Raw genomic sequence first — 55,982 nt, 5'->3', positions numbered from 1 at the left:
TCGGCTTGATGAAGGCGCTCTCCAACGAACTCGCCCCCCATCGGATCCGGGTGAACACCGTGCACCCCACCGGGGTCAGCGACACCGGGATCACCGTCGGTGAGCCGGTGGAGGAACTTGCCGCGCGCGAACCGCTGTTCGCTCTCGCTGCCATGAACCCGCTGGCGCCCTACGTCGAGCCGCGAGACGTGTCGAACGCCGTCCTGTTCCTGGCGTCGGACGAGGCGCGCTATGTCACGGGCCTGCAGTTCACCGTCGACGCGGGGTCGACGAACAAGCCGTAGCGACGCCTCACATCTTATGGAGCGCAGATGAGCGCAGTCCGAACGATCGGATTCCTGGGAGCCGGACACATTGGCGAGCCGATGGTGGAGCGCGTCCTCGCGGCGGGTCACCCGGTACGGGTGTACGCGCGCCGGCCCGAGGTCAGTAGCCGCCTGGCCGCCCTGGGCGCCGAACTCGTGGACACCGCCCAGGACCTCGCCGCCTGCGACGCCGTCGTCAGCTGTCTCTATGACGACGCACAGATGCTCGACGTGCTGCCCGGGGTCGTCGCGGCCCTGGGCCCGCACACGGTTCTTCTTTCGCACACCACCGGGGCACCCGCGACGCTGGACCGGCTGGACGGGTACGCACCCGGCGCGCGGGCGGCGATCGTCGACGCCGCGTTCAGCGGGACGGCCGAGGCGGTCCGCGCCGGACGCCTCACCGTCTTCCTCGGAGGGGAACCGGCTCATGTGGCGACGGCGCGGGAGGTCGTGGCCGCCTACGCCGCCCCCGTTGTGGCGACCGGTCCCCGGGGCTCCGCGCTGCGCGTCAAGCTGCTCAACAACCTGCTGTTCGCCGCGATCAGCCAGGTGACCCTGCGCGGACTGGCGGCCGGCCGGGCGATGGGCGTAGCGGAGGACGCTCTCCTGGAGGCACTCTCGGTCAGCAGCGGAGGGAGCGCTGCGGGTGCGTACATCGCCGCCCGCGGTGGACCGGAGGGGTACGTCGCCGCTGTCGCACCGTTTCTCCGCAAGGACCTGGCGGCCTGTCGCGACACGGCCGCCCAATCCGGCGTGGACCTCGCCCTGTTGCTGGGAGCGGCGCGGGACGGGCCGATGGACCTCGGCGAGATCACCGCCGCGGGGAAGTCACCGGGAGCCACCGGGACCGACCGAGACCCACAGAGAAGGGAGCAATTCGGTGAAGATCACCATTGACAAGAACCTGTGCTCCGGACACGCGCGGTGCGCGGCCGCCGCCCCGGAGCTGTTCGCACTCGACGACAGCGGCTACGCCCTGTCCTTCGACGGGGAGGTACCGCCGGAACAGGAAAAGGCGGCCCGCGAGGGCGCGTGGGCCTGCCCCGAACGCGCCATCGCCGTCGAGTGACACACCTCGACTCCTTCTCGGATTCACCTACACAGCATGGAGGCTGACGCAGTGCACCGACCGATGGAGGGTGTACGGATTCTGGAGGTGGCGCAGTTCACCTTCGTACCGGCGGCGGGCGCGGTGCTCGCGGACTGGGGCGCCGACGTCATCAAGATTGAGCACGCCGAGCGGGGCGATGCCCAGCGCGGTCTGGTGCGCGTGCTCGGGCAGGAGGCGATGAGCAAGGGCTCCTCCTTCTTCCCGATCATGGAGGGCCCCAACCGCGGCAAGCGCAGCATCGGCGTCGCCCTCGAAAGGCCGTCCGCACGGAGGGTGTTGGAGGAGCTCGTCCGCTCCAGTGACGTCTTCCTCACGAACTTCCTGCCGGGCGCCCGGGCCAAACTCAAGATTGACGTCGAGGACATCAGGGCCATCAACCCCGACATCATCTACGTACGGGGAAGCGGCTTCGGCGCCCGTGGACCGGAACGCGACAAGGGCGGTTACGACAGCACCGCCTTCTGGGCGCGGGGCGGCAGCGCGGCCGGAGTAACCCCGCCCGGGGCCGACCGGATGACGCGGATGCCGGCGGGCGCGTACGGCGACTCGATGGGCGGGATGACCATCGCCGGCGGCATAGCCGCAGCGCTGTTCCAGCGCCAGCGCACCGGTGAGCCGTCCGTCATCGACGTGTCACTGCTCGGCGTGGGCGCGTGGGCCACCCAGTACCTGGTGAACCGGGCCCTGATGGTGGGCGGCCCGCTTCCCGTACAGGAGCAGCCCAAGCACGGATCGGCGGCCAACCCGCTGATCGGTGCCTACCGGACCGCCGACGACCGGTGGCTGGAGTTCTCGATGCTCCAACCAGGCCGGTACTGGCCGGAGTTCTGCCGAGTCGTCGGCCGAGAAGACCTCGCCTGCGACGAACGCTTCGACAGCACCGAGAAGATCATGGCCAACGCCGCCGAAGCCGCCGACATCGTCGCCGAGATCGTCCGGCAGCGCCCCTTCGCCGAGTGGACCGAGACCCTCGCGCGGGGGGAGGGGCAATGGGGCGCCGTACAGAACGCCTGGGAAGTCGGCCAGGACCCGTCCCTACGGGCGAACGGGCTGATCGCCCAGGTCGTCGACGCGGACGGCAGGGAACGTGAACTCGTCGCAAACCCCGTTCAGTTCGACCAAACCCCGGCGTCACTCACCCGCGCCCCGCAGTTCGCCGAGCACACGGACGAGGTGCTGCGTGACATCGGCCTGAGCGACGAGGAGTTGCTCCAGTTGAAGATCGACGGCGCGGTGACCTGAGGACCTGGTGACAAACCCCCGGCCGGGCGGTCACGTCCTGGCACCAGCGCCTCCGGCGTTGTCGTCGGTCGCCGACGCTCCGCGTCGACTCCCTCCTCCGCCTTGGATTCGCAGGCGCCAGACCGCGCCCGCTGATCCGACCGGGGGTTTGTCACCAGGTCCGACCCACCCCAGCAGGCGGACGCCTGCTCTCCTCTCTCATCCCAGGCGGCACACGCGGCGGCGCGCTTCGGCCTGCCTTCCCGTGTCGCCGCTCGCCGCGAGTGCGGGACACTCGCCGACACTTCGGGAAGCAGACATGATCGAGTCAGTCAGGCGTGCCCTCTCCTCCCCTCGGCAGCGTGCGTCGATCGCGCTGGCTGCCGTCGCAGCCCTCCTGCTGGCGGGGTGCGGGCAGGAGAACGACACCGACACCAAGGCAGGCACGGACACCCCGGCCGCACTCTCCAGTGCGTTCCCGGGGAAGAAGGCCGGCGGCACACCGGTCAAGATCGGTCTCATCACCAACGAGGGCGGCGCGGGCATCAGCCAGCCCGAGACCCGGGAGGCCGCCGAAGCTGCCCGGCGCTACGCCAACGACAACCTGGGCGGCATCGCGGGCAGGCCCATCGAGTACGTGATCTGCAAGACCAAGGAAGAACCGGCGACAGCCCGGGACTGCGCGAACCGGATGGTCGAGCAGAAAGTGGCCGCGGTCGTTCTGACCAGCAGTGGCCTCGGCGACTCCATGGTGCCGATCGTGACCCAGGCGGGCATTCCCTGGACGACCGCCCTGGCCACCAGCGGCGCCGAGGGCACGAGCACCCTCTCCTACTCCTGGACCGGTGGGTTCCCGGCGTCCATGACGGCGATGGCCGAGTACGCCAAGAAGCAGGACTACAAGAAGGTCGTCACGTTCGTCATCGATGTCCCCTCCGCGGTGGGCGGTGCCCAGTCCATCGGTAAGCCGGTCTTCGACAAGGCAGGCATCGACCTGCGGATCGTGAAGATCGCGGCGGGCACACCGGATGCCTCTCCCCAGGTCAGCGCCGCGCTGCAGAACGCACCGGACGCAGTTGCAATCATCGGTGAGTCGACGGTGTGTACCTCCGTGCTCCAGGCGATGGCCACACTCGGCGGCTCCATCCCGCGGATGATTCTTCAGCCGTGCACGGCCCCCGCGGTCGTCGATGCCGTCGGGACGGGTCTGGACGGGGCGCAGGTGTTCAGCAGCTTCGACGTGGCCAGCAACCATGCCGAGGCTCAGCTCTACCGCGCGGTGATGACGCGCTACAGCCCCGACACCCCGAACGGTGGCTACGCGGCCATCGGGTACCAGGGCGCGCTCGGCCTGGTGCGTGCACTGGAGGGTCTGAGCGGCGAGGTCACACCGAAGACCGTCGCGAAGGCGCTCGACTCCGCGAAGGGCGTCGCGCTGCCCGCGGGCCACGGCACCACATTCACCTGTGACTCCAAGGCGGTGCCGGATCTCAAGGCGGCCTGCTCGGCCAAGGAGGTCACCGCCACCCTCAACGGCGGCAAGCTGGAGAAGGTAGAGGTCATCGACCCCGCACCGCTCTTCGAGCAGGCCGGCTGATGGACCAGTACCTCGTCTTCCTCTTGCTGGGCCTGGGCAACGGGGCCGTGTTCGCCGCGCTGGCCCTCGCCCTGGTCCTGACCTTCCGCAGCTCGGGCGTGGTCAACTTCGCCACTGGTGCCATCGCGCTGTACAGCGCGTATACGTATGCGTTTCTACGCAAGGGCGAGCTGCTGGTGCCGATACCTGGCCTGCCGCGCACCGTCGGCCTCGGCGCAGAGCTCGGGCTCTTCGCGGCCATGGCGCTCACGCTGCTGCTCGCGGCAGCGTTCGGGGTGGTGCTGTACGCCTTGGTCTTTCGCCCGCTGCGATCGGCTCCGGCGGTCGCCAAGGCCGTCGCATCGATCGGTGTGATGCTGGTGATCCAGGCCTTGCTGGTCACGCGGGTCGGCACCGCACCGGTGTCGGTGAAGGCGATCCTCCCCAACGACTCGGTGGAATGGGGCGGTTCACGCATTCCGGGCGACCGGCTCTGGTTCGCCGCGGTCGTCGTGGCGCTCACCGTCGCCCTGGCGCTGGTGTTCCGGCTGACCCGGTTCGGCCTGGCGGCCCGGGCCGCGGCGGAGACCGAGAAGGGCGCCCTGGTCAGCGGGCTCTCCCCGGAGCGGATCGCGACGGTGAACTGGGCCCTGAGCTCGGCCATCGCCGCCCTGTCCGGGATCCTCATCGCGCCCATCGTGCCGCTGGTGCCCCTGTCGTACACCCTGTTCATCGTCCCCGCCCTCGCCGCCGCCCTCGTCGGAAACTTCACCGCGCTGATCCCGGCCGTCGCCGCCGGGCTCGTCATCGGCATGTTCCAGTCCGAGCTGCAGTTCCTACAGGTCAAGTGGTCGTGGCTGCCACAGACCGGACTGACGCAACTGGTACCGCTCGCCCTGATCCTGGTGTACCTGGTGGTACGCGGACGGCCGCTGCCCACCCGCGGCACGGTGATCCGGCAGACGCTGGGGCGGGCTCCGCGCCCCGAACGCATACTGGTCCCCGCTCTCGGATTCACCGCACTCGGCGCCGCCGTCCTGTTCGCCACCCAGGGCAGCATCCGCGCCGCGGTGATCACCTCGCTGACTCTGGGTGTGATCTCGCTGTCGCTGGTGGTCGTCACCGGATTCGCCGGGCAGATCTCGCTCGCCCAGCTCACCCTCGCCGGGGTCGGCGCGTTCAGCCTGAGCCGGCTCACGGCGGACTGGGGGATCCCGTTCCCGATCGCACCGCTGCTCGCGGCCGTCGCGGCCATGGTGATCGGCGTAGCCATCGGGCTTCCCGCGCTGCGCATCCGCGGGCTGCCGGCGGCGGTGGTGACCATCGCGCTCGCGGTCGCCGTGGAGGCGTTCTGGTTCCGCAACACCGACTTCAATGGCGGGCTCGACGGCGCGAAGATCCCCTCGCCCCATCTGTTCGGGGCCGACCTGGGTATCGGGGCGGGCGAGGGGTATCCCCGCATCCGGTTCGGGCTGCTGTGTCTGGTGGTGCTGTTGCTGGTCGGTCTCGGCGTGGCGTGGCTGCGCCGCAGTCGGCTCGGCGCCGCCATGCTCGCGGTCCGCGCCAACGAGCGGTCGGCCGCCGCAGCGGGCGTCGACGTCTCGCGCACGAAGATCATCGCTTTCGCGATCGGCGCCTTCATCGCCGGACTGGGCGGCGCGCTGCTCGGTTACCAGCAGACCGTCGCCGACCCGGAGATGTTCACCGCGATCGGTGGCCTCGGCCTGTTCGCCACCGCGTATCTGGCGGGCATCACCGCGTTGTCCGGCGGCGTGGTGGCCGGGGTGATGGGAGCGGGCGGCCTGTTGTCCGTCGCCCTGGACCGGGCGCTGTCCATGGGGGAGTGGTACAGCGTGATCATGGGCGTCGGCCTGGTGCTCACCGTGATCACGAACCCCGAGGGTCTGGTAGGCCCGGCACACGCGCTGGCGGCCCGCCTGCGCCGCCGGACGCCCACGGACGACCGGGCAGGTGCTGCCGTGACAGACACGGACACCGACCCGCGCTTCACCGCCGACCGGTTGGCACCCGAACCGGCATCCGAGCCGGCGCCCGAACCGGGAGCCGTCGTCCTGGCGGTACGCGACGTAGGAGTACGCCACGGAGGTGTCGTCGCACTCGACGCGGTCTCCTTCGATGTCCGCTCCGGCGAGATCGTCGGGGTCATCGGGCCGAACGGGGCGGGCAAGACGACCCTGCTCGACGCGGTCAGCGGATACCAACGAGGTACCGGGGCCGTGGAGTTCGACGGCCGCGATCTCGCCGCGCTCGCACCGCACCGACGCAGCCGGGCGGGGCTCGGGCGCACCTTCCAGGGCATCGAACTCTACGAGGACCTGAGCGTGGAGGAGAACGTTCTGGTCGGCGAGAGCGCGGCCCGCCACGGCGGCGCCCACATCGGCTCGACCGAGGGGCCACAGCTGCGCAGCCGCCTGTTCGAAACGCTGCACCTGAGCAGCCACCGAGGACGGCCCGCGCGTGAACTCTCGCAAGGAAGCAGACAGCTGGTGTCCATCGCCCGAGCGCTGGCCGGACGCCCCCGTCTCCTGCTCCTCGACGAGCCCGCGGCCGGCCTCGACAGCTCCGAGAGCCGCTGGCTCGGGGAGCGGCTGCGCGCCGTGCGGGCCGCCGGGGTGACAGTGCTGCTCGTCGACCACGACATGGGACTCGTACTCGACGTGTGCGACCGCATCGTCGTACTCGATCTCGGCACGGTGATCGCTCAGGGAACACCCGCCGAGATCAAGGCTGATCCACGGGTTGCCGCCGCCTATCTCGGCGCGGCACGGGCACAAGAGGAGGGCGTACGGTGACGACAGCGACCGCGCCGGGACAGGCGCTGCTGGTGTGCGAGGGCCTGGAAGCCGGCTACACCAAGGGACAGCCGGTGGTGCGCGGGTTCGACCTGCGGCTGCGGCCCGGAGAGGTCACGGCCCTCCTCGGTCCCAACGGGGCAGGAAAGACGACCCTGTTGCTGACGCTGGCGGGGCTACTGCCGAGCCTGGGCGGTGCCCTTGCCCTGGGCGGTGAATCCGTCAGGGGTGGCCGGGCCCGCGAGATGGCGCGCAGAGGACTGGTCCTGGTACCCGACGACCGGGCCCTGTTCACTCAACTGACCGTGCGGGACAACCTGACGCTCGCCCGGCGGCGCGGCGGCAGCACCGTCGACCAAGTCCTCGACTACTTCCCGGCGTTGGGAAAGCGTCTGAGAGTCGCGGCTGGGCTGCTCTCCGGCGGGGAACAGCAGATGCTGGCTCTGGGACGCGCCCTGATTCAGGACCCGCGCGTCCTGCTCGTCGACGAACTCAGCATGGGGCTCGCCCCGGTGATCGTCGAGGAGCTACTGCCGGTCGTCAGGCGCATCGCCGACGTCACCGGCGCCGCGGTTGTCCTCGTGGAACAGCACGTACAGCTCACCCTGGAGGTGGCGGACCAGGCGGCCGTGCTGGTCCACGGCGACCTGGTGCTCAGCGGGCCCGCCGCGCGGTTCGCGACGGACCCGGGGTTGTTGGAGCGCGCCTACCTGGGGGAGCCGGCGATGCGGTGACGGCCCGTCGGTCGACGGTGGGCGGTGGGCGGTTCAGTACAGCCCGCCGTCTACGCGGATCAGCGCCCCCGTGGTGTAGCTGGAGGCGTCACTCGCGAGGTACAGAGCCGTGCTGACGATCTCCTCGGGGTTGCCGGGACGGCCCAGCGCGTTGCGCGTGCTCGTGCGGGACTCCGGCGCCCACGACTTCGAGACATCCGTGAGGAACGGCCCGGCCGAGATCGTGTTGACCCGCACCGTCGGCCCGTATTCCAGGGCGAAGACGGTGGTTAGGGTGTTCAGCGCCGCCTTGGCTCCGGCGTAGGGCCCGAACCGGGGCTGCGGCAGCAGCGCCCCGGACGAGGAGACGTTGATGATGGAGCCGCCGTCACCGTCGGCCATGCGCTGCCCGACGAGCGACGCGAGCCGGAAGGGGCCCTTGAAGTTGACCCCGATCACCTTGTCGAAGAGCTCCTCGCTCGTCTCGGCCGAGGACGGGGCGAGCGGTGACATACCGGCGTTGTTGACCAGGATGTCGATATGGCCGAACGCCTCGTACGCGGTGTCGACGAGCCGGTCCAGCTCGTCCCAGTGGCCGACGTGGGCCGCCAACGGCAGCGCCCGCCGGCCCAGGTCGCGCACCTCCTTGGCGGCCGCCTCGCAGGCGTCCGGCTTGCGGCTGGTAATGACGACATCGGCGCCCGCGGCGGCGAAGGACCGCACCATCTCCAGACCCAGGCCCCGGCTTCCGCCGGTGACGAGGGCCACCTTGCCGCTCAGATCGAACAACTGACCCGGTGGAAGGGGCGATGTGGGATGCTGCCCGGCCGCCGTCATGCGTTCACCTGTCCCTTCAGACTGTCGTCGCCGATGATGTGTGCGTACCGCTTCCGGGCGGCCTCCAGCTTCGGCGGAATGTGCTCGCTGGGGAACAGACCATCGGCCGGCCGGTACCGCTTGAGCATCTGCTTGGCGACCGTGGTGCGGTGCACTTCGGTCGGGCCGTCGGCGAGGGCCAGGTTCGGTGCGGCCATCCACCACTTCGCGAGGGGTAGCTCGTTGGTCGTGCCCAGCGAGCCGTGCAAGTGCAGCGCCCGCTGGATGACGTCATGCAGCACCTTGGCCATCGCGACCTTGCACATGGCGATCCGGCTGCGGGCGGCGCCGTGCGGCTGGGTGTCGATGATCCAGGCCGTGTGCAGCACGAGCAGCCGGAACTGCTCCAACTCGATCCAGGAGTCCGCGATGAACTGCTGCACGGCCTGCTTGTCGGCGAGCAGGGTGCCCTGCGTACGGCGCGAGAGCGCGCGCTCACACATCATGTCGAAGGCGCGGGTGCACTTGCCGACTGTCCGCATGGCATGGTGCACCCGGCCGCCGCCGAGCCGGGCCTGGGCGACCTTGAACCCCTCGCCGGTGCCCCCGAGCATGGCGTCGAACGGGACCCGGACCTGGTGGTAGCGGATGTAGCCGTGGATCCCCTCGTCGAGGCCGTCCCGTTCGTCCATCGTGCCGACGTTGCGCTTGATCTCGATGCCGGGTGTCTCGGCCGGCACGATGAACATCGACATGCGCTGATGCGGCGGCGCCTCGGGGTCGGTGACGGCAATCACGATGAGGAAGGCCGCGTACCGGGCGTTGGAGGAGAACCACTTCTCTCCGTCGATGACCCACTCCTCGCCCTCGCGCCAGGCCCGGCACACGAACTCCGCGGGGTCCGCCCCAGCTTGAGGCTCCGTCATGGAGAACGTGGAGACGATGTTGCCGTCGAGCAGTGGCCGCAGATAGCGGTCCTTCTGCTCGGCGGTGCCGAACATGGCGAGGATCTCCGCGTTCCCCGTGTCGGGGGCAGCGGTGCCGAACACCGTGGGCGCCCAGTAGGAGCGGCCCAGGATCTCGTTGAGGTAGGCGAGCTTCACCTGGCCGTAGCCGGGTCCGCCCAGCTCCGCGCCGAGATGGCAGGCCCACAGGCCCTGTTCGCGGACCTTCTCCTGCAGTGGCTTGAGGACCGCCCGTGCTTTGTCGTTGGCCGTGTCGTACGGGTCGCCGCCGTGCGGGAACAGCAGGTCCAGTGGCTCGACCTCCGCACGCACGAAGGCTGCCGCCCAGTCCAACTTGGCCTGGAAGTCGGGTTCGATCGAGAAATCCAGCATCGGCCCTCCGGGCGAGACGTCGCGAGAATCCTTAAAGGTCAGATCTGAACAGATCAGTGTCAGGAATTTATCCCTACTTCGATGTTGAGTCCACAGCTAGGGGCCAAAGGTGTCATTTAAGGCTACTGTTTACGAGTGAGCGGGTGTCGTCGAGTGCACCCCGGCCCGGTCCGAACAGGAGGAAGTGTGTCGGAAGAGGTTCTTGTCGAGCGCCGCGGCGCCGTCCAGGTCATCACGATCAACCGTCCCGAGGTGAAGAACGCGATCAACGGCGCCGTGGCGAGGGGAGTCGCCGCCGCGGTGGACGAGCTCGACGCGTCGGACGAGTTGAGGGTCGGGGTCCTCGCCGGCGCGGGGGGAACGTTCAGCGCAGGCATGGACATGAAGGCATGGCTGCGCGGCGAGAGCCCGCGGATCGAGGGGCGGGGGCTGTGCGGCATCACGAGGACCCCGCCACGCAAACCGCTCGTCGCGGCCGTCGAGGGCTGGGCGCTGGCAGGCGGATTCGAGCTGCTGCTCGCCTGCGACCTTGTCGTTGCGGCCCGCACGGCTCGCTTCGGGGTGCCGGAGGTGAAGCGGTCGCTGGTGGCGGCCGGGGGCGCGGCGCTCTTGCTGCCACGCCGCGTGCCCTACGCCATCGCGCTCGAACTCCTGCTGACCGGCGAGCCGTTCGCGGCCGAGCGGGCGGCCGACGTGGGCCTGGTCAACCGGCTCACCGGCGAGGGAGAGGCGCTCGACGGTGCGATCCGGCTCGCCGAGGCGATCGCGGCGAACGGACCCCTCGCCGTGGCGGCGACCAAGCGGATTGCGCGCGCCACCGCGGACTGGACGTGGGAGGAGGGGTGGCGGGAACAGGAGAGGATCACCGACCCGGTGTTCGCCTCCGACGACGCGAAGGAGGGCGCCACCGCGTTCGCCGAGAAGCGGTCGACCACCTGGAGGGGGCGCTGAGGGAGGGGCCTCCGGTCCGCAGGAGCACTGAGCCCGCGCCGCGTTCCTTGCCGCGCAGGCATTGCCGCCGTCTCAAGGCCGGTGGCATGGTGAGGGCAACCTCAAAAGAGGGCTCTCAATTGGCCATGTGCAGGCAAGTCGGCTGGGAGGCTGCCTCGGTGCAGGCCGCCCTGGAGAGGAACTGAGATGAGTACCACGGTCGAGCCCGAGGGCACCCACAAAGGCGTGCCCATGTACAACTTCGACAACAGGGAAGGCGGCCCGGTCCTCAGTCACCAGGAGCAGTGGGACGCGCTGGCGGGCGCGCACTCCGGATTCAGGAGCAGCATTGCGCAGGGCTACTGGGTGGTGACGGACGGCGAAGAGGTCCAGCGGGCACTGCAGGACTGGCAGGCGTTCTCCAATACGTCCGTCACGGCTCTGAACCCGAACCCCACGTTCCTGTGGATCCCCGAGATGCTGGACCCGCCGCAGCACACCGACTGGCGACGCCTCCTGGGTAATGAGTTCTCGCCCAAGGCCGTAGCCGCCCGCGAGCCGGAGATCCGGCAGGTCGCGGTCGAGCTGATCGATGGCCTGAAGGGCGGCGACGGCGCCGAGGTCCTCGACGGATTCGCGCGCCGATTCCCGACACTGATCTTCATGCGACTGATGGGGTTGCCCGAGGAGGACCTGGCTCAATTCCTCGACTGGGTGGACTCCATGCTGCACCTGTCCTTCGAGGAGGACCCGGACCACCGTCGCCAGCTGTCCGCGATGCAGGCTGTGTCGGCGTACTTCGAGGAGCAGATCGCCCTTCGGCGTGCGCACCCCAAGGACGACCTGCTGTCCAGGGCGATGACCTGGGAGATCGACGGCGAGCCGATCAGTGACCGGGACATGCACGCCTTCTGCATCCTGATGTTCCAGGCGGGCTTCGACACGGTCCCCATCGCGATCGGCTGGGCTCTGTACCACTTCGCCACGCACCCTGAGCAGCGCGGCGCGATCGTCGCCGACCCTTCGCTCATAGGGATGAGCGTCGAGGAGATCCTGAGGGTCTACTCGTTCGTCGTCCCGGCCCGTAAGGCCACCAAGGACGTCAAGGTCGGCGGCTGCCCCGTCATGTCGGGCGAGATGGTGATGCTGCCGCTCGCCGTCACCAACCGCGACCCCGAGCGATTCGAGAATCCGCTGGAAGTCGACCCGTACCGCTCCGCGAGCAACCACATTGCCTTCGGCTCGGGCCCGCACCGCTGCCTGGGCTCGCACCTCGCGCGTCTGGAGCTGAACGTGGCGGTGCAGGAGTGGCACAAACGCATCCCGGACTACCGGATCGCGGCCGGTCAGGACCTGGAACAGACCGGGAACATGTACGGCATCAAGTCCCTGCGGCTGGAGTGGTGAGCGGGCGGATGACGACAGGGACGAGGAGCACTATGCCTGCGCTGAGGGCGGCCGATCTCTACCACACCGGGATCGTCGTCCCCGATGTGGAAGCGGCGATGGACCGGATGAGCGAGGTCGCCGGATACCGGTGGACCAAACCCTTGTCTGCCGAGCTGCCGATCTGGATGGCGGACGGAGAAAGGACGCTGACCCTGCGCTACACGTACTCCCTTGACGTCCCGCACATCGAACTCGTCCAGGAGGTGCCCGGCACCCCCTGGACCGCGACCGCACATGCGGCGGCACACCATCTCGGCTACTTCTGTGACGACGTCCCGGAAACGTCGAAGCGACTTGAGGCCGCAGGCTTCGCGCTGGAGGCGTGTGCGGTGACCGACGGCCACGCTCCATCGGTCTTCGCCTACCACCTGGCGCCGACGGGGGAGCGCATCGAGATCGTGGACCGGGCCCTGATGCCTGATTTCCCGGCGTCGTTGCAGTCCAGGACCTAACCTGGCCGGTGGCGGATCGTACTGAGGATGCGGTAGGGCGGATGTCGGCAGCCGCATGACGACGGGTGGGGGTCGGCGGGGGATGGTGGAGCCGTACCTGCCGCCCTCGTGAACCGGGCGGACCATGGAAGCCGGAAGGACCTCCCGCCATGGCCTCTTTGATCCCCACCCCCGTGAAGGGGATCATGGTGGCGGCGATTGGCCTGGTCTCTGCGCGCGGCCCGCGGCCTGGTAGCCGACCGCTGCAAGCCGGTCCGCGCCTGACGGCAGCCCACGTACCTCCCCGCCTTTCCACGGCACCCCTCCAAGATCCCTCCGAGTGAGAGAGAGCCTCTTCGTGGCCACGATGAAGTCGGTCCAGACCGTCCCCGCCAAGCCCGACACGATCGACGTGGTGGAGATCGAGCGGCCGGTGCCTGGCCCGCGTGACGCGCTGATGCGGATCCGTGCCTGCGGCATCTGTGGTACCGACACCTTCTTCGTCCACCTGGGCGGCACCCCCTACGGGGCCGACGACTCCATCGCCTCCCTCCCTCTCGGTCACGAACCGGCCGGCGAGATCGTCGAGGTCGGCACCGAGGTCGCCGACCTGAAGGTAGGGGACCGGGTCGTCGTCAACCCGCAGGGCGCCCCGTCCGGAATCATCGGCTGCGGCGGGGAGCTGGGCGGCATGCGTGACTACCTGCTCATCGAGGACGTCGTCGTCGGCAAGAGCGTCGCGGTCTTCCCGGACGACATGCCCTTCGAGGTGGCTGCGCTGAATGAGCCGATGGCGGTTGCCCGGCACTGCGTCAACCGCTCCGGGGCCACCCCCGACGACAGGGTCGTGATCTTCGGCGCGGGGCCCATCGGCCTCGGTGTCACGATCTGGCTGAAGCTGCGCGGGGTCAGGCACGTGGTTGTCGCCGATGTGATCCCGGGGCGTCTGGAGACGGCCCTGGCCGTCGGCGCGGACGCCGTCATCGACTCGGCCACCGAGGACGTCACGGCCCGCCTGACCGAACTGCACGGCGAGGCCGTCAACTCCCTGGGGCAGCCGCGCGCCGGCACCGACATCTACATCGACGCCGCCGGGGCGCCCGCCGTCTTCAACGCCGTGATCGCCGCGGCGAAGTGGAAGGCGAAGATGGTCATGGTCGCCGTGCAGAAGAAGTCGGACGCGATCGACCTGGGCGGCATGCTCCGCAGTGAACTCACCCTGATCGCCTCCCAGGGCTACCCGACCGAGATCTTCGAGGTGACGGCCGAACTCGCCGCACACCAAGACCGGTTCGCGAAGCTGATCAGTCACCGTGTGCCGTTCGCCGACGTCGGCCGCGCCTTCGAGCTGGCCCGGACGCCGGGCGCGGCGGAGAAGGTCGTGGTCACCTTCGACGGTGAGGCGTAGGGTCGGCGATCAGCCGGGTCCTTAATTAAGTACCCTCTATTTGGTTTTGGGGGTATGGTGTGCCGTGAGCACGGATAGATCCGCTCACGAACGTGGAGGCGCCAGGTGACCCTCACGCACACCAAGGAACATGACGAGCTGCGCTCGGCCTTGCGCCGCCTGCTGGCGGACAAGTCGCCGAGCGTGGCGGTGCGTCACTGGATGGAGTCCTCTGAGGGGTATGACCCCGCGCTGTGGCGCCAGTTGGCCGGGCAGCTCGGCCTCATGGGGATCGCCGTTCCTGAGAAGTACGGCGGCAGCGGCGGTGCAGCAGTCGAACTGGGTGTTGTGCTGGAGGAGTTGGGGCGGTCGCTGCTCCCCTCCCCGTACTTCGCCACCGTAGCCCTCGCAGGCCAGGCGCTCACCGCTTCCGGTGATGCCGCGGCCAAGGCGCGATGGCTGCCGGGCATCGCCGCGGGTGAACTGACCGCGACCGTCGCTGTCGCGGAAGAGAGCGGTTCCTGGCGTATCGAGGACGTGGCCACCACGGCCACCCGCATCGACGGTGAGAGCTGGACGGTGTCCGGCACCAAGATGTTCGTGCTCGACGGAGACACCGTCGGCCTGCTGCTCGTGGTCGCGGTCGCCGACACCGGCCCGGGCCTGTTCGCCGTTCGGAGCGGCACCCCCGAAGTCACGCGGACCCGGCTCGACGCACTCGATCCCACCCGCCGCCTGGCCCGGATCGACCTCGACGGCGCGCCTGCCGTACGGGTGGGACCCGGCGGGGATGCGACGGAGTACCTGCGTACCGTCCTCGACCTTGCGGTGGTCGCGCTGGCGTCCGAGCAGGTCGGCGGAGCCCAGGCGTGTCTGGACGCCGCCGTGGAGTACGCGAAGACGCGGGTGCAGTTCGGGCGCCCCATCGGCTCGTTCCAGGCCGTCAAGCACGCCTGCGCCGACATGCTCCTCGCCGTCGAGGCCGCCCGGTCGGCTGCCCACCACGCCGCGTCCGTCGCGGCCGGGGAGACGGCACGGAAAGCGGCCGGAGAGCCGGCCGAGCTGCCGGCAGCCGCCGTGCTCGCCGCGGCCTACTGCGCGGAGACGTACACCCACGCGGCCAAGCAGAACATCCAGATCCATGGCGGCATCGGCTACACGTGGGAACACGACGCACATCTGCATCTGCGCCGGGCGAAATCGTCGGAGCAACTGCTCGGCGCGCCCGCCGTGCACCGGGCACACCTCGCCGACCTGGTGGGGATCTGAGGGGGCCGGATGACAACGCCAAGAAGCACGAGCACGAGCGCGACCACGAGCGCCGGACGTGCGGCCGGGTTCGGCAGCGATGCCGAGCGCGATACGGAGACCGACGGCCAATTCCGGGTCCGCCTGGAGGAGTTCCTGCGGGCGCACCATCCCGGCCGCCACCCGAAGGACCGCTCCGAGCGGCTCGCCTGGCAGAAGACGTGGCTGGCCACCCTCTATGACGCCGCATACGCGGGGCCCGGCTGGCCGCGCTCGTACGGCGGCATGGAGCTGAGCTTCGCCCGGCAGGTGATCTACCAGGAGGAGTACGCGAAGGCGAGGGTCCCGGGCCCCCTGGGCACGGGACTCGGCATCGCCGCCCCGACCCTCATCACCTACGGGACCAAGGAGCAGAAGGAGCGGTTTCTGCGCCCCATGCTGCGCGGCGACACGGTGTGGGCGCAGGGGTACTCCGAACCCGAAGCCGGCTCGGACCTGCCCGCTCTGCGTACGACGGCGCGCCACGACGGCGATGCGTACCTCGTCAACGGGCAGAAGGTGTGGACGAGTTCGGCCGACATCGCCGACATCCTCTTCACCCTGGTACGCACCGGCACCCCCGAGTCACGTCAGCGCGGCATCACCTACCTGCTCATCGACGCCCACGCGCCGGGCGTCACGGTGCGGCCGCTGCGCGATCTGACCGGGGACGCGCACTTCTGCGAGGTCTTCTTCGACGACGTCCGCGTGCCGCTGTCCGACCGGATCGGTGAGGAGAACGGCGGCTGGCCGCTCGTGCGCACCAGCCTCGGGCACGAGCGCGCCGCGGGTGCCATGAACCAGGCCGCCCGCTACCGCCGGGTGCTCGACGAACTGATCGACCTGGCCCGCGAGCGCGGGGCGAGCACCGATCCCCGGGTCCGCGACCGGCTCGCCGACTTCGAGACCCGGGTACGCATCATGCGCTACACGGGAATGCGAACGATCTCCGACATCATGACCAAGGGCGAGCCGGGGCCGGCCTCGTCGACGGCTCGGCTGTTCATCGTCACCTTCGAGCAGGAACTTCACGAGTTCGCCCTTGACCTGCTCGGCTCCTACGGCCTGCTCGGCCGCGGCGACCCGCATGCCGTGCAGCGCGGGCGGTGGGTCTGGGGTTTCCTGCGCACCAGGGCGTCCACGATCGGCGCGGGGACGGCGGAGATCCAGCGCAACACCATCGCCGAACAGGTCCTCGGACTGCCCCGCGACCCTGCCATGCCCACCGTGGACGGCCGGCGATGAGGGCCGCGCGCTGCACCTCCTACGGGAAGCCGAGCGGGATCGAGGTCACCGAGACCGACGACCTGGAACCGGGCCCGGGCGAGGTCCTGGTCCGGGTGCACGCGGCGGCCGTCAACTACCCCGACGTCCTCGTCGCGGCCGACCGCTACCAGGTATCGGCCCCCCTGCCCTTCACGCCCGGCAGCGAGTTCGCCGGCGTCGTCGCCGCGTTGGGGGAGGGGGTGACCGGGCCACCCGTCGGGTCGCCCGTGGCCGGCGCCGTGTTCACCGGGGCCTTTGCCGAGCAGGTGGTGGCCCCCGTGGTGGCGCTGCGGCCGATCCCCGACGGCCTCGACATGGTGCATGCGGCCGCCTTCCACGTGGCGTACGGCACCGCCTACCACGCCCTGGTGACGGTGGGTGGCGCCGTCGCGGGGGAGTGGGCGGCGGTGCTCGGAGCCGCAGGCGGGGTCGGTTCGGCCACCGTCGACGTCGCATCCCGTCTGGGGCTGCACGTCGTGGCGGCCGCGTCGAGTCCTCAGCGGCTCGCCGTCGCGCGCGAGCTCGGCGCGGAGCAGGGCATCGACTACGTACACGAGGACCTCAAGGCCCGGCTACGGGAGGTGACCGGCGGCGACGGCGTGCACCTGGTGGTCGACCCGGTCGGCGGCGACCATGCCGAGGCCGCCTTGCGGGCACTGCGGCGGCACGGCCGGTTCATTACGGTCGGCTACGCCGACGGCCGCATCCCCCGTATACCGCTCAACCTCGTACTGCTCAAGAACGCGATCATACGCGGCTTCGAGGCCCGAATGATGCGCGAGGAGGCGCCGGAGGCGGTCGCGGCGGCCCAGCACGCGCTGGCCGGGATGGTCCGCGACGGTATGCGGCCCATGGTCTCCGAGGTCCATCCGCTGGAGGACGTGGCCGCCGCGCTCACCGCCGTCGCCGAGCGCCGGACCACCGGCAAGGTCGTGCTCGACCTGACCCCGACCCGATGACCTGACCTGACCGAGGAGAGGCCGCGATGACCACCACCACGGATGACCAACAGGCCGAACGGTTCGGTGTGTTGACCGAAGAGGCGTTTCGGCGCTCACGCCGCCGTCTCGGCATCCCGAAGCCGCAGCGCAACCCCCCGCACAACTACGAGGTGAGTTCGGACGGCACCCGCCATTTCGCCTACGGGTACGGCGACGACAACCCGCTCTACTGCGATCCCGCGTACGCGGCACGCACCCGCTGGGGCTCCCTCATCGCCCCGCCGACCTTCCTGTACACCATGGGTGAGGACGCCGCGCCGACGCCCGACCCCTCGACCAAGGCACTCCTGAAGGGCGATCCGTTCGCCGGGCTCGGCTCGTACCAGGCGGTCATGGAGTTCGAGTGGTGGCGGCCGCTCATCCTGGGGGACCGCTGCCGGGTGCTGCAGACCCAGGTGGGCGTGCGGGCCAAGCGCAGCAGCTTCGGCGGGCGCACCGCCCACGTCACCCAGGACTACCTGTACGCCAATGGCCGGGGAGAGATGCACGCGGTGCGCCGGGGCACCTGGATCAACGCGGAACGGCACACCTCACGTAAACGGTCCAAGGAAAAGGTGGAACAAGAGCCTTATACCGAAGACCAGTTGGCGAGGATCGACGCGGCGTATGCGGCCGAGACCCGGCGTGGCGCCGAACCCCGCTACTGGGAGGACGTCGAGATCGGTGAGGAGCTGCAGCCCCGGGTGAAGGGGCCGCTCACCGTCACGGATGTGGTCGTCTGGCATCTGGGCTGGGGCATGCAGCTCACCCCGCCCGGCGCGTTCCGTATCGCCGCGGACGTACGGCGCAAGGCTCCCGGCCTCTACCCGCCCAACCCGCTGGGCATCCCCGACACGGTGCAGCGTCTGCACTGGGAGCCGGAGCGGGCACGGGAGCTCGGCCTGCCGAACCCCTACGACTACGGCGGGATGCGCGAGACGTGGCTCTGCCACTTGCTCACCGACTGGATGGGCGACGACGGCTGGCTGTGGCAACTGCGCTGCGAACACCGCAAGTTCAACTACCTCGGCGACACCACCTGGGTGCGGGGCGAGGTCGTCGACAAACGAAAGGTCGGCGATCGCGCCGAGGTCCACGTCGCGGTGCGCTGCGAGAACCAGCGGGGCGAGGTCACCACCCCTGGTACGGCCATCGTCCTGCTGCCGACCCGTGACCGGGGGGTCGCGCTGCCCGAGCCGCCCGCACCCGGGCTGGACGGCATGGTGACACACGAACTGGCCCGGTTCAGCGTGGGCGATGCGGCGGGCTGAACAACCCGTCTCGCCCTGAGCGGCTGTGGCCAGAGCCTGGTGGTGCACCCCGATTCGGATCAGACCCCTCGGTCCCGGAGCGGGGTTCACCACCAGGCTTTCAGTGCCACCAGGGGATAAGCGCGTCCAGATGACGCCGCATTCGGTGCTGGGCGACACCGGAGTCCCCTGCCAGCACCGCGTCGAGGATCCGCTGGTGCACGTGGGTGACCTCGTTGGCCGCCTTGTCCCCGGGCAGCGACTGGTTCTGGCCCGCAGCGTGCCGGCGGAACAGCTCCGTGATGATGTCAAGGAACAACGACAGGACAGGATTGCCCGCCAGAGCGGCGAGTTCGGAGTGGAAGAGGTCCGCCTTGCGTGGGTCGTCCGCAGGGCCCTCCGTCGGCCAGTGGACAGCCTTGGTGAGCCGCTCGGCCACGTCCTCGTCGCCTTCGGCGTGCCGAGCCGTCACCCGCGCGACCGCGCCGAGCTCCAGGGCGTCCCGGACGATCCGCAGATCGTCGGCGGTCGCGCCCTGGTACTCCAGGAAGAGCGCCATCGTGTCGACGCTGGCCTGCGGCTCGGGTTCGGTGACGATAAGGCCGCCGCCGGGACCGCGCCGCATCCGGGCCACAGAGTGGTACTCCAGGAGCCGCACCGCCTCGCGCAGCGCGGCCCGGCTGATCTGGTAACGGGCCAGGAGGTCGGCTTCGGAGCCGAGGACCGAACCGACCTGCCAGCCCCGCGCGGCGATGTCGTCGTGGATCCACGAGGCAACCACCTCGGCGAGCTTGGCCCGTGGTCTCTCGGCCATCTCCGGCTCGATCACGGTGCCCGTGATCCGCGCGCGGCGCACCCGGTGCTTCTCGATCCAGGCGGCGACCCACTCCAGGTGCGAGGTGAGCAGCGTCTGGGCGCGCCCCCCGTCGCCGGAGATCACCGCGTCGACGATGCCCTGGTGCGCCTCGCGCGAGGCGGTCGCGGCGGACTGGACCTCGGCCTTGGTGATCCGCCGCGAGGTGTGCGCGTAGCGCGCGGTCAGCCGGGTGAGTACGTCGATGTAGAGCTGGAGCACGGGGTTGCCCGACAGCCGGCCGAGCACAGGGTGCAGGGGATCGAGAGCACCCTCGCCCGGCTCGTCCGGCTGGGCGAGTTCGTCGGCGAGGGTGGCGCGGAGCGTGTCGATGCCGTCCTCGGTGAGGCGCTGCGTGGCAAGTCCCGTGGCGATCGGTTCGAGGAGCTGGCGCGCGTGAAGCAGGTCGGTGACGCTCGTTCCGATGTACTCCAGGTAGATCACGATGGAGCGCGTGGCCGGGCCCGCGTCGGGCGCGCACACGATCAGCCCGCCCCCCGGGCCCCGCCGCATCCGGGCCACCTGGTGGTGCTCCACCAGACGCACAGCCTCTCGCAGCACGGATCGGCTGACCCGGTAGTGCTCGCGCAGGTCCTGCTCGGAGCCGAGGGACTCGCCCACGGGCCAGCCGCGCCGCATGACGTCCGCCTCGATGCGAAGTGCGATCTGCGCGGCCAGCTTGCCGACGGGAGAGCTGGTCTCGCCGTCGGCGGAATCAGCCTTCCTGGAGAGGTCGGTGGCTTGGTGGTCGGCGGCGGTCGCCATGGGGGTCAACTCCTCGAGTGACGTTGCGTGCCCTCAGCATAGTGAGCTGGGCCGACAACAGCGGAATCCCGGGCGTTCAGGCGCACTCACCGGCTTGGTTGGGGTCACTGAATCCCCACCTTCGCCGGTCACCTCGGTCCGAAGCGCTGCCCTGCGTCCAGGCGCAGACACTGGCCGTTGAGCATCGGGTTGTCGATGATGGCGAGCACCAGCTTGGCGTACTCCTCGGGATGGCCCAGGCGCTTGGGGAACGCGGCGTCCTGCACCAGCGCGGACTTCACCTCGTCCGAGATCTTCCGCACGGCACCCGTCTCGAAGAGACTCGGCGCGATCGCCATCACGCGGATGCCCAGGGAACCCAGATCGCGGGCCATCGTCAGGCACATCCCGGCGATGGCGGCCTTCGCGGCACCGTAGGCGACCTGCCCGATCTGGCCCTCGAAGGCGGCGATGGAAGCCGTGTTGACGATCACGCCGCGCTCGCCGGTGACATCGGGGTCCTCGGGGGCGTTGCGGCTCATGTGCGCGGCGGCGAGACGGCTGATGTTGAACGTGGCCACCGCGTTGAGGTCGAGGATCCGGCGGAACGTCGCCAGGTCGTGCGGGCCCTGTTTGCCCAGGGTGCGCCGGGCTACGCCGCCGCCCGCGGTGGTGACGGCAACGTGCACTCCGCCGAGCTGGGTGACGGCGTCGGCCAGGGCCCGCTCGGTGCCCTCGAAGTCCGTCACGTCGACCGGATGGAACGTGCCGCCGCACGCGGCCGCGACCTCGGCGCCGTCCGACTCCGGGCGGTCCAGGACGGCCACCTCCGCGCCGCGGGCCGCCAGCAGTTCGGCACTGGCCCGGCCCATGCCGGACGCTCCGCCGAACACGACGGCCTTCTTCCCCTTGATCTCCACTGGCGTTCGTTTCCCTTCGCGCGGTCCTATGTGGGTACGGTTTCGGGCCGGATCAGCGCACTCAACCGGTCGCGATGGACGGCCGCGTCGCCGTACAGCACGGCATCGGTCTTCGCCCGGCGCAGGTGGAGGTGCAGATCGTGTTCCCAGGTGAATCCGATCCCCCCGTGCAGCTGCAGGGCCTCAGCGGCCACTTCGCCGGCCGCGGCACTCGCGTACGACGCGGCCGCACATGCGGCAGCTACGGAGTCGGGCGATCCGGCGTCGGCCGCCATTGCCGCATACGCGGTGGCCGCCCGTGTTCCGTGGACGAGCATCGCCATCGAGGCGCACTTGTGCTTCACCGCCTGGAACGAGCCGAGCGGCCGCCCGAACTGCACCCGCACCTTCATATACGCGACGGTCATTTCGAGCAGGTGGTCCATCACACCGAGGGCGTCTGCCGAAGCCAGCACCGACGCGTCGTCGAGCAGCCGCTGCACCGCGGCGGGGCCGCCGTCCAAGCAACGGTCGAGCGAGACCCGGACGCCGTCGAGCCGCACCTCGTACACCGTCCGGGTCAGATCGAGGACCTGCTGGCGCCGCACGGTGAGACCGGGCGCGTCACGGTCGACGAGGAACGAGGCGGGGACGCCGTCGTGTCGTGCGGTCACCAGGAGCCACTGGGCCCCTTCGGCGTCCTGCACCGTGGTCTTCACGCCGTCGAGGACCACGGTGTCGCCGTCGGTGCGCCGCGCGGTGGCCCCGACCCCGCCAAGTGTCCAGGGCGAACCGGGCTCGGCGAAGGCCCAGGAGGCCCAGGCCGTGCCCTCGGCCAGGGCGGGCAGCACATCCTTGCGCAGGCTCGGCGAGCCGCCGCGTGCCAACGCGCGGGCGACCAGCACGGTGGGCAGGAACGGTACGTGTCCGAGCGATCGGCCCACCTCCTCGGCCACCAGGGCGAGCTCGATGAGCCCCTGACCGGTGCCGCCGTACTCCTCGGGCACAGCGAGCCCCGGCCAACCGACCCCGGCCGCGAGCCGCCACAGGGCGGGGTCGGCCGGGGAGTGGTCGCGCAGGAGGTCGCGGGACGCCGCACGGAGCATTGCCTGTTCATCGCTGAGCTCGAAGTCCACGCATCACCACCCGGGTCGAGGGCCCATCGCGTCGGAGTCGACGCAGCAGAAGGAAAGTATCCTCTTTTACTCTTCAGGTCGAGCCTTACCTCGGTAACTTGCAAGGCCGAATCGGTTGATGGCTGCCTTAGAGTGACCTCATCATGGTTGTGACCCTAGATCTCAGATACGAGGAGAGCCATGCGGCTTGAGTCCACTCCGGACCTGGAGGCGTTCCGCCTCACGGTCCGGGCGTTCATCGCCGAACACACCCCGGGGACCAAGGTGCACACGGGTGTCCGCGCACCCGAGCCCGAGCTCATGCCGGCGATCCGGGCCTGGACCGCCGCGTTGTACGAGGCGGGGTTCCTCGGCATCGACTGGCCTGCTCCGTACGGAGGACGTCCGGACGCGCATCCCCTTGAACCGTTCATCGTGGCCGAGGAGATCGCCCGCGCCCGCACCTGGCCACCGGTCGGCGCCGCGGCGCTCTCCGCGGCCGCGCTGATCGAGTTCGGCACCGAAGAGCAGCGGGACCGTTTCCTGCCCCGCATCCGCAGCGGTGCGGACGTGTGGTGCCAGTTGTTCAGCGAGCCGGGCGCGGGCAGCGACCTCGCGGCCCTCTCGACCCGGGCCCGACGCGAGGGCGACGGCGACGGCGCTGTGTACGTGGTCGACGGGCAGAAGGTGTGGACCACCAACGGCCAGCACGCCGACATGGGATACCTGCTGGCGCGCACCGACCCCGACGCCTCCCCGCATCGGGGTATCACGGCCTTCGCCCTCTCCATGCGCAGCCCGGGCGTCGAAATACGGCCGCTGCGCGAGATCACCGGTACCACTGACTTCAACGAGGTGTTTCTCGACGGCGTCCGGATCCCCGCCGCCAACGTCATCGGGGAGGTCAATGCCGGGTGGCGGGTGGCGATGAGCAGCCTCGGGCATGAGCGCTCGGGCGTCGCTGCCCGCGGCACCGAACTGCTCGCCACGCTGGAGGACCTGGCGGCCCTCGCGGAGCGCACCCCGGCCGGTGCGGGCAGTGCCCTCGACGACTCCGCGACGCGGCAGACGATCGGCGAACTGGCGACCCGGGTGCGCGTCAACGCCGCGCTCGTCGCTCTCGCGCAGTCGCGGATGCTGCACGGCACCGAGCAGCCCGCCGACGCCCCGATCGGCAAGATCTTCTTCAGTGAACTCAACCACGACCTGGTCGACTTCGGCATGCGACTGCAGGGCACGGATGGTCTGCTCACCGAGGGCGACCCGGGTGCGGTGGCGGACGGCTGGTGGGCCGACGCGTACCTTTACGCCCGCGCCTACACGATCGCCGGCGGCGCCAACGAGGTGCTGCGCACCCAGATCGCGGAGCGGGGGCTGGGGCTGCCCCGCGAGCCGCGCTGACCGCCCGTCCCGTCAGGGGCGGGGTTCGTGGGCCTGCAGTCCCGGGCCGATCGCCCGCAGTGCCTCGTCCAGGAAGGAGCACAGGTCCGCGTCGTCCTGGCGCAGCCACTGCTGGTACGCGGCGACGGAAGCGCCCAGGCAGATGTGCGCGACGAGTTGGGGCAGCCAGGAGTCGTGCGCCTGCCCGAGTCGGTGCGCGGCGAACTCGGCGACCACCGCCCGCCAGGAGGCGTAGCGGAGTGTGGAGTGCGCCTGCAGCGCGGGGATGTCCAGGATCAGCGACATGCGCAGGCGGTGCCACGGCAGCTGTTCGGCATCGAACCGGTTGAACTCCACGATGGTCTCGCGTAGCGCGTCCATCATCGGCGTCTCGCGCGGATATCCGGCGAGCAGCGCCCTCATCTGTTCCAGTTCGCCGTCGAAGTCGCCCCAGGCGACATCGTTCTTCGACCGGTAGTAGCGGAAGAAGCTGCGTCGGCTGACCCCGGCGGCGTTCGCGATGTCCTCCACCGTGACCTCGTCGAATCCGCGGTCGGCGAAGAGTCGCAGTGCGTGCTGCTCAAGCTGGGCGCGGGACGTCAGCGGCTTGCGGCCGGTGCGGTTGGAGCGGTCGGCGGACGGCCGGCTCGACGAATTCAGCAAGCTCTCTTCCTTTCGGCACGGGGTGCCATTACGGTGCCAGGCGGAGAGAGCGTCTGTGCCCCGTGTGTGGCCTCGCGACTTCGAGGCCTTGTCGCCTGCTGGAAGAGGGAGTTTCTCATGACTACGACTACCACGGCCACGGACCAGCTCACCCCGTCGGCGCCGCCCTGTTCCATGCCCCCGCTCCCTTAGCTCAGAGGTACGTTTCATGTCGAACCGGTCGTTCGAGTCCGTCGCGCACGCGCAGCAACGCGCCGAGAGGCGGCGGACGAGGCCTGCTGTCACCCGGGCGCCGGCCGCTACGGTGCCGGCATGACCACGCGCGCACACGCCGACGACCTGGCGGGCAGGCCCTGGCCGACTGTGCCGCGGCGGCCGATGGTCCTCATACCGGTCGGCTCCTTCGAACAGCATGGGCCCCATCTGCCTCTGGACACCGACACCCGGATCGCCGACGCCGTGGCGCACGGCGCTGCGCGCCGGCTCAAAGTCCAGCGGCCGGAGGACACCGTGCTGGTCGCACCGCCCATCACGTTCACCGCCAGCGGAGAACACCAGGACTTCCCCGGCACCATCTCCATCGGCCACGAGGCGCTGCGCTTCATGCTGGTCGAGCTCGTCCGCTCACTCTCGCTGTGGTCAGGCCGCGTCGTATTCGTCAATGGCCACGGGGGCAATGTCGGTTGTCTCCAGCGCGTGGTTGCGGAGATGGCCGAGGAGGGGCGGGACGTCGTATGGGTTCCCTGCGAGCCGCCCGGTGGCGACGCCCACGCCGGGCGCACTGAGACCTCTCTGCTGCTCCATCTCGCCCCGGACCACGTGGACATGGCGGCAGCGGTATGCGGAAACACCACCCCCATCCGGGAGTTGATGCCCGCGTTGCGTGCCAACGGGGTGCGCGGCGTGTCGCCGACGGGAGTGCTCGGCGACCCGACCGGCGCGACGGCTCAAGCGGGCGCACAGCTCCTGGACGAGCTCGTCGCCGACATCGCCCGCCGCATCGACGCGACACATGCGAACGCAGAGAGGGCCTCGCAGTGACGGGGCAGGACAGCAGGGTCGCGATGCATCTGCGGGGCGGACAGAAGACGAGCCGGTGAGAGACGAACCACCGGCCCAGACCGTTCGACGCTGGTTGAGCGGCATCGGGCAGGTGTCGGTGGAGCCGGACACCGGCACGGCCGTCACCTGCCCGTACCTGGAGTGGGCGGCGTGCGGGGCCATGGTCCTGACCGGCGAAGCGGACGGGCCGCCCCTCATGGCACCCGGTTCGATGCTGCCCCTGGTGCACGCGGTCAGCCGCACGCTGGCCCGGCTGACCGCGGCGCCGGTCCGTATCGACCCCGGCCTCCTGCTGGGCGCGCGCGCGGGCGCCCTCGGCCTCACGCGGCGGGGAGTTGTCAGCGCGGGCGGGGCAACACGTCTGCTGCCCACCGCTGACGGCTGGTGCGCGCTGACCCTCAGCCGCCCCGACGACCTCGACCTCCTGCCGGCGATCCTGGAGCGCGACGACGTCCGCGATCCCTGGAGCGAGCTCGGCGACGCGGCACGGCAGACAACGGCGGCGCAGTTCGTGGCCCGCGTACGCCTGTTCGCGGTACCCGCCGCTGTCCTCCCCGCCCGGCCTCGGGAGCCGTCCGCGCCCTGGCGGGTCTCGCCGCTCGCCCCGCCGGCCGTGCGGGCCAGCCCGCTCGACGGCGCCCTCGTCGTGGACTTCTCCTCGATGTGGGCCGGTCCCCTGTGCGCCCGGCTGCTCGGCCTGGCCGGCGCCCAGGTTGTCAAGGTCGAGAGCACCCGGCGGCCGGACGGCGCACGCGCCGGGGACCGTGGCTTCTACGACTGGCTGCACGCGGGCCACGAGAGCGTCGCCGTCGACTTCACCTCGCCGCACGGGCGTGCGGCGCTCGCCGCTCTGGTGCGCGCCGCCGACGTGGTGATCGAGGCATCCCGGCCACGCGCCCTCGCCCAGTTGGGCCTGGATCCGGAACACCTCGACCACCGGCCCGGCACAGTATGGATCAGCATCACCGGGTACGGCCGCAGCCTGCCGGACAGGGTCGCCTTCGGTGACGACGCCGCGGTCGCCGGGGGGCTGGTGGGCCGGTCGGGAGGACGTCCGGTGTTCTGCGCAGACGCGATCGCGGATCCGCTGACGGGGCTGGTCGCCGCGCTGGGCGCGGCCGGTGCGCTGCGCGCGGGCGGTGGGCAGCTGGTCGACGTCTCCATGAGGGATGTGGCGGCCGCGTTCGCGGCGGCGCCCCAGGTGTCGCACGGTCCCCACAGGGTGCGCACCGGAGCGGCCGGAACGGTGGTCGAATGCGCCGCCTCGGGACGGACACAGGCGGTGCTTCCAGCTCGTGCGCCCATCGCGCCACCCTGGGCGGCGGGCCTGGGCGCGGACACCGACCGGGTGCTGGCGCGGCTGGAGCCTGGCGTCGCGTGACCAGGCCGGTCAGTCCCGACCGTCCGCGCAGTACACCAGCTGTCCCGCGATGAGCGTGGCGCGTACGTGTCGCGCGTGCGGTGCCCGTAGGGCGTCCGTGAGCGGCCGGTCAAGGAGCACCAGATCCGCCGCCGAACCCACCGCGATCCGGCGCGGGGGCCCGCCCGGGTCGTCGAGCGGAGCGAGCATGCCGCGCAGAACGTCCCGGGCCGGGAGCCGTTCGTCCGGGCCCAGCACGCGACCGGACGGTGTGTGCCGGCCGGCGGCGGCGCGCAGGCAGGCCCAGGGGTCCAGGTCCCCGTACGGGGCGTCGCTGCTGGGCGCGACCCGCACCCCGGCTCGTACAAGAGTGCCGTAGCGCCACAGGTCCACGCGGTCACAGGGTTCGGCCCGCTGCCAGTAGTCGTCGCCATGCAGCGCCACCAGGGTCGGCTGGGTGACCACGCGGACTCCCCGGCGCGCCAGTTCCTTGGCCGTGGCCGGATCGACCACGGCACCGTGCTCGACGCGGTCGCCGTCGCACACGCCGGCCTGGTCGAGTGCCGCCAGTGTCAGGGCCAGCGCGACACGGCTCACGCAGTGCACGGCGACCGCCCGGCCCACGGCATGGGCCCGCGCGATACGCCCGGTCAGGTCGTCCAGGTCGGGCAGCTCGTGGTCGGTGACGACGACCTTGACAGGGCCGACGCTCAGCCGGGGATGGCGCGGGGCACCAGCCCCCTCCGCCATCACCATGACGTACTGCGGCAGCTCACCGCCGCGTACGGCCGCGAAGGCGGCCTCAGCAGCCGTGGCGTCCGGCGTGGCGTCCGCGACATGAGTGAGTCCGAGGGCGGCGAGCCGAGCGCCGAGCGACCGCAGGGACGGGGGCCTCGCGTCGAGGACGTCGCGCAGCCATCTGTCGGCGCGCCACAGCCGGCCGGTGGGCCGTCCCTCGCGGTCGCGCTCGATGCCCGCGTGTGAGGCGTGATCGGCGCCGAGCCGGGCGAGCCCGGCGGAGTTGACCGACCACAGGGCACCGGAGCGGTGCTGCAGGCGCATGGGAACCGAGCCGCGGCACGCGTCGAGGGTGTCGCGGTGCAGATCTCCATGGGCCACCTCGTCGTGACCGACCACGCGGACCCAGCCGTCCTCGCCCGGGTCCGCCCCCGCCAGCGCCGCCGCCAGTTCCCCGCGGGAGAGAGCGGACACATCGAGCGATGTCTCCCGGGCCGCTGTCGCCGTGAGATGCAGATGGTGGTCGGCGAGGCCCGGCAGAAGTGCCCCGCCGTCTCCTCCAATCACCAACTCGCCTGGTGCTGGGCGCAGTTCGTGGCCGATCTGGGCGACGCGGCCGCGGCGGATACGGCAGTCGGCCCTCGCCCCGTGCGGGTGGACCTCCACGTCGCGCAGGAGGATGCCCGCCGCGTCACGCCGCATGGTCGGCATGGGCGTCCTCGATCGCGTCCACCAGGCCCCAGCGCAGGGCGGTCCCGGCGCCGACCCGGGCCCCGCTCACCATCATCCACGCGGCCCGCCACCGGCCTATGCGCCGGGGCACGCTCACGGTTCCGCCGGCGCCGGGTACCAGGCCCATCTCCATCTCCGGCAGGGCGAAGAACGTCTGCGGCGCGGCCACCACCCGGCCCGCGAAGGCCGCCATCTCGATGCCCGCGCCCACGGCCGCCCCCTGCACCCGGACCGTCACACGATCCCGCAGCCGGTCCAGGAGCCGCCACGGCGCCCGGTCGAGGCGTACCAGATAGGCGGCGACGAGGTCCCGGGCCTGACCGAACTCGGCCAGATCGCCGCCGCTGCAGAACACCGGCCCCTCACCGGCGAGTTCGACCCGCTCCACCGTGGTGTCGAGGGCTGCTACCTCCAGTGCCCCGTACAATTCCTCCCGCATCCGAAACCCGAACGCGTTGCGCCGCTCCGGCCGGTCGAGCACGAGCGAGAGCTCCGCGTCCGTGCGCCGCAGGCGTACGAACGGGCGGTCGGCGTCGACAACGACGGGCCGGGGGGCGGGCCGGGCGGACAGCCATGCCGCGAACTCCTCCCCGCCCAGCAGCATCGAGTAGGTGGCCGCCTCCGCGGCGAGACCCGCGAGGGTGCCGGTCGGCGGTGCCCCGCGCAGCAACTGCCCGAGGGCCATGGCGGCTCGCGGACGCCGGGCGACGGCCTCGGCCAGCGCGGCGTACTCCTTCCAGGGATCCGGTACGCGCACCAACTGGCGGGCCTCGGCGTCGAGATGATGGCCCACAAGGGTGAACGTGAGCGCGTCGAGCAGCGGTCGCAGCCGCGGAGGTGGCTGCCGGGTCGCGACGCCAACGGTGAGGGGCAGGGAGTCCGCTGCGCGGGCGGCGGCCGCGGTGATCTCGCTCGCGGGCGCCTGGTGCCAGTCGTCGATCACCAGGCGGCGCACCGCCCTTCCCGGCCGCCCATCGGGCTCCAGCCCCAGCCCGTTGTTGGCGAAGGGCACTACAGGGCCCAGGACTTGAGAAGTTCCACGTCGGCGAGTCGCCGCTCGTGGGTGCGTGCCACGGGTGTGACGCGGAGCGTGCTGACGCCTGCGGCGCGGAACGCCTCTACGCGCTCGGCGACATGGGAGGCAGCGCCGATCAGCGAGGTTGCCCGCAGCAGGTCTTCCGGGATCGCCGCCGCGGCCTCCTCCTTGCGCCCGGACAGGTATAGGTCCTGGACGGTGTCAGCCTCGGACTCGTAGCCGTAGCGGCGGGCGAGGTCGTTGTAGAAGTTGCGGCCTCGAGCACCCATACCCCCAATGTAGAGGGCGAGTTGAGGGCGGGCCAGATCGATCAGGTCGTCGACGTCGTCACCGATGGCCAGCGGCGCCGAGACCACGACGTCCAGCGGTCCGAGGGTGGCATCGCGCCGCGCGGATCCTTCGTCCAGTGCGGGACCCCACACCGCGCCGGCCTTCTCCGGGTGGAAGAACATCGGCATCCAGCCCTCGGCGACCTCGGCGGCCAGTGACACGTTCTTCGGGCCGATGGCGGCGAGCAGGATCGGGATGCGCTCACGCACCGGATGGTTGATGAGTTTGAGTGGCTTGCCGAGCCCGGTTCCCTGGTCAGCGGGGAGTGGTATGCGGTAGTGGCGGCCCTCGTGCACCACCGGTTCCCGGCGCCAGACCGTGCGGCAGATGTCGACGATCTCGCGGGTGCGGGCCAGGGGAGCGGTGTACGGCTGCCCGTGGAACCCCTCGATCACCTGCGGCCCGGACGCGCCGATGCCGAGCGTGAACCGACCGTCGGACACATGGTCGAGTCCGGCGGCCGTCATTGCAGTGAGAGAGGGGGTACGGGTGTAGATCTGCAGGATTCCGGAGGCGATCTCCAGGCGTTCCGTGCACGCGGCGATGAAGCCGAGCTGACTGATGGCGTCGAAGGAGTAGGCCTCGGGGACGAACACGATGTCGAGCCCGGCCTTCTCGTAGTCGCCGAGTACGGCGACCGCGTCCCGGAAACCGCCGCTGTAGCTCAAGGTCATTCCGATCCTCATGGCCGTACGGTACAGCCAACAGGCTATTTAGGTACACGGAATGCCGCGAAGTCGGCCCTCAGGGGCTGCTTGTGAGGTAGATAGGTGAAGTATCGTGCCCTCTATTGGGTGCTCGTGCTCGTGAATCCGCCCTGTCCGCGTCCTCCGGAACCGGACGAAGGCGGTCCGGTGAACGCACCCGTGCATCTCGCTACGGGCGTCGTCCCCCTCGGCCGGGCGGCAAGCGCCGCGCCGCGCCACGGCGCGTGCGCTGCTGAGAGGCTGGGACTCCTGGCGGTCACGGGGTCGGCGTGAGCAGAGCGTGGACGACGTCCCGCAGGGGAGCGGCCAGCTCGTCGGCGGTTGCGTCCTGCAGGGGCTCGATGCCGACCGTGGACCGCAGTACGGCGACTCCGATGGCGAGTGCGATCAGCAGCTCCGCTCGCAGTTGGCGATCAGTGTCATCAGCGTGCGGCGCGTCGCAGACGTCGAGCACCTGTTGGCTGGCGTCGAGCAGTGCCTGCTTGCGCAGAGCGTCCACTTGCGGGTCGCCGGAGGCGCGCAGCAACATGAGCACCGGGTGCTCGCTGAACTCGGGCCAGGCGTTCGAGGCGAGTTGACGGCTGAGCGCTTCGGCGAGTGCGGCGAGGTCGCGAGGGGTGTCGCCCTCGCGGCCCAGGAACCGTGGTGTGGCCGCGAGAGCCGTCTTGAACAGCCCCTCCTTCGAGCCGAAGTACCGCTTGACGAGGGCGAGGGTGACTCCCGCGTCCGCGGCGACGTCCCTCAGCGTCGTCCCCTCGTACCCCAGGCGAATGAACCGGTCGTGTGCGGCCGCGAGCAGCGCCTCACGCGTAGCCGCCGCGTTTCGTTTCCGGGGGCCTTCGGCAGTGCCTCGCGTTGTCATCTGTGGCCTCCATGCTGTGTCGTCCTGGCGAAGTGCTAAGTAATCGTCTATTGACATAGTTGCGACGCATGCCTAGCTTGGCAAGTAATCAATTGATGACGTTTCTTTGGGTTCTCGTGCTTCGTGACCCCGACGCAATGAGGTGAAGATGGCTCGGCAGGCCCTCCTTGTCATGGACGTTCAACAGGCTGTCCTCAGCCGCTACCCGGATACCGACTACCTCCCGCGCTTGCGGACGGCCATCGACGCCGCCCGGGCGAGGAGTGTTCCCGTGGTGTACGTGGTGGTCGGGTTCCGGCCGGGATATCCCGAAGTCAACGCGCGCAACAAGATGTTCGGTGGACTCGCAGGAGCGCCCCGTGCGGCGGGCGCCGAGCAGGCGATGATGATCCATCCCGATGTGGCGCCCGACGAGCGGGACATCGTCGTCACCAAGCGTCGCGTCAGTGCCTTCGCGGGCAGCGATCTCGACATGGTGCTGCGCGCCGGCGGTATTGAGGAACTCGTGCTCACCGGGGTGGCCACCAGTGGTGTCGTCCTGTCGACTTTGCGGCAGGCGGCCGACTTGGACTACGGCCTCACGGTCCTGCGCGACGGCTGCCTGGACAGTGATCCGCAGGTGCACCGGGTCCTTGTCGACAAGGTCTTCCCGCAGCAGGCGGAGATCATGACGGTGGCCGACTGGGCGGCGGCCGCGCGCTGACACCGGCACCTGGCGCACACGGCACGGCCCAGGCGTTCTTTCGTTCTGTCCGTTGCGCCCTGCGCCATGCCGCAGTCAAGATCGCCCGATCCTCGCTGGTAGGCGCGCTGGGATGAGTGGCGGGCGCGCAGCGCAAAGCGGGCATTTCTTAAGGACGCCGGGGTCGTGGTGCGCGCGGGAGGCGTGCGGCTCGACCCCGGCTCTCACGTTACGTCCGGGCCTTGAGGTGGTACGGACGCCGCCCCGGCGGTCACCCATCTGCTGGTCGCCCGACCCCTCGCTGCACCCCGGCCCGCGACGGCGTCCAACTCGTTGTTCGTGCCTAGCGGTTGGGGTCTCTCGGCTCGCCCTTCGTCGGCTGACGCTCGCGCCCCTCTGCATCAACCAGGTCAGCGGTAGGGGCTGCATCTTCTGAAATAGAGTGTACTGTTACCCCCTATTGGGAGGCGATCGCACCCATGTTCGCACTCTGCGTGTGCTCTCACCGCAAAGCTGCTCGACGCGCCAGGACGGGCTGTCGTCCAGCGGCCAGGTGACCGCTGGTGATCCTTTCCGGTCGCCCCGCTCCGTACCGCCCTGGCAACTGCGCACTGCTCAGCACAGTCCTTGACCGGTCCCCTGAGGAAGCGAGTCGCATGGTGCTTTCCGTCGTGAGGCGTGTGGGCCGAAGTCTCCTGGTCATCCTTCTCGTCTCGATCGGTGTGACACTCCTGCTCGGACTGGCTCCGGGCTCGGCCGCCGAGGTCGTCCTCGGGCCGAACGCGACACCTGAGTCCGTCGCCGCACTCGAGTCGAAGCTCGGCCTCGACCAACCGCTGTGGGCGCAGTACGGGCACTGGCTGGCCGCCGCGGTCCGCGGAGACCTCGGCGAATCACCGGTGACCGGACAATCGGTGAGCGCGGCCATCGTCGAACGGCTGCCCATCACCCTGGAGTTGGCGGCCCTCGCCCTGCTGCTCTCGCTCGCCGTCGCGGTATTGCTCGCGACGGTGTCGGCCGGCCGGCCGGGCGGCTTGGTCGACCGCGCCGCCAACGGGCTGTCGTCCGTGTTCCTGTCCGTACCGGCGTTCATCGCGGGCCCCGTTCTCATCTACGTGTTCGCGGTCCAGGCCGGCTGGCTCCCGGTGACCGGGTGGGCACGTGTCGCCGAGGAAGGGATCGGTGCCCACCTGCGCTCGGCTGCGCTGCCCGTGGTCGCGATCGCCCTGACCGAGATCGCGGCCTTCCACCGGCTGCTGCGCAGCGACCTGGTGGGGACCTTGCGCGAGGACTTTATCGAGGCCGCCCGCGCCAAGGGGCTCGGCCGCGGCTACGTGATGTTCCGGCACGCCCTGCGCCCTTCCTCGTTCTCCCTGGTCACGCTCGCGGGACTGAGTCTGGGACGGCTGATCGGCGGGACGGTCGTCGTCGAGTCACTGTTCAGCCTGCCGGGCCTCGGCCAGCTGATGGCCTCCGCCATCGTCCAGCGGGACGTGGTGATGGTCCAGGGCGTCGTCGTCTTCGTCGCTGCCGTCTACGTCGTCGTCAACATGCTGGTCGACCTGAGTTACCAGCTCATCGACCCGCGCGTCAGAAAGGTGGCACGGGCATGACGCAGTACGCGCTTAAGGCGCCGGCGGAAGCCACCGCCGAACACCGCGTCTCCGCAGACCCCGTCGTTGCGACCGTGCGCGTGCGGCGCTCACCGCTGGTGTACCTGTCCTACGGCTGGCTGCTCCTGGTGATCGCGACGGGGCTCCTGGCCGACGTCCTGCCACTGGCCTCGTACGCCGTCCCGGTCGGCCCCCCGCGCCAGGCTCCCGGATTCGGATCGCTCGACCTGCTGCTCGGCACCGACGGCCAGGGCCGCTCGATCCTGTCCCGGTGCGTGTACGGGGCGCAGGTCTCGCTCGTCGTGGGCGCCGTGGCCGGCTGTCTCGGAGCGGTCGTCGGCACCGCCCTCGGCATGCCCGCCGGGCACTTCGGCGGCCGGTGCGACGCCGTGGTGCGGCTCGTGGCCGACGTGATGCTCGCCTTCCCGCCGCTGATCCTGCTGCTCGCTCTGTCCGCGATCCTCACGCCCAGCGTTCGCACGCTGCTCGCCGGCCTGACGCTGCTCGTGGTCCCCTCATTCATCCGCTTGTCCAGGGCCACCACTCTCACCTGGGAGGGTCGGGACTTCGTGCTCGCCGCGCGGAACATGGGGGCGGGCCACCGGCGGGTGCTGACCCGGGAGGTGCTGCCCAACGTGCTGCCCTCGCTCGGCGCCTATGTGCCCGTGGTGATGGCGGCGCTGATCGTCGCCGAGGGCTCGCTGAGCTTCCTCGGCATGGGTATCCCACCGCCCCGCCCCAGCTGGGGCGGCATGATCGCCGAAGGCAAGGACGCCATCGCCGACTCCCCGCACATCGTGCTCGTCCCCTCTCTCGTGATCTTCCTGACCGTCTTCGCGCTGAACCAGGCCGGCGACCACCTGCGCCACCGCTTCGACCGCACACTGCGCGACTGACCGCCGCCTCTTCTCCGCTCTGCCCTCTGCCCTCTGCTCCCCGTCCCCCACCCGCTCACGAAGGGTCGACGATGATCCGCACAAGGCGCTCTCTCTCCCTGGCCGCGGCATGCGCCGCCGCCGCACTCATCCTTTCGGCATGCGACGGGGGTGGCTCCGGAAATACGTCGAACGGGTCCACCACCGTGGGCAAACCCGTCTCCGGCGGCAGCGCCCTCGTCCTGCAGCTGAGCGAACAGGCCGGCATGGACCCGGCGTCGCTGGCCAACGAGTGGGCCGTCAACGCTTTCATCGGCAACGCCCTGTACGGAACGCTCATAGTCAACGACGTCGCCACGGGCGAGGTCCGCTACAAGATGGCCATGTCGTTCGCCACGAAGGACGGAGGCAGAACGTTCGAGCTGAAACTCCGCAGCGGGCTGACCTTCTCCGACGGCACCCCGCTGGACGCCACCGCCGTGAAGTTCAACTGGGACCGCCTCAAGGCCCCGGCCACGGGCGCCTTCGCCTTCCCCGAGGCGTCGCTGATCGCCTCGACGACCGTGGTGGACCCGGTCACTCTGAAGGTCACTCTGAAGGAGGCGATCCCGCAGTACGCCCAGGCGGTGATCTTGACAGGCCTGAACTGGATCGCCTCCCCGACGGCGCTGAAGGCGGGCCGCAAGGCCTTCGACGCGAAGCCGGTCGGAGCCGGTCCGTACACGCTCACGAAATGGGCACGCCAGGACTCGGTCGTGCTGGCGCGGAACACCCGGTACTACGCCAAGCCCAAGCCGTATCTCGACACCATCACCGTGCGCACCGCTCTGGACGGCAAGCAGCGTCTCGACACTATGACCACCGGCGGCGCCGACGTCGCCATCGAGAGCGGCTGGGAGAACCTCGCCAAGGCGAAGACCGCCCAACTGCCCACCACCGTCGTGCCGCTCAACGGCGGCCTGTCGATGACCATGAACACCCGCCGCGCGCCCTTCGACGACATCCGCGCCCGTCAGGCGATCACCGCAGCCCTCGACATGAAGGTGATGAACCAGAGCGCCTTCAACGGCACCGGCAAGGCGGCCGGCACGCTCTTCGACAAGACCTCACCCTTCTACGAGGACATCGAGCTGGCGCGTCCCGACAAGGCGAAGGCACAGAAACTCTTCGACGAACTCGCCGCCGAGGGCAAACCGGTGTCGTTCACCTTCAAGACGTTCCCCTCCTCCGACAACCGGGTCGTCGCCGAGAACGTTCAGACGCAGCTGAGCCAGTTCAAGAACGTCAAGGTCGCCATCAAGGTCATCGACTACGCCGACAACGCGGCCCTGCGCACCAAGTTCGACTTCGACATGGTTGTCAGCTCCGCACTCTTCGCCGACCCCGAGGTCCGGCTGCTCGGCACCTTCCAGGGGGGCTCGAGCAGGAACATGTCCGGCATCGACGACAAGCAGCTCAATGACGCCCTCCTGCAGGGACGCAGGGCCACCGATGAGGCCGAGCGGAAGGAGGCGTACCGGACAGTGCAGGAGCGTCTTGCCGCGCTCACCCCGGTGGTTTTCTACACGCGCGCGGCGCCGGCCGTCATCACCGGAAAGAACGTCCACGGCGTGGTGCAGTACGGCGGCGGGTCGCTGCTGCCGGAAGAACTGTGGATCCAGCGGTGACACCGGGCGGACCCGTGCTGGAGGTGCGGAACCTGCGCACCCACATCGCCACCCCGCGCGGCACCGTACGAGCCGTCGACGACGTCTCGCTGCGGCTCGAACCTGCCGAGGCCCTGGGCGTGGTGGGGGAGTCGGGCTCCGGTAAGTCGGTCCTCGCCCGCGCCGTCATGGGGCTGCTGCCGCGGACCGCGGCGAGCTCGGGCGAGGTTCTCTTCCAAGGCCGCGACCTGCTGTCCCTGTCCCGCAGGGAACGCTCCCGGATCTGGGGCACGCGGATCGCCCTGGTGTTCCAGGATCCCGGCCGCTCCCTCAACCCGGTTGTCCGCGTGGAACGCCAGCTCACCGAAGGCATGCGCCGACAACTGGGGGTGAGCCGTGCCGAGGCCCGCACCCGTGCGCTCGGCCTGCTGGACGAGGTCGGCGTGCCGGACCCGGAGCGGCGGCTGCGCGCCTACCCGCACGAACTCTCCGGCGGCATGCGCCAACGCGTCGTGATCGCTACGGCGCTGGCGTGCGAGCCGGACCTGCTGATCGCCGACGAGCCCACCACTGCTCTCGACGTGACCGTACAGCGCCAGATCCTGGACCTGCTGCGGCGCATCCAGCGCGAGCGCGGCATGGCGCTGATCCTGATCAGCCACGACCTGGCCGTGGTCGCGGGACGCACCGACCGGGTCGCCGTGATGTACGCGGGCCGGATCGCGGAGACGGGCCCCACGCGGGCGGTCTTCGAGGTGCCGCACCACCGCTACACCCGGGCCCTGCTGGACTCCACCCCCACGCTCGCGCACGAACGCCACACCCCCCTGCAACTGATACCGGGATCGCTCCCCGACCCCACGCGCCCACCGGCCGGCTGCCGCTTCGCACCACGATGCGGGTACGCGGAGGAGGACTGTACGACGCTCGGCGCGCACCTGACGGACGTGCGGCCCGGACACCATGTCGCCTGTGCCCACCCCGTCGTCGCTCTCGGAGGTGTCCCCCATGGCCGGTAGCGGAACCGCGCACCTGCGCGGCGACAAGGCGCTGCTCAGCGTCGAGGACCTGGTTGTCGAGTATCCGGCCGGGCGTCGCGGCGCCGTCGTGCGGGCGGTGTCCGGGGTGAGTTTCGACGTGCTGCCGGGCGAGACGCTGGGGCTGGTCGGCGAGTCGGGCTGCGGCAAGTCGACGACCGGACGCGCGGTCCTGCGCCTGGACCGCCCTGCCGCCGGGCGGATCTGCTTTGCCGGTCAGCGCATCGAGGCAGCCGGCGAACGTCATCTGCGCACGCTGCGCCGCCAGCTGCAGATGATCTTCCAGGATCCGGTCGCCTCTCTCAATCCGCGCCGCCCGGTCCGGGATCTCGTCGTCGAAGGGCTGTCCGTGGCCGGTGCCCCGGCCACGGAACGGTCTGTGGTGTCGGAGGCCGTCCTCGCCCAGGTCGGCCTCGGTGACAAGAGGTTCAAGGATCTGCTGCCACGTCAGCTGTCGGGCGGTCAGGCCCAGCGTGTCGCGATCGCGCGCGCGCTGGCAGTCGCCCCGCGCCTGCTGATCTGTGACGAACCGGTGTCCGCGCTCGATGTCTCGGTCCAGGCGCAGATCCTCAACCTCATCGAGGAGTTGAAGGCCGCCCACGACCTCACCGTCGTCTTCATCGCGCACGATCTCGGTGTCGTCCGCTCCGTCAGCGACAACGTTCTGGTCATGTACCTGGGCAAGGTCTGTGAGTTCGGCGACGCGGTACAGGTCTACGACCGCCCGGCCCACCCCTACACACGGGCCTTGCTCGACTCGGTCCCTCTCACCGACCCGGACCGGGGATTCGCCGGCCCCGCCCTGGCGGGCGACGTCCCTTCGCCGCTCGCACCCCCCTCCGGATGCAGATTCCGGACCCGCTGCCCACGGGCCGCGGATCGCTGCGTCCAGCAGGAGCCTCAGATGAGGGAGGTGGCGTCAGGGCAGTTCGCGGCGTGCCACTTTCCGCTCGTCGAGGAACGCGTCGACGACGCGGATGTCACCGCGGCCGACGGCAGGTGATCGTTCACCAGGTCCTCACCGGATCACGGACCACCATGCTCATGAAGGCGGAGGGGGCGAGCCGGGAATCGGCCGGGCGATGTCACCGCCGCCGACCGCCGGCTCGCGGCCACGTCCTCAACGCACAGGCGTTGCTGCCACACAGTGCAGTGGGATCAGGCGGGTACGCCCGCGTTTCCGACGGGAAGCAGCTGCCCGCCGTCCAGCTTCAGCTGCTGACCGGTGACCCACCTCGAGGCGTCGGACGCGAAGTAGAGCACTGCCTCGGCGACGTCGTCGGGCGACAGCCACGGCATGTTCATCGGCGACTTGGCAGCCAGCGAAGGAATCATCTCCTCACGCGTCGGGTTGTCCAGGTCGGGTCGGAACGCGTGGTACATGAACTCGTTGTCCATCATCCCGGTCTCGACGTTCGTCGGGTGGATGACGTTGACGCGAATCTGCTGACCCGCGTAGACGCGCGCGAGGTCGTGGCCGAGCCGGGCGACGTGCCGCTTGGAATGGGCGTAGCCGAGCCCACCCGCACCCGTGATGTCGACGGAGCCGGCCAGCAGCGCCGCGGTCGAACCGGTGAGGATCACTGACGCACCGCTCTGAAGGTGCGGCGCGGCGGCGGTGACGGTGTTGATCACTCCGACGAGGTTGACCTGGACGACGTCGATGAAGGCCTGCGGGGTGTCCGAGCCCATAGTGAGGATTCCCGCCTGGGCCACGACGATGTCGAGCCCGCCGAGTTCCTCCACCCCTTGGTCCACGACCGCTTGCAGTTGCCGCAGCTCGCGTACGTCCGCCTGCTTGGCGATGATGCGCCGGCCGAGGGCTTCGACCTGGCGGACCGTCTCGTCGAGGTCCGCCTTGTTGGCCAGCGGATACGGGGCTGTCTCGATGTCTTCCAGAAGGTCAACAGCGATGATGTTCGCCCCTTCCTCGGCCAAGCGAACGGCGTGGCGGCGGCCCTGACCTCGGGCTGCTCCGGTGATGAAGGCGACCTTGCCCTCGACTCGTCCCGACATGGGTCACTCCTGGGTCGTCGATGCGAACAATTGCTGTGGTAACGGCGCCGGCTGCGGTACCGCGTGAACGGGTGCCGCGTGAAGTGGCGCGGCGCCGCCTGTGTCAGGCCCGGCTTGTCGGCGTGCCGTTCAGAATCACGGTCTTCGCCTCCAGGTAGGGCAGCAGGCCGTCGGATCCGCCTTCGCGGCCGACACCCGACTGCTTGAACCCGCCGAAACCCATCCGGGGGTCGGTCCGGTAGCCGTTGTGCCCGACCGTGCCCGCGCGAATGCGGCGGGCGACGTGGTGAGCACGGTCGGCGTCGTTGGTGAAGACCGTCGCGTTGAGCCCGAAGACCGTCTCGTTGGCGAGTTCGACCGCGTGCTCCTCGTCGTCGGCGGGGATGACACTGAGTACGGGGCCGAAGATCTCTTCCTGGGCGATCGTCGACTGGTTGTCCACGCCGGCGAAGACAGTCGGCTCGACGTAGTAGCCGGTGGCGAATCCGTCAGGGCGGCCACCGCCGGTGACGAGCCTCGCGCCTTCGGCCACGCCCTTCGCGATGTAGCTCTCCACGCGGTCCCGCTGGCGCTCCATGGCGAGCGGCCCGAGCTGCGCGGCGGGATCGAACGGGTCGCCGATGCGGACCTCGCCGAAGAACGTGCCGAGCGCCTCGGCGAATTCGTCGTGGCGGTGACGGCTGATGATGATGCGGGTCAGGGACGAGCACACCTGTCCGTTGAGGGTGCACTCCGCCTCGGCGAGCGTTTTGGCCGCCGTCGCGATGTCGTAGTCGTCCAGGATCACCGCGGGCGACTTGCCGCCCAGCTCGAGGGTGTAGCGGGCCATGCGCTCACCGCAGATCCCTGCTATGCGCCGTCCCACGGCGCTGGAGCCGGTGAAAGCGACCTTGTCCACCCGCGGATCGCGTACGAGCTGCTCGGAGACCTCACGGTCGGCGACGACGACGTTCAGTACGCCCGCCGGAAGACCGATCTCCTCGGCGATCTCGGCGAGGACGTAGGCCTCGCCAGGAGCCTCCGGCGGCGCCTTGACGACCACTGTGCACCCCGCAAGCAGGGCGGGCGCCACCTTGTAGGCCAGCAGCGACATCGGTGTGTTCCAGGCGACGATCGCCGCCACGACACCGACCGGCTCGCGGACGACCGCGCCGAAGGCACCCTGCACGGTGTCGTGGCGGACCTCGAAGGGGAAGTCCGCGGCGAGGTCCGCGTAGTAGTCGTAATGCGCACCCACGCGCTCGATCGAGGCGGCTGACATGGAATAGAGGACACCCACCTGACGGGTCCACAGCCGGCTCGCGTCGACCGCCCGGCGGCGCAGACCGTCGGCGATCCTGCGCAGCCACTCGGCCCGCTCGGCCGGAGCGAGCAACGGCCAGTCGGTCCGGTCGAAAGCGCGACGAGCGGCGTCGACGGCCTGGGACATGTCGGCCGCGCCGGCCTCGGCGGCGCGGTAGTAGAGCTCCTCCGTCGCGGGGTCGATGATGTCGAAAGCCGAGGCCTCCGCCGGTGACACCCATCGGCCGTCGATGTAGAGGCGGTCCGGATGACGGAGCGGCACGGGAAGGTCGCGCTCGGCGGATCCGGGTGCTCCCCCTGCCCGATCGATGCTGACGTGGCTGGACATCAAGCCCTCCGTTTCCGGCCCACGGTCGACTCCCGTGGGAAACACGCGTGTTTCGTCCAAAAGAACGGACGTTGTCTTAGCAAGCGTGCTCAGCATCAGGCTGCCCTTTCCTGCTTGTCAAGCACGAAGGCTTAAAACTGTGCTGGACTGACTCCTTGACAGCGCCTATGGGGCGGATCACACTCTCGCGTTGTATAGAGCATGCGTTCTCTACAACGAAACAGTGGGCAGCGGCAGACAGTCCTACGTCCACGGCGAGAAGCCCCACCCCACGCGCATTCCGCGGCCGGACTTCGGCAACGCCCGGATGCCAGACGAAAGAAGCCACGATGCCACTCACCACCGGACCGGAAGCCGATCCGCGTCCTGATCGCCCTGTCGCGCTCATCGTCGTGATCCTGATCTTCGCCGCGATCGTGAGCTCCTTCGAAGCGACGATGATGTATACGGCCCTGCCGGACATCATCGAGCAGTTCAAGACCACCCCCAGTGGTGCCGGCTGGGTCCTCACCGGCTTCATGCTCGTCGGTGCCATTTCCGCAGCAATCAGCGGCCGGCTCGGCGACGCGTACGGACGCCGCAACGTGCTCATCGTCGTGCTGCTCACATCGCTCATCGGCTCGATCGTCAGCCTCGCGTCGGACAGCCTGGGCTGGCTCGTTGCCGGGCGGTCGATCCAGGGTCTCGCGGGCGGCCTGGTCCCGCTGTGTGTCGGCATTCTCCGTGAGACCGTGCCGCGCAAGAACCTGCCGGTGGCGGTGGCCACCGTCGCCGGTGCCGCCATGTGGGGCGGTGCGTCCGGCAATATCATCGCCGGCAACATCGTCGACGCCTGGGGCTGGCAGTACGTCTTCGTGGTCGCCATGGTCGTGGCGGCCGTCGGCGCCGTCGGCGCCTTCTTCCTGCCCGGCCAGACCGTCAAGGCACGGCTGGGTCGCGTCGACTGGTTCGGCGGCATCCTGTTCGCCCCCGGCATCGCCCTCGTCCTCTACGGGATACACGAGAGCGGCTCGTGGGGCTGGTCGAACGGCAAGACCATCGGATTCGTCGTGGGCGGCCTCGCGGTCCTGGCTCTGTGGATCGTGTGGGAGCTCCGCGTCGACGAGCCGCTCATCAACATCCGGTTCTTCCTCAACCGCAAGCTCGGTCTGATGCTGGTCGCGACCGCGCTCGTCTCCGTCGGCACGCTGGGCGTCTCGGGCTTCGTCGGTCAACTGGTCTGGCAATCACCGGAGTCGGCGCCCGTCGGCCTCGGACTGAGCGCGGGAACCGCCGGCGCCATGTCCTTCGGGATCGGCCTCATCGGGTTCGCGCTCTCCCCGCTCAGCGGCCGGGTCTCCCGCAACGGGCGCTCGTACAACGCCCTCATCATCGGCACGATCCTGGGCATCGCGGCGGCCCTCTTGTCGACGCTGCTGCTCGGCACCGTCGCAGGCTTCCTCGTCTCGCAGATCGTTCTGACCGGAGCGACGGGCTTCCTGCTGAGTGCGCTCCCGAACTTGGTCGTTGAAGGGGTCCCGGAGGCCAACACCAGCGAGGCGTCCGGTGTCTACATGGTCACGCAGACCGCGTTCGCGGCTGTCGGCACGTCCATCGGCACAGTTCTGCTCTCCCGCCACCTCGTGCCCGGTACCTCGTTCAGCACGCGCGCCGGGTACAACCAGCTGTTCTTGATGGTCGCGATCGCCACCGCGGCCGCCCTGGTGGCCGCCTGGTTGATCCGCCGAGGCTCGCTCAAGGGGGCCGGCGCGCGGCCGCAGGCTGCCACCGCGGTTGTGGAAGCCGTCTGAGGGGGGCGCTCGTACCATCCCTCGATCCCCCGCCGAGCCGGAGAGCCCTGGGCTCGTCCGGGACGGCCGTCGCAGTGCCTGAGTTTTTGAATCCCCGCAACTCGGTGTCCGGGTCATGTCCGGCGCTCGTGGACCTCTGCCCACGACGAGACGATCCGTCGATCACACCTACCCGAGAGAGACAAGATGTCCCGATCCAAAGAAGTCACCGGCGACTTCACGTCCGAAGAAGCCGATGGCATCGTCCGTCCAGCACGCCCCGTCCCACTCATCATCGCGGTCCTGCTCTTCGCGGACATCGTCAGCTCGCTCGAATCGACGATGCTGGTCACCGCCCTCCCACGGATCATCACCACATTCCACACCACCCCTGCTGACGCCAGCTGGGTACTGACGGCGTTCGCGCTGGTCGCCGCGGCATCCGCGGCGGTGTGCGGCCGGCTCGGCGACATCTACGGCCGCCGCAACCTGATCATCACCCTGCTGCTCATCTCGGCCGTGGGGTCGATCGTCAGCATCTCCACGGGCACCCTCACCGGAGTCATCATCGGCCGGGCGATCCAGGGGGTCTCCGGCGGCATCCTCCCGTTGTGCTTCGGTCTCGCGCGGGAGAGCCTCCCGAAGAAGCAGGTACCGGTGGCGATCGCCTGGATCGCGGGTGCTGCCCTGCTTGGCGGGGCGAGTGGCGCCCTCGTCTCCGGAGCGCTGATCGACACCCTGGGGTGGCGGTACATCTTCATCACCACCGTCGTGGTCGCGGTGCTCTCCGCAGCCGCCTGTCCGCTGCTTCCCCGGTCGACCGTCCTCGCCAAGGTGGAGCGCATCGACTGGCTCGGTGGCGTGCTGTTCGCACCGGCCATCGCCCTGGTGCTGTTCGGCATCACCAAGTCCGGCACGTGGACCTGGCAGGACGGTCGGACGATCGGCACGATCCTGGCCGGCGTCCTGCTGCTCGCCGTCTGGGCCTGGTGGGAGCTGCGTGTCGACAGCCCCATGATCAACATTCGGTTGTTCGCCAACCGGAAACTCGCGCTGACCACGATCGCGACGATGGCTATCGCGATCGGCCCGCTGGGCATCACCGGATTCCTTCTCCACATCATCAAGCAATCCCCGACGAGCGCTCCCGTGGGTCTCGGTCTCAGCGCCAGTGTCTCCGGGGCGCTCGCCTTCGGCACCGCGATCATCGGTTTCCTGCTCGCGCCCGTCAGCGGCCGGATCTCCGCCCGCACGGGATCCAGGCGAGCTCTGATGATCGGCAGTGTGCTCGGCGTGATCAACGCGCTCGCGCTCGTCCTGCTGCACAACAGCCTCGTGGGAGTGATCATCTCCTCGGTGTTCCTGACGATGGCCACGTCGTTCATGCTGTCGTCGACGCCGAACCTCGTCGTCGAGTGTGTCCCGGCGGAGAACACCAGCGAGGCCACCGGCGTCAACACGGTCGCCCGCACGGCCTTCGCCGGAGTGGGCACATCGGTCGGCACGCTGGTGCTCAGCACGTCCCTCGTTCCTGGCACCCAATTCAGCACCGAGAGCGCCTTCCTGCAGGTGTTCGCCATCATGGGGGGTTGCTGTGTCGTGGCTCTGATCGCCGCACTGCTCATCCGCCCGGCTCCGCGCACAACCACCGACACCTCCCCCGCCTTGGAGCCCCAGGCAGTATGAGCGCCCCGACGGAGCGGCCCGCACACGGCCGGCTTGGCCCGCGGAAGCCCCGCATCCGCGAGGCAGTCCCCGTCCGGCGTGAACGCCTGCGATGTCGCGGCATCCTGCGCAGTGCATCCGACCGTGGTGCGAGCGAGGACTTCGACAGTCCTCGCTCTCACTGGGGGGCAGACGCACTTTGCAGGTGCTCTGCCTCTTGTTGGAAACCCGCTTCACGAGGTCAACGAATCAGGCTGACCGATCGCCGTCCTGCTCATGCTCCGATGGTGGTGTCGGGGCGGAGATGGGTGGTCGATTTGGTGCTCACGTGGCGGCCCCAATTGAAATTTCAATTCATCGATGAGGAGAGCCCCTGATGAACATCACCTTGTGGATCACTGCGAGCGTCCTTGCGGCGGTCTTTCTCGCAGCCGGTGCGATGAAGCTGAGCCAGCCGACGGAGAAGCTGGCCAGCGCGGGTATGGCCTGGGCGGAGGACACCCCGGGGGGAGCGGTCCGGACGATCGGCGCTCTGGAAGTTCTCGGGGCGCTCGGTCTGATCCTCCCCGCGGCGTTCGATGTCGCACCGGTGCTCGTAGGCTGCGCCGCTGTCGGCCTGGTGGTCATCATGCTCGGCGCGGCCGTGCTGCATTCCCGGCGTAGGGAGGCCCAGGCGATCCCAGCCAACCTGGTGCTCCTCGTCCTGGCCGCCGTCGTGGCCTGGGGCCGTTTCGGCCCTTACGCATTCTGACCGGCAGCAGCCTGAGCCCTTCCCACGCCGGCCGCGTCCCGTGCCGACTCTGTCCCCGCCCAACGCTGCTGATTCGTCCGCCGCCCAGGCGTCCACAGACTCCTGCAAATCCTCGTTCCCGTCGTCGTCTTCTTCGTCCCGACCTGCCCACGTTGGTCAGCGACTACCAACCGCACGCCGACGCGGAGGGGGTCATTGGGCCTGTTGCTCATGCACGTCGCCGTCGCCGCGATCAGCGTCTTCGCCTACCGGCGCGCCCCGTCAGAGGCCGGGACTGACTCTTCGGACGACCTCCGACGCTCGTGCGCCCCACCACGGTGGGGCGCACGAGCGTCGGGTTTGTTGTTTCAGACGAGGCTCCGGCCGCCACTGCACGTGCCCGCACACGGGCCACTTGCCGCTGCCCGTCAGGCCACCGCCTCGGACGAGCCGAGCCCGCAGAACCGCAAGCCGCGTTCCAGGGGCAGGCGTACGAGAAGCCAGAGACGAAGCTCCGGGAGCTCGAGGGGAGGCGGAGGTCGCCGCCGCACAGAACCATCGGGTTCTTCCTTCGGCACCCATAGGTGTGCCGGACCGGGTTGTCGCAGCCGGCGCCTCGGCGGGCGTCCGTGCGGGCGCAGTGGCCTCGTTCGCTTGGACTCACGGGGATCTGCGGAGGCATCCTCCTGTGCCTGTGCCTGTGTCAGGTGCTGGCCGCCGGGACCGGTCCTCAGACGGTTGCCAGGGGCTGGCCCGGGCTGAGGTAGTGCACGGCAGTCTGCTGGATTGTGCCAGGTGAGCAGCCCGTGCAGCTCCGCTGCGGCGGCCTTGAGGTGGTGGCCGTCGCGGGTGGCGTTCAGGGTTTCGAGGACGAACGCGACGTGGGTGGAGTCCTCGGTGACGCGGGCGATCTTGCCGGCCTTGGGGTGCTCGGTGGTGTCTGGTTCGCCGAGCGGCGTGAACTTTTCGGAGCCGTCGGCGACCGGATGTCGATGCCGCAGGTCACGTGGTCGAGGACAAACGCGCCGGCGGGCAGGGCGTGCCGTACGTAGACGGCGATGTATGAGTCGACGGCCGGTTGATTCCGGCGGCTACTTATTGGCCGTCAGCCCCGCGACGGCGCCTGGCTCGCCACCGGGGGTAAGGACGGAACAGTCCGAATCTGTAAGGCGTCCACCGGAGAACTGCCACGCACCCTCAGCGGGCCCACCGATCAGGTAAACACGGTGGCAATCAGCGCTGACGGCAAGTGGCTGGGCCACCGCATGTCAAGATCGTGCAGTCCGCGTCTGGGACCCCTCCGCGGGCCAACTCCAGCAGACACTCCGGGGCCACGGCGGCATAGCGCTGGGCGTGGCTATCAGCCCTGACGTCACCTGGCTCGCAAGCGCAGGCGACTACACGGTGCGCACATGGAGCCTCACAGGAGCCCAACTTCCCAGCTCTTCTTGGGAGCAGGCCGACATATTCCGCGAACTGGCAGTCAGTCCGGATGGCACCTGGTTCGCCTCCGGCAACCGCTACGGATTTGGGACGCCGGAAGCGGCCAGCCATTGCGTACCCTCACCGAGCACACAGGCGCAGTGTCCGCAGTGGAAATCAGCTCGCAGGGCACCTGGTTCGCCTCTGCTGGGGAGGACACGGTGATCCGGATCTGGGATGCCGCCACCGGCAACCTGTTGCGCACCTGATGCCAGGGGTCGGCGTAGACGGTGGGTGGGAAGGATGGCCGGGGCGGGCGGGATCGTGAGAAGGCCGACCCACTGGGCGACGGCGAGGGCATCCTGACCGCCGACTTGACCTCGACGACCGGGCTCGCGCCCGCTTCGACCTCGACGCCACAGGCAACCACGCCCGCCCCGATGTCTGCAGCCTCCACGTCGACGAGTCCGCCCCACACCACCGTCACCAGCAGTTGACCGGCAGCGGCGGGATCACACAATGCCCCTGCCCTGGCAGCCGCTCGGCCCACACTGAGGTGCCTACGGCCGCACGGCGTACCCCCACCGTGCGGCCGTAGGCACCGCGGTTACGTGACCGGAGCCCCGACCGAGCTCGCGGCGACGACGCCATCAGCGATCAACGCGTCGACTTCCGACGCCGGCACGCCCAGCTCGTCGACCAGGATGTCGACGGTGTTCTCGCCGAGCGCCGGCGGGTAGGCGGATTCGACATCCGCGGTGCCCTCGAAGCGGATCGGGGTCGAGACGTTCTCGAAGGCCGCTTCGTCGTCGCACACCATGACGAGACTTCCGTCGGCTGCGGCCCGTGCGTCCGCGAGCGCTTCGAGGACGTTGCGCACCGGGGCGGCGGGGACGGACTCGGCGGAGAGCAGGTCGACCCACTCGGCGGCAGGCCGCTGCGTGAACCGCTCCTCCAGGATCGCCCACAGTTCTTCCTTGTTCCGCAGCCGACGGGCGGCGTCGAGGAAGCGCTCGTCGTCGATCAGCTCGTCGACACCGAGGACCCGGCACAAGCCCTGCCACATACGCGGCGTGTTGGCCGTGACCACGAGCTCGCGGCCGTCCCCGCCCCTGAAGGAGCGGTACGTCGCGATCGAGTCGTGGGCCGCGCCCTGCGGCCCCGGAGCCACTCCGTTGAGGTTGGTGTACAGGGCCTGGTAGGAGAGCATGGCGAGCTGGCCGTGGAGCATCGAGACGTCGATGATCCGGCCCCTCCCCGTCTCATGGCGTGCTTCGAGGGCGGCCAGGATCCCGATCACGGCGTACAGCCCCGCCACGACATCACCGGCCGGAATCCCGAGCCGCGCGGCCGGGGCCCCAGGATGTCCGGTCAGGCTCATGACACCGCTGAGTGCCTGGACCACCATGTCGTAGGCCGGCCGGTCGCGCAGCGGCCCGTTCTGTCCGAACCCGCTGATCGACGCCCATACGAGGGCGGGGTGGCGCTCGACAACGTCGTGCGGATCGATACCGAGCCGGGTGGTGACACCCGGCCGGAAGTTCTCGATGACGACGTCCGCACCGGCGATCAGACGCTGCGCTATCTCGAGCCCGCGCGGTGACTTCAGGTCGATCGCGATGCTGCGCTTGTTCCGGTTGTTGGCCAGGTAGTAGGCGCTTTCACCGTCGACCGTCGGTCCGACGATGGCCCGGCTCGAATCGCCGCCGAGCGCTTCGACCTTGATGACGTCCGCGCCGAGGTCACCGAGGAGCTGGGTGGCCGAGGGCCCGGAAAGGAAGGTCGTCAGATCGATGACGCGCAGGCCCTCCAGGGGCGGGCGATCGGTGGTTGTCATGCCGCCTCGAAAATGTGGATGGTGCATGCTCCGTGGTCGAGGCCGGCGGTGCCGCCGCCGGTGACGTGCGTCAGCGCCGTGCGGGCGCCCTCGATCTGCCGGGCCCCGGCATACCCGGTGAGCTGCCAGAACGCCTCGGTGATCTGCGCTACGCCGCTCGCGCCGACGGGGTGCCCCTTGGCGAGGAGACCGCCACTGGGGTTCACCACGACGTCGCCGCCGAAGGTCGTCCTGCCGTCACGCAGGAGTGCCACAGCGCTCTGCTTCTCGGTCAGACCGAACGCCTCGTAGTAGACGAGCTCCGCGATCGAGAACGCGTCGTGGAGCTCGATCATGTCGAGGTCCTCCGGGCCGATGCCGGCCTGGGCGTACGCGTCCCGTGCGGAGTCGTACGTGATCTCCGGCTTCGTCATGTCACGGAACCCCTCCTCGACCTGGCCCGAGTGCAGGATCGAGGCGGCGACGCGCATGCCGCGCGGCGTGCCGAGGCGCTGGCGCGCGCGTTCGGACGCGAGGACGACGACCGCCGCTCCGTCCCCGGTCGGGCAGCACATCAGCAGGGTGAGGGGGTCGGCGACGGGGCGCGCCGCGAGGACCTGCTCCACCGTGACCTCCTCGCGGAACTGCGCGAAGGGGTTCAGCGCGCCGTGCTTGCGGGCCTTCACACTGACCCGTGCCAGGTCCTCGGCGGTGGCCTCGGTCTCGTACAGGTAGCGCGTCGCGCGCATCGCGTAGACGGCGGGCATGACGATGCCCTGCTTGACCTCGCGGTCCTCGGGGGACAACGGCAGCATTCCGCCGCCGAATTGAGTGAGCTTCTCCACCCCGATGACGACGGCCACGTCGATGAGGCCCTGGGAGATCGCCGTCCACGCCTCGTGCACGGCGGTGGCGCCGCTGGAGCAGGCGTTGTCGACGTTCACGGTCGGGATCGTGCCGAGGCCGATCTCCTTGGTGATCCGCTGACCGGTCATCATGCCGCCGTAGGAGTGGCCGACGTAGACGGCGTCGACGTCGGACTTCTGGATGCCCGCGCCCTGGAGGGCGTCGATCAGCGGTGGCACCGCGAGTCCCACGTAGGACGAGCTCCGGTGCTTGGCGAACGGGATCATCGCCGCGGAGACGACGAACACATTTTCACTCATGAGATGTCCTCTCGTCAGGCGCCGGAGAAGGGCACGAAGAACCAGTGGCCGCCGTCGACAGCGAGTTCGACGCGCATGCCCGGCTGGAGCGGTGTGGAGTTCTCGCGCAGGTCGGCCAGTGTCCGGACGCCGTCGAGGTCGACGTAGCCGAGGGGGCGCACGTCCTGGCCTTTGGCGTGGAGTCGAGTGAAGGAATACAGCACCCCGGTGGTGGGGAGGGGGACCCGGGAGATCTCGCGGCCCACGCAGGAGCTGCAGACCACCCGCGCGCCGATCATCGTCCGGCCGCAGCGGTCGCACCGCGATCCGACGAGGCGTTCGCCTTCGGGGAAGGTGCCCAGCAGGCTGTCGCTCTCCAGGTCGGGGATCGGTACGGAGACGGTTGCCTCGGTCTCGACGGTCATCGCACTCCTCCGTTGTCTGCCGCGGCGGTGGCGCGGGCGATGGATCGGGTCGGGCACACGTTGATCGCCATGTCGACCTTGTCGTCGCTGTCACCGTGCGGATCCATGACGAAGGCGATGCTCAGGTCGTCGAGGTCGAAGGTGTTCGGCGCGTAGAAGGTGCACTGCCCCGACCCCATGCAACGGTCGCGATCGACCGTGATCCGGTCAGCCATCAGTCGGCCTGCCGCTCGCTGAAGTCCAGGTGCAAGTGGGTGTGCCCGCGGAACTTGTAGCTCTCCATGAGGTCCCAACGGCGATCACCGGCCGGCCCGTGATGCTCGTCGGAGAGAGTGATGCTCTCCGTACGCTCCAGGAGCCGCTGGAGCGAGTACACCGCCTCCGCGCGGGCCAGCGGCGCCCCGGGGCAGGTGTGGATGCCGCGGCCGAAGGCGAGGTGCTGGCGTGCGTTGGGGCGCTGGACGTCGAATTCAGCGGGGTTGTCGAAGACACGTGCGTCGCGTCCGGCGGCACCATGCAGCAGCAGCACCACGGTGCCGGGGGCGAGATCCAGACCGCCGATCGTGGTCGGGACCTTCGTGAGCCGGAACGACCCCTTGATCGGTGCCTCGATGCGCAGTGCTTCCTCGATGAACTTGGGGATGAGCGCGGTCTCCCGGCGCAGCAGGCCCTGCAGGTCCTGGTCCTCGGCGAGGCGCGCGAGCGAGACGCCGAGTAGCTGGACGGTCGTCTCCAGCCCGGCGGCGAAGAGGTTCGAGGCGATGCGCGCAACGTGGATCGGCTCGGGAAGTGTGCCGTCGGGGAACGTCGCGAGGGCCATCCCGGTGAGGATGTCCTCGCCCGGGTTCGCCCGCCGCTCCTCGATCTTCTCGATGAAGTAGCCGTAGAGCCGCTCGAGGATATTGTGATGAGCGACCTGAAGCTTGAGATTGCCGAGCATCGGGGTTTCGGTGGCCAGCAGTTCGATCAGCATCGGGTGGTCGGCCTCGGGGATCCCAAGGAGGTCCGCCACGGCGAGCACCGCGTAGCGCTTGGCGTAGTCCCAGATGTAGTCGCACTTGCCCTTGGGCAGCAGTTCATCCAGGAAGTGGTCCGCGGTGCGCCGGAGGAACTCCTCGTTCTGCTTGAGGCGCTTCGGGGTGATGAGACCCATCAGGAGCGCGCGGTGGTCCGTATGCAGGGGCGGATCGAACGTCACCATCTGGTCGTTCGAGGGGAAGTACTCGCGGTACTGCTCCAGGATCTCCGTCAGATCGTCGCCGACCAGCTCCACGGGGAGGTCGAGGACCGGCCCGCCCGTCCTGTTGATCGAGGAGTAGACGTCGGGCTGGTGGTAGACCTGCAGCGCCTCCTCGTAGCCGGTGACGATGACGACCCCGTACTTCGGCTCGCGCCACACCGGGCAGTTGGCGAGCATGTGGTCGAAGTACGGCGCCGGGTCCGCCGCGACCTTGGCGTCGGTGAAGTAGTCGATCTCCGTCGGGTCCATCTCCGCGGTACTCATCCGCGCCCCTCTCATCGTGGTGCGCCCTGGTCCGGCTTCATGAGCCGGAGGCGTCGTCGCTCTCCGGGACCGGCGGTGTTGGCGTGACCGATCCTCAGCCGTTCCATTGAACCGAACGAACGTACTGTTGTGCGGCATGCACAGGATGGCTTCACTGGGGCACCATGTCAAGAACTAAGCTCGCGTTAAGAAATGGGTGCGCGACTCTCGTGGCGGCCCGTTGACAGCTCATCCGGGCGAGAGCAGAATCCGAGCCATTGCGTTGTAGAGGCTTCTTGTTCTGTTGTGCGGGGCGCCGCATCCCGTGGATGCGTACCGAGCGACACGGCAACTCGTCATGACACGCGCGACGCCACCCTAAGACGGAAGCCGTCGCCCGCACGAGAGGGGCGGTGGTGAGGACCCGGGCGAGCCGCCGGCCTCACGAGGCCCGGGTACGAATCCTGAGAGAAGAAACGGAGTCAAAGATGACTGACGACCTCGGTCCGGATCCGCTTGCCCTGTGGCTGCGCGAGATCGCCGACGCCCATGAGAAGGAGCGCCACCTCGAAGGGGCGCAGTGCCGCGGTTCGGTGGCGCTCATCGACGAGGCCGCCCGCCTGCGCGGCGTCGCCCAGGTCAGGCTCGGCAGGGCCGCCTCGCTCGAGCGCGAGGTGGAGACCCGGCCCGGGCGCCTTGCCGACGGCCGCGCGGTGGCCGAGGCCGAGAAGCGCGACTGGCAGAAACTGGGCGTATCAGAGCTCCGCGACGGCCACGGCAGCGTCGAACTCGAGGTGCAGATCGGGATCTACGGCCGCCATGTGCACGGCGGCGACGTCATCAGGTACGACGCGCACGGTGTCCACAACACCCACCTCGATGGACTCGCGCACATCGGCGCGGACAGCAGCTGGCACGGCCCGATCCCCGTCTCGGCGTCCGAGACGGACGAGGACACGATGGTGAACTGGGCGCAGCACGGCATCGCCACCCGCGGTGTGCTGCTCGACGTCGCGGCGGTACGCGGCGTCGACTGGATCACCGCCGAGGAGCCGGTCACGGCCGCGGAGCTCAACGCGGCCCTCGTCGCGACCGGCGTCACCCTCGAATCCGGCGACGCGCTCATCATCTACCAGGGCCGCGACCGCTACGAAGCCGCGGGCAACGTGTACCCGAGCGGGGCCGCGGCCGTCCGCCGCCCCGGTATCGGCGAGGACGGCGCGAAGTGGATCGCCTCGAAGAACCCCGGCCTGGTGCTCTGGGACTTCCACGACGCGCGTGACAATCCGGGTGGCTCGCTGGAGGTGCACAACCTCATCTACGCGATCGGACTCTGCCTCGTCGACAACTGCCTGCTCGGTCCCGCCGCCGCCGCGCTGAAGGCGGCCGGCACGTCGACGGGACTGCTCGTCGCCGCGCCGACGGCGATCCACCGGTCGACGGGCGTCCTCATCAACCCGCTCCTCTTGTACTGATCTCGTCCTGACCCTCTACTTACTCACGCGTGACTCTTGATCCCTGAACAGGTCTGGTGCCGGCCCGTGTAGCGGACCGGCACCAGACCTTCGCCATGACCGCCCCGCACCGGCGCGGCACCATCCATGCTGTAGGAGTTGACGATGCTCATCGGAGTGCCCCGCGAGCCGGCCGGGGAGACCCGGGTCGCAGCGACCCCCACGACGGTCAGACAACTGATGGGCCTCGGGTACGAGGTCGTGGTCGAGGCCGGAGCAGGTGATCTCTCTTTGTTCAGCGACGTCGCGTACGTCGAGGCCGGAGCCCGAACCGGCTGTGCCGACGAGGCGTGGGGTGCCGACGTCGTCCTGCGCGTCAACGGCCCGTCGCCCGAGGAGGTCGGCACACCGAAGGACGGTGCCACCTTCGTCTCGACGCTGGCACCAGCCGTCAACCCCGAACTGGTCGATGCGCTCGCCACCCGCAAGATCACGGTGCTGGCGATGGACACTGTGCCGCGCATCAGCCGCGCGCAGTCACTCGACGTCCTCTCCTCGATGGCCAACATCGCCGGATACCGCGCTGTCGTCGAGGCCGCCCACGAGTTCACCCGATTCTTCACCGGCCAGGTGACGGCCGCGGGCAAGGTGCCGCCGGCCAAGGTGCTGGTCGCCGGAGCCGGCGTCGCGGGCCTGGCGGCGATCGGCGCCGCGTCGGCACTGGGAGCGATCGTGCGGGCCACCGACCCGCGCCCGGAGGTCGGCGACCAGGTGAAGTCGCTGGGCGGCGAGTACCTCCCCGTCGTGGTGGCGGAGGCGGCACAGCAGTCCTCGGACGGCTACGCGAAGGCCACGTCCGACCTCTACAACGAGGCCGCCGCCAAGCTCTACTCGGAGCAGGCCGCTGACGTCGACATCATCATCACCACCGCGCTGGTGCAGGGCCGCCCGGCGCCCCGGCTGATCACGGCCGCCGACGTGGCGTCCATGCGGCCGGGCAGTGTCATCGTCGACATGGCGGCGGGCATGGGTGGCAACGTCGAGGGAAGCGTCGCCGGTGAGAAGGTCATCACGGCGGGCGGCGTCACGATCCTCGGCTACACCGACCTCGCCGGCCGCCTCCCCACCCAGGCCAGCCAGCTGTACGGAACCAACCTGGTCAACCTCATGAAGCTGCTGACCCCGGGCAAGGACGGTCACCTCGTCCTCGACCTGGAGGACGAGGTGCAGCGCGGCATCACCGTCGTACGCGAAGGCGAGAAACTGTGGCCACCGCCACCCGTGAAGGTGTCTGCGGCTCCTGCCGCGGCTCCTACGGTCGATGCAGTGCCGAAGGAGGAGAAGAAGCCCCTCTCCGCCGGCGCGAAGCTCAGCCTCGTCCTCGTCGGCATGGCCGCCTTCTTCCTGATCAACACCTGCGCCCCGGCCCCGATTCCACAGCACTTCACCGTGCTCTCGCTGGCGGTCGTGATCGGTTACTACGTGATCGGCAAGGTGGCCCACGCACTGCACACGCCGCTGATGTCGGTCACCAACGCGATCTCCGGAGTCATCGTCGTCGGCGCGCTCATCCAGATCGGCATCGACCATCTGTCGATACAGATCCTGGCGGGGATCGCCACCTTGCTCGCATCCATCAACATCTTCGGTGGCTTCGCCGTCACCCGGCGCATGCTCAACATGTTCTCGAAGGGTGCCTGACGTGTCCGTCGACTCGATCGCGACCGCCGCCTATCTGATCGCGGCCCTCCTGTTCGTCCTCAGCCTGGCGGGCCTCTCCAAGAACGCAACGGCCAAGCAGGGCCTGACCTACGGCGTGGTCGGCATGGCCATAGCCCTGGCCGCCACCATCGGCCAATCCCTCCACGACTCGACCGCGCGCGGCAGCGCCGTGGTGATCCTCGTGGCCGCCGTCGTCGTCGGCGCGGCCTTCGGCCTGTGGCGGGCCCGCGTCGTGCAGATGACCGGGATGCCGGAGCTCATCGCGCTGCTGCACTCCTTCGTCGGCCTCGCCGCGGTCCTCGTCGGCTGGGCGTCGTACCTCGAGGTCGAGCTCGGCACCCTGGAGACCTTCAACGGATCCCTGCTGCGTATCCACCACGCCGAGGTCCTGATCGGCATCTTCATTGGCGCGGTGACCTTCACCGGCTCGATCGTCGCCTACCTCAAGCTGAGCGCGAAGATCAAGTCGGCCCCGCTCGTGCTGCCTGGCAAGAACCTGCTCAACCTGCTGGCCCTGCTCGCCTTCGCCGGCCTGACGGTGTACTTCGTGGCCGTCCCGGCCCCGTGGCCGATCATCGGGGTCACCGCGATCGCGCTGCTCTTCGGCTGGCATCTGGTCGCCTCCATCGGCGGCGGCGACATGCCGGTCGTTGTCTCGATGCTCAACAGCTATTCAGGCTGGGCGGCCGCGGCCTCGGGCTTCCTGCTCGACAACGACCTGCTGATCGTCACCGGCGCGCTCGTCGGCTCCAGCGGTGCGTACTTGTCGTACATCATGTGCCAGGCGATGAACCGCTCCTTCTTTTCGGTCATCGCCGGTGGTTTCGGTATCGAGGCCGGTCCGTCGGGCGTCGTCGACCACGGCGAGCACCGCGAGATCACGGCGGAGGAGACCGCCTCGCTGCTGGACAGCGCCTCCAGTGTCGTCATCACACCGGGCTACGGCATGGCGGTCGCGCAGGCGCAGTACCCGGTTGCCGAACTCACACGCATCCTGCGCGAGAAGGGCGTTGACGTCCGCTTCGGCATTCACCCCGTCGCAGGCCGTCTCCCGGGCCACATGAACGTGCTCCTCGCCGAGGCGAAGGTGCCCTACGACATCGCCCTCGAGATGGACGAGATCAACGACGACCTGGCTGCTACCGACGTCGTCCTGGTCATCGGTGCCAACGACACCGTCAACCCGGCCGCCGAGGAGGACCCGGGCAGCCCGATCGCCGGTATGCCGGTGCTGCGGGTGTGGGAGGCGAGGAACGTCGTCGTCTTCAAGCGGTCGATGGCCGTCGGCTACGCCGGAGTTCAGAATCCGCTCTTCTTCCGGGACAACACCCAGATGCTTTTCGGCGACGCCAAGACCAAGGTCGAGGACATCGTTCAGGCACTGCAGCGGGTGCCGGCCTGAGCGACGGGGCCGTGCACGGCTGACGGCACATGGTGCCTGTGAGGGGCCGACGCAGGAGCGCCCCACCGGTTACGACGCGTGTTATCCGGTGTTG

At 69.6% G+C, this 55,982-nt stretch carries 50 protein-coding genes and 2 pseudogenes (1 of these 52 running past the window's edge); 33 read left to right on the top strand and 19 right to left on the bottom strand.

Features of this window, described 5'->3' with window-relative positions; genetic code table 11:
- The 7 genes from ACFWBQ_RS27610 to ACFWBQ_RS27580 all read left to right on the top strand — a co-directional run.
- A protein-coding gene (locus ACFWBQ_RS27610; protein WP_385500891.1) for a mycofactocin-coupled SDR family oxidoreductase crosses the window boundary here: on the top strand, positions 1-284 show its 3' end. Its footprint begins 529 nt before the window's first position; the window shows 284 of its 813 coding nt (coding positions 530-813); its start codon lies off the left edge, out of view; it ends in the stop codon at positions 282-284.
- A 27-nt stretch (positions 285-311) separates the two neighbouring features.
- Positions 312-1,205 (top strand): NAD(P)-dependent oxidoreductase, encoded by an 894-nt coding sequence (locus ACFWBQ_RS27605; RefSeq protein WP_385500879.1) that lies wholly within the window; start codon positions 312-314, stop codon positions 1,203-1,205.
- Positions 1,189-1,377 carry a ferredoxin gene (locus ACFWBQ_RS27600; protein WP_385500852.1) on the top strand — a complete coding sequence of 63 codons (189 nt, stop codon included), beginning with the start codon at positions 1,189-1,191 and terminating at the stop codon, positions 1,375-1,377. Before ACFWBQ_RS27605 ends, ACFWBQ_RS27600 begins: the two co-directional genes overlap by 17 nt.
- A gap of 36 nt (positions 1,378-1,413) precedes the next feature.
- Positions 1,414-2,661 (top strand): CaiB/BaiF CoA transferase family protein, encoded by a 1,248-nt coding sequence (locus ACFWBQ_RS27595; RefSeq protein WP_385500826.1) that lies wholly within the window; start codon positions 1,414-1,416, stop codon positions 2,659-2,661.
- Positions 2,662-2,959: 298 nt separating this feature from the next.
- A complete protein-coding gene (locus tag ACFWBQ_RS27590) occupies positions 2,960-4,237 on the top strand; it encodes an ABC transporter substrate-binding protein (RefSeq protein WP_385500817.1) in 1,278 nt (425 codons plus the stop codon).
- Entirely contained in the window at positions 4,237-7,029 is a 2,793-nt protein-coding gene (locus ACFWBQ_RS27585) for an ATP-binding cassette domain-containing protein (protein WP_385500798.1), read from the top strand. The genes ACFWBQ_RS27590 and ACFWBQ_RS27585 overlap by 1 nt, the downstream gene beginning before the upstream one ends.
- Entirely contained in the window at positions 7,026-7,763 is a 738-nt protein-coding gene (locus ACFWBQ_RS27580) for an ABC transporter ATP-binding protein (RefSeq protein WP_385500772.1), read from the top strand. Before ACFWBQ_RS27585 ends, ACFWBQ_RS27580 begins: the two co-directional genes overlap by 4 nt.
- Before the next feature lie 33 nt (positions 7,764-7,796).
- On the opposite strand, the gene ACFWBQ_RS27575 is transcribed toward ACFWBQ_RS27580, so the two are convergent.
- Together ACFWBQ_RS27575 and ACFWBQ_RS27570 are read right to left on the bottom strand one after the other, a co-directional pair.
- Positions 7,797-8,579 carry an SDR family NAD(P)-dependent oxidoreductase gene (locus ACFWBQ_RS27575; RefSeq protein WP_385500766.1) on the bottom strand — a complete coding sequence of 261 codons (783 nt, stop codon included), beginning with the start codon at positions 8,577-8,579 and terminating at the stop codon, positions 7,797-7,799.
- Entirely contained in the window at positions 8,576-9,895 is a 1,320-nt protein-coding gene (locus tag ACFWBQ_RS27570; protein ID WP_385500759.1) for an acyl-CoA dehydrogenase family protein, read from the bottom strand. Before ACFWBQ_RS27570 ends, ACFWBQ_RS27575 begins: the two co-directional genes overlap by 4 nt.
- A 186-nt stretch (positions 9,896-10,081) precedes the next feature.
- On the opposite strand from ACFWBQ_RS27570, the gene ACFWBQ_RS27565 reads away from it, so the two are divergent.
- From ACFWBQ_RS27565 to ACFWBQ_RS27530, 8 genes are all read left to right on the top strand, one after another.
- Positions 10,082-10,846, top strand: a complete 765-nt coding sequence (locus ACFWBQ_RS27565) for a crotonase/enoyl-CoA hydratase family protein (RefSeq protein WP_385500754.1) — start codon at positions 10,082-10,084, stop codon at positions 10,844-10,846.
- A gap of 186 nt (positions 10,847-11,032) precedes the next feature.
- Complete coding sequence (locus ACFWBQ_RS27560; RefSeq protein ID WP_385500750.1) at positions 11,033-12,232, top strand: cytochrome P450; 1,200 nt, start codon at positions 11,033-11,035, stop codon at positions 12,230-12,232.
- A gap of 32 nt (positions 12,233-12,264) precedes the next feature.
- Entirely contained in the window at positions 12,265-12,726 is a 462-nt protein-coding gene (locus tag ACFWBQ_RS27555) for a VOC family protein (protein WP_385500746.1), read from the top strand.
- Positions 12,727-13,063: 337 nt separating this feature from the next.
- Complete coding sequence (locus ACFWBQ_RS27550) at positions 13,064-14,113, top strand: zinc-binding dehydrogenase (protein WP_385501103.1); 1,050 nt, start codon at positions 13,064-13,066, stop codon at positions 14,111-14,113.
- A 105-nt stretch (positions 14,114-14,218) separates the two neighbouring features.
- Complete coding sequence (locus tag ACFWBQ_RS27545) at positions 14,219-15,361, top strand: acyl-CoA dehydrogenase family protein (RefSeq protein ID WP_385500742.1); 1,143 nt, start codon at positions 14,219-14,221, stop codon at positions 15,359-15,361.
- Positions 15,362-15,370: 9 nt separating this feature from the next.
- Entirely contained in the window at positions 15,371-16,624 is a 1,254-nt protein-coding gene (locus ACFWBQ_RS27540; protein WP_385500734.1) for an acyl-CoA dehydrogenase family protein, read from the top strand.
- Positions 16,621-17,604: an NADPH:quinone oxidoreductase family protein gene (locus tag ACFWBQ_RS27535; RefSeq protein ID WP_385500727.1), complete on the top strand. Its 984-nt coding sequence runs from the start codon at positions 16,621-16,623 to the stop codon at positions 17,602-17,604. Before ACFWBQ_RS27540 ends, ACFWBQ_RS27535 begins: the two co-directional genes overlap by 4 nt.
- A 26-nt stretch (positions 17,605-17,630) precedes the next feature.
- Positions 17,631-18,896 carry a MaoC family dehydratase N-terminal domain-containing protein gene (locus ACFWBQ_RS27530; RefSeq protein WP_385500715.1) on the top strand — a complete coding sequence of 422 codons (1,266 nt, stop codon included), beginning with the start codon at positions 17,631-17,633 and terminating at the stop codon, positions 18,894-18,896.
- A 100-nt stretch (positions 18,897-18,996) separates the two neighbouring features.
- Here ACFWBQ_RS27530 and ACFWBQ_RS27525 read toward each other — a convergent pair whose 3' ends face one another.
- The 3 genes from ACFWBQ_RS27525 to ACFWBQ_RS27515 form a co-directional block, all read right to left on the bottom strand.
- Complete coding sequence (locus tag ACFWBQ_RS27525; RefSeq protein ID WP_385500705.1) at positions 18,997-20,493, bottom strand: FadR/GntR family transcriptional regulator; 1,497 nt, start codon at positions 20,491-20,493, stop codon at positions 18,997-18,999.
- 128 nt (positions 20,494-20,621) lie between these two features.
- Complete coding sequence (locus ACFWBQ_RS27520; protein WP_385500697.1) at positions 20,622-21,392, bottom strand: SDR family NAD(P)-dependent oxidoreductase; 771 nt, start codon at positions 21,390-21,392, stop codon at positions 20,622-20,624.
- Between the two features lie 26 nt (positions 21,393-21,418).
- A complete protein-coding gene (locus ACFWBQ_RS27515; RefSeq protein ID WP_385500686.1) occupies positions 21,419-22,507 on the bottom strand; it encodes an acyl-CoA dehydrogenase family protein in 1,089 nt (362 codons plus the stop codon).
- A gap of 180 nt (positions 22,508-22,687) precedes the next feature.
- Here ACFWBQ_RS27515 and ACFWBQ_RS27510 point away from each other — a divergent pair, with 180 nt between their 5' ends.
- Complete coding sequence (locus ACFWBQ_RS27510) at positions 22,688-23,887, top strand: acyl-CoA dehydrogenase family protein (RefSeq protein WP_385500679.1); 1,200 nt, start codon at positions 22,688-22,690, stop codon at positions 23,885-23,887.
- 12 nt (positions 23,888-23,899) lie between these two features.
- On the opposite strand, the gene mftR is transcribed toward ACFWBQ_RS27510, so the two are convergent.
- The gene (gene mftR, locus ACFWBQ_RS27505) at positions 23,900-24,529 is read right to left on the bottom strand and encodes a mycofactocin system transcriptional regulator (protein WP_385500667.1); all 630 of its coding nucleotides are present in this window, start codon (positions 24,527-24,529) and stop codon (positions 23,900-23,902) included.
- 312 nt (positions 24,530-24,841) lie between these two features.
- Between mftR and mftE the strand changes: the two genes are divergently transcribed.
- Positions 24,842-25,570, top strand: a complete 729-nt coding sequence (gene mftE, locus ACFWBQ_RS27500; RefSeq protein ID WP_385500656.1) for a mycofactocin biosynthesis peptidyl-dipeptidase MftE — start codon at positions 24,842-24,844, stop codon at positions 25,568-25,570.
- A gap of 55 nt (positions 25,571-25,625) precedes the next feature.
- Entirely contained in the window at positions 25,626-26,972 is a 1,347-nt protein-coding gene (locus ACFWBQ_RS27495; RefSeq protein ID WP_385500646.1) for a CoA transferase, read from the top strand.
- A 9-nt stretch (positions 26,973-26,981) separates the two neighbouring features.
- Here the strand turns inward: ACFWBQ_RS27495 and ACFWBQ_RS27490 are convergent, their stop codons facing one another.
- The 4 genes from ACFWBQ_RS27490 to ACFWBQ_RS27475 form a co-directional block, all read right to left on the bottom strand.
- Positions 26,982-28,400: an amidohydrolase family protein gene (locus ACFWBQ_RS27490; protein ID WP_385500640.1), complete on the bottom strand. Its 1,419-nt coding sequence runs from the start codon at positions 28,398-28,400 to the stop codon at positions 26,982-26,984.
- Positions 28,381-29,376, bottom strand: a complete 996-nt coding sequence (locus ACFWBQ_RS27485) for an enoyl-CoA hydratase/isomerase family protein (RefSeq protein ID WP_385500631.1) — start codon at positions 29,374-29,376, stop codon at positions 28,381-28,383. Before ACFWBQ_RS27485 ends, ACFWBQ_RS27490 begins: the two co-directional genes overlap by 20 nt.
- Positions 29,377-29,432: 56 nt before the next feature.
- Complete coding sequence (locus tag ACFWBQ_RS27480; RefSeq protein ID WP_385500621.1) at positions 29,433-30,473, bottom strand: LLM class F420-dependent oxidoreductase; 1,041 nt, start codon at positions 30,471-30,473, stop codon at positions 29,433-29,435.
- A gap of 277 nt (positions 30,474-30,750) precedes the next feature.
- Positions 30,751-31,356 carry a TetR/AcrR family transcriptional regulator gene (locus tag ACFWBQ_RS27475; protein ID WP_385500615.1) on the bottom strand — a complete coding sequence of 202 codons (606 nt, stop codon included), beginning with the start codon at positions 31,354-31,356 and terminating at the stop codon, positions 30,751-30,753.
- Between the two features lie 148 nt (positions 31,357-31,504).
- Here ACFWBQ_RS27475 and ACFWBQ_RS27470 point away from each other — a divergent pair, with 148 nt between their 5' ends.
- From ACFWBQ_RS27470 to ACFWBQ_RS27445, 6 genes are all read left to right on the top strand, one after another.
- Entirely contained in the window at positions 31,505-32,059 is a 555-nt protein-coding gene (locus ACFWBQ_RS27470) for a cysteine hydrolase family protein (protein ID WP_385500607.1), read from the top strand.
- A 635-nt stretch (positions 32,060-32,694) separates the two neighbouring features.
- Positions 32,695-33,651, top strand: coding sequence for an ABC transporter permease (locus tag ACFWBQ_RS27465; protein WP_385500601.1), 957 nt, complete (start codon positions 32,695-32,697; stop codon positions 33,649-33,651).
- Complete coding sequence (locus tag ACFWBQ_RS27460) at positions 33,648-34,547, top strand: ABC transporter permease (protein WP_385500595.1); 900 nt, start codon at positions 33,648-33,650, stop codon at positions 34,545-34,547. The genes ACFWBQ_RS27465 and ACFWBQ_RS27460 overlap by 4 nt, the downstream gene beginning before the upstream one ends.
- Positions 34,548-34,618: 71 nt before the next feature.
- Entirely contained in the window at positions 34,619-36,193 is a 1,575-nt protein-coding gene (locus ACFWBQ_RS27455; protein WP_385500589.1) for an ABC transporter substrate-binding protein, read from the top strand.
- On the top strand, positions 36,190-37,191 hold the full coding sequence (locus ACFWBQ_RS27450; RefSeq protein WP_385500586.1) for an ABC transporter ATP-binding protein: 1,002 nt from the start codon (positions 36,190-36,192) through the stop codon (positions 37,189-37,191). Before ACFWBQ_RS27455 ends, ACFWBQ_RS27450 begins: the two co-directional genes overlap by 4 nt.
- Positions 37,181-38,212 carry an ABC transporter ATP-binding protein gene (locus ACFWBQ_RS27445; RefSeq protein ID WP_385500580.1) on the top strand — a complete coding sequence of 344 codons (1,032 nt, stop codon included), beginning with the start codon at positions 37,181-37,183 and terminating at the stop codon, positions 38,210-38,212. Before ACFWBQ_RS27450 ends, ACFWBQ_RS27445 begins: the two co-directional genes overlap by 11 nt.
- A gap of 155 nt (positions 38,213-38,367) precedes the next feature.
- Here the strand turns inward: ACFWBQ_RS27445 and ACFWBQ_RS27440 are convergent, their stop codons facing one another.
- Complete coding sequence (locus ACFWBQ_RS27440) at positions 38,368-39,225, bottom strand: mycofactocin-coupled SDR family oxidoreductase (RefSeq protein ID WP_385500574.1); 858 nt, start codon at positions 39,223-39,225, stop codon at positions 38,368-38,370.
- Positions 39,226-39,328: 103 nt separating this feature from the next.
- A complete protein-coding gene (locus tag ACFWBQ_RS27435) occupies positions 39,329-40,855 on the bottom strand; it encodes an aldehyde dehydrogenase (protein WP_385500567.1) in 1,527 nt (508 codons plus the stop codon).
- Positions 40,856-41,184: 329 nt separating this feature from the next.
- Here ACFWBQ_RS27435 and ACFWBQ_RS27430 point away from each other — a divergent pair, with 329 nt between their 5' ends.
- The 3 genes from ACFWBQ_RS27430 (at position 41,185) to ACFWBQ_RS27420 (ending at position 45,040) form a co-directional block, all read left to right on the top strand.
- The gene (locus ACFWBQ_RS27430; protein ID WP_385500558.1) at positions 41,185-42,645 is read left to right on the top strand and encodes an MFS transporter; all 1,461 of its coding nucleotides are present in this window, start codon (positions 41,185-41,187) and stop codon (positions 42,643-42,645) included.
- A 186-nt stretch (positions 42,646-42,831) separates the two neighbouring features.
- The gene (locus tag ACFWBQ_RS27425; RefSeq protein WP_385500552.1) at positions 42,832-44,310 is read left to right on the top strand and encodes an MFS transporter; all 1,479 of its coding nucleotides are present in this window, start codon (positions 42,832-42,834) and stop codon (positions 44,308-44,310) included.
- 355 nt (positions 44,311-44,665) lie between these two features.
- Positions 44,666-45,040 (top strand): DoxX family protein, encoded by a 375-nt coding sequence (locus ACFWBQ_RS27420; protein ID WP_385500539.1) that lies wholly within the window; start codon positions 44,666-44,668, stop codon positions 45,038-45,040.
- A 709-nt stretch (positions 45,041-45,749) separates the two neighbouring features.
- Here the strand turns inward: ACFWBQ_RS27420 and ACFWBQ_RS27415 are convergent.
- Positions 45,750-46,106, bottom strand: a pseudogene (locus ACFWBQ_RS27415) (hypothetical protein); the annotation flags it as partial.
- Between the two features lie 10 nt (positions 46,107-46,116).
- Between ACFWBQ_RS27415 and ACFWBQ_RS27410 the strand changes: the two are divergent.
- From ACFWBQ_RS27410 to ACFWBQ_RS27400, 3 genes and pseudogenes are all read left to right on the top strand, one after another.
- The gene (locus tag ACFWBQ_RS27410) at positions 46,117-46,389 is read left to right on the top strand and encodes a WD40 repeat domain-containing protein (protein WP_385501102.1); all 273 of its coding nucleotides are present in this window, start codon (positions 46,117-46,119) and stop codon (positions 46,387-46,389) included.
- Positions 46,373-46,438: pseudogene (locus ACFWBQ_RS27405) on the top strand (hypothetical protein); the annotation flags it as partial. The gene ACFWBQ_RS27410 and the pseudogene ACFWBQ_RS27405, both read left to right, overlap by 17 nt.
- The gene (locus tag ACFWBQ_RS27400; RefSeq protein WP_385500533.1) at positions 46,432-46,710 is read left to right on the top strand and encodes a WD40 repeat domain-containing protein; all 279 of its coding nucleotides are present in this window, start codon (positions 46,432-46,434) and stop codon (positions 46,708-46,710) included. The pseudogene ACFWBQ_RS27405 and the gene ACFWBQ_RS27400, both read left to right, overlap by 7 nt.
- Before the next feature lie 338 nt (positions 46,711-47,048).
- On the opposite strand, the gene ACFWBQ_RS27395 is transcribed toward ACFWBQ_RS27400, so the two are convergent.
- The 5 genes from ACFWBQ_RS27395 to ACFWBQ_RS27375 are packed head-to-tail and all read right to left on the bottom strand — an operon-like array spanning position 47,049 to position 51,331.
- Positions 47,049-48,278: a CaiB/BaiF CoA transferase family protein gene (locus ACFWBQ_RS27395; protein ID WP_385500525.1), complete on the bottom strand. Its 1,230-nt coding sequence runs from the start codon at positions 48,276-48,278 to the stop codon at positions 47,049-47,051.
- On the bottom strand, positions 48,275-49,423 hold the full coding sequence (locus ACFWBQ_RS27390) for a thiolase family protein (protein WP_385500517.1): 1,149 nt from the start codon (positions 49,421-49,423) through the stop codon (positions 48,275-48,277). Before ACFWBQ_RS27390 ends, ACFWBQ_RS27395 begins: the two co-directional genes overlap by 4 nt.
- 14 nt (positions 49,424-49,437) lie before the next feature.
- Positions 49,438-49,827 (bottom strand): Zn-ribbon domain-containing OB-fold protein, encoded by a 390-nt coding sequence (locus tag ACFWBQ_RS27385; RefSeq protein ID WP_385500510.1) that lies wholly within the window; start codon positions 49,825-49,827, stop codon positions 49,438-49,440.
- A complete protein-coding gene (locus ACFWBQ_RS27380; RefSeq protein WP_385500505.1) occupies positions 49,824-50,042 on the bottom strand; it encodes a ferredoxin in 219 nt (72 codons plus the stop codon). Before ACFWBQ_RS27380 ends, ACFWBQ_RS27385 begins: the two co-directional genes overlap by 4 nt.
- Positions 50,042-51,331, bottom strand: a complete 1,290-nt coding sequence (locus tag ACFWBQ_RS27375) for a cytochrome P450 (RefSeq protein ID WP_385500498.1) — start codon at positions 51,329-51,331, stop codon at positions 50,042-50,044. The genes ACFWBQ_RS27380 and ACFWBQ_RS27375 overlap by 1 nt, the downstream gene beginning before the upstream one ends.
- Positions 51,332-51,798: 467 nt before the next feature.
- On the opposite strand from ACFWBQ_RS27375, the gene ACFWBQ_RS27370 reads away from it, so the two are divergent.
- Positions 51,799-52,785, top strand: coding sequence for a cyclase family protein (locus ACFWBQ_RS27370; protein WP_385500495.1), 987 nt, complete (start codon positions 51,799-51,801; stop codon positions 52,783-52,785).
- Positions 52,786-52,808: 23 nt separating this feature from the next.
- Here the strand turns inward: ACFWBQ_RS27370 and ACFWBQ_RS27365 are convergent, their stop codons facing one another.
- Complete coding sequence (locus ACFWBQ_RS27365) at positions 52,809-52,937, bottom strand: hypothetical protein (protein ID WP_385500487.1); 129 nt, start codon at positions 52,935-52,937, stop codon at positions 52,809-52,811.
- On the opposite strand from ACFWBQ_RS27365, the gene ACFWBQ_RS27360 reads away from it, so the two are divergent.
- Together ACFWBQ_RS27360 and pntB are read left to right on the top strand one after the other, a co-directional pair.
- The gene (locus ACFWBQ_RS27360; RefSeq protein ID WP_385500485.1) at positions 52,930-54,465 is read left to right on the top strand and encodes a Re/Si-specific NAD(P)(+) transhydrogenase subunit alpha; all 1,536 of its coding nucleotides are present in this window, start codon (positions 52,930-52,932) and stop codon (positions 54,463-54,465) included. The two genes, ACFWBQ_RS27365 and ACFWBQ_RS27360, sit on opposite strands and share 8 nt — an antisense overlap.
- Before the next feature lies 1 nt (position 54,466).
- Entirely contained in the window at positions 54,467-55,888 is a 1,422-nt protein-coding gene (gene pntB / locus ACFWBQ_RS27355; RefSeq protein WP_385500475.1) for a Re/Si-specific NAD(P)(+) transhydrogenase subunit beta, read from the top strand.
- Positions 55,889-55,982: the final 94 nt, after the last annotated feature.

The sequence above is a fragment of the Streptomyces sp. NPDC060035 genome, from assembly GCF_042736635.1.
Taxonomy (GTDB): Bacteria; Actinomycetota; Actinomycetes; order Streptomycetales; family Streptomycetaceae; genus Streptomyces.
Note: the sequence above shows the minus strand (reverse complement) of the source record. Positions and strands in the feature narration are given on the sequence as shown.

What these genes read in the sequence shown, in the direction of transcription:
- ACFWBQ_RS27460 (WP_385500595.1), top strand. Translation starts at nt 33,648, where the DNA reads ATGACGCAGTACGCGCTTAAGGCGCCGGCGGAAGCCACCGCCGAACAC.
- ACFWBQ_RS27525 (WP_385500705.1), bottom strand. Translation starts at nt 20,493, where the DNA reads ATGGCGACCGCCGCCGACCACCAAGCCACCGACCTCTCCAGGAAGGCT.
- ACFWBQ_RS27560 (WP_385500750.1), top strand. Translation starts at nt 11,033, where the DNA reads ATGAGTACCACGGTCGAGCCCGAGGGCACCCACAAAGGCGTGCCCATG.
- ACFWBQ_RS27385 (WP_385500510.1), bottom strand. Translation starts at nt 49,827, where the DNA reads ATGACCGTCGAGACCGAGGCAACCGTCTCCGTACCGATCCCCGACCTG.
- ACFWBQ_RS27425 (WP_385500552.1), top strand. Translation starts at nt 42,832, where the DNA reads ATGTCCCGATCCAAAGAAGTCACCGGCGACTTCACGTCCGAAGAAGCC.
- ACFWBQ_RS27605 (WP_385500879.1), top strand. Translation starts at nt 312, where the DNA reads ATGAGCGCAGTCCGAACGATCGGATTCCTGGGAGCCGGACACATTGGC.
- ACFWBQ_RS27375 (WP_385500498.1), bottom strand. Translation starts at nt 51,331, where the DNA reads ATGAGTACCGCGGAGATGGACCCGACGGAGATCGACTACTTCACCGAC.
- ACFWBQ_RS27555 (WP_385500746.1), top strand. Translation starts at nt 12,265, where the DNA reads ATGCCTGCGCTGAGGGCGGCCGATCTCTACCACACCGGGATCGTCGTC.
- ACFWBQ_RS27475 (WP_385500615.1), bottom strand. Translation starts at nt 31,356, where the DNA reads ATGACAACGCGAGGCACTGCCGAAGGCCCCCGGAAACGAAACGCGGCG.
- ACFWBQ_RS27590 (WP_385500817.1), top strand. Translation starts at nt 2,960, where the DNA reads ATGATCGAGTCAGTCAGGCGTGCCCTCTCCTCCCCTCGGCAGCGTGCG.
- ACFWBQ_RS27490 (WP_385500640.1), bottom strand. Translation starts at nt 28,400, where the DNA reads ATGCCGACCATGCGGCGTGACGCGGCGGGCATCCTCCTGCGCGACGTG.
- mftE (WP_385500656.1), top strand. Translation starts at nt 24,842, where the DNA reads ATGACCACGCGCGCACACGCCGACGACCTGGCGGGCAGGCCCTGGCCG.
- ACFWBQ_RS27445 (WP_385500580.1), top strand. Translation starts at nt 37,181, where the DNA reads ATGGCCGGTAGCGGAACCGCGCACCTGCGCGGCGACAAGGCGCTGCTC.
- ACFWBQ_RS27595 (WP_385500826.1), top strand. Translation starts at nt 1,414, where the DNA reads ATGGAGGCTGACGCAGTGCACCGACCGATGGAGGGTGTACGGATTCTG.
- ACFWBQ_RS27455 (WP_385500589.1), top strand. Translation starts at nt 34,619, where the DNA reads ATGATCCGCACAAGGCGCTCTCTCTCCCTGGCCGCGGCATGCGCCGCC.
- ACFWBQ_RS27370 (WP_385500495.1), top strand. Translation starts at nt 51,799, where the DNA reads ATGACTGACGACCTCGGTCCGGATCCGCTTGCCCTGTGGCTGCGCGAG.
- ACFWBQ_RS27530 (WP_385500715.1), top strand. Translation starts at nt 17,631, where the DNA reads ATGACCACCACCACGGATGACCAACAGGCCGAACGGTTCGGTGTGTTG.
- ACFWBQ_RS27570 (WP_385500759.1), bottom strand. Translation starts at nt 9,895, where the DNA reads ATGCTGGATTTCTCGATCGAACCCGACTTCCAGGCCAAGTTGGACTGG.
- ACFWBQ_RS27470 (WP_385500607.1), top strand. Translation starts at nt 31,505, where the DNA reads ATGGCTCGGCAGGCCCTCCTTGTCATGGACGTTCAACAGGCTGTCCTC.
- ACFWBQ_RS27390 (WP_385500517.1), bottom strand. Translation starts at nt 49,423, where the DNA reads ATGAGTGAAAATGTGTTCGTCGTCTCCGCGGCGATGATCCCGTTCGCC.
- ACFWBQ_RS27585 (WP_385500798.1), top strand. Translation starts at nt 4,237, where the DNA reads ATGGACCAGTACCTCGTCTTCCTCTTGCTGGGCCTGGGCAACGGGGCC.
- ACFWBQ_RS27420 (WP_385500539.1), top strand. Translation starts at nt 44,666, where the DNA reads ATGAACATCACCTTGTGGATCACTGCGAGCGTCCTTGCGGCGGTCTTT.
- ACFWBQ_RS27480 (WP_385500621.1), bottom strand. Translation starts at nt 30,473, where the DNA reads ATGAGGATCGGAATGACCTTGAGCTACAGCGGCGGTTTCCGGGACGCG.
- ACFWBQ_RS27365 (WP_385500487.1), bottom strand. Translation starts at nt 52,937, where the DNA reads ATGAGCATCGTCAACTCCTACAGCATGGATGGTGCCGCGCCGGTGCGG.
- ACFWBQ_RS27575 (WP_385500766.1), bottom strand. Translation starts at nt 8,579, where the DNA reads ATGACGGCGGCCGGGCAGCATCCCACATCGCCCCTTCCACCGGGTCAG.
- ACFWBQ_RS27360 (WP_385500485.1), top strand. Translation starts at nt 52,930, where the DNA reads ATGCTCATCGGAGTGCCCCGCGAGCCGGCCGGGGAGACCCGGGTCGCA.
- ACFWBQ_RS27465 (WP_385500601.1), top strand. Translation starts at nt 32,695, where the DNA reads ATGGTGCTTTCCGTCGTGAGGCGTGTGGGCCGAAGTCTCCTGGTCATC.
- ACFWBQ_RS27440 (WP_385500574.1), bottom strand. Translation starts at nt 39,225, where the DNA reads ATGTCGGGACGAGTCGAGGGCAAGGTCGCCTTCATCACCGGAGCAGCC.
- ACFWBQ_RS27395 (WP_385500525.1), bottom strand. Translation starts at nt 48,278, where the DNA reads ATGACAACCACCGATCGCCCGCCCCTGGAGGGCCTGCGCGTCATCGAT.
- ACFWBQ_RS27535 (WP_385500727.1), top strand. Translation starts at nt 16,621, where the DNA reads ATGAGGGCCGCGCGCTGCACCTCCTACGGGAAGCCGAGCGGGATCGAG.
- ACFWBQ_RS27510 (WP_385500679.1), top strand. Translation starts at nt 22,688, where the DNA reads ATGCGGCTTGAGTCCACTCCGGACCTGGAGGCGTTCCGCCTCACGGTC.
- ACFWBQ_RS27430 (WP_385500558.1), top strand. Translation starts at nt 41,185, where the DNA reads ATGCCACTCACCACCGGACCGGAAGCCGATCCGCGTCCTGATCGCCCT.
- ACFWBQ_RS27380 (WP_385500505.1), bottom strand. Translation starts at nt 50,042, where the DNA reads ATGGCTGACCGGATCACGGTCGATCGCGACCGTTGCATGGGGTCGGGG.
- ACFWBQ_RS27435 (WP_385500567.1), bottom strand. Translation starts at nt 40,855, where the DNA reads ATGTCCAGCCACGTCAGCATCGATCGGGCAGGGGGAGCACCCGGATCC.
- ACFWBQ_RS27400 (WP_385500533.1), top strand. Translation starts at nt 46,432, where the DNA reads ATGGAGCCTCACAGGAGCCCAACTTCCCAGCTCTTCTTGGGAGCAGGC.
- ACFWBQ_RS27540 (WP_385500734.1), top strand. Translation starts at nt 15,371, where the DNA reads ATGACAACGCCAAGAAGCACGAGCACGAGCGCGACCACGAGCGCCGGA.